The 55,931-nt window shown below is 69.5% G+C and carries 59 protein-coding genes and 1 riboswitch (2 of these 60 cut by a window edge); of the genes, 22 read left to right on the forward strand and 37 right to left on the reverse strand.

Annotated elements, in window-relative coordinates:
* Together istB and HF999_RS03430 are read left to right on the forward strand one after the other, a co-directional pair.
* A protein-coding gene (gene istB / locus HF999_RS03425; RefSeq protein ID WP_168544527.1) for an IS21-like element helper ATPase IstB crosses the window boundary here: on the forward strand, nt 1-799 show its 3' portion. It extends 38 nt beyond the left edge of the window; the window shows 799 of its 837 coding nt (coding positions 39-837); the start codon falls outside the window, past its left edge; its stop codon occupies nt 797-799.
* A gap of 176 nt (nt 800-975) precedes the next feature.
* Nucleotides 976-1,239: a hypothetical protein gene (locus tag HF999_RS03430; RefSeq protein WP_168544528.1), complete on the forward strand. Its 264-nt coding sequence runs from the start codon at nt 976-978 to the stop codon at nt 1,237-1,239.
* Nucleotides 1,240-1,243: 4 nt separating this feature from the next.
* On the opposite strand, the gene HF999_RS03435 is transcribed toward HF999_RS03430, so the two are convergent.
* The 7 genes from HF999_RS03435 to HF999_RS03465 all read right to left on the reverse strand — a co-directional run bounded on the left by HF999_RS03435 (nt 1,244) and on the right by HF999_RS03465 (nt 7,667).
* On the reverse strand, nt 1,244-2,086 hold the full coding sequence (locus HF999_RS03435) for an MspA family porin (RefSeq protein ID WP_168544529.1): 843 nt from the start codon (nt 2,084-2,086) through the stop codon (nt 1,244-1,246).
* Nucleotides 2,087-2,152: 66 nt separating this feature from the next.
* Complete coding sequence (locus tag HF999_RS03440) at nt 2,153-2,836, reverse strand: MspA family porin (RefSeq protein ID WP_168544530.1); 684 nt, start codon at nt 2,834-2,836, stop codon at nt 2,153-2,155.
* Between the two features lie 450 nt (nt 2,837-3,286).
* Nucleotides 3,287-3,511, reverse strand: a complete 225-nt coding sequence (locus tag HF999_RS03445) for a hypothetical protein (RefSeq protein ID WP_168544531.1) — start codon at nt 3,509-3,511, stop codon at nt 3,287-3,289.
* Complete coding sequence (locus HF999_RS03450) at nt 3,508-4,080, reverse strand: MogA/MoaB family molybdenum cofactor biosynthesis protein (protein ID WP_156485795.1); 573 nt, start codon at nt 4,078-4,080, stop codon at nt 3,508-3,510. The genes HF999_RS03445 and HF999_RS03450 overlap by 4 nt, the downstream gene beginning before the upstream one ends.
* Nucleotides 4,081-4,094: 14 nt before the next feature.
* Complete coding sequence (locus HF999_RS03455; protein ID WP_068747079.1) at nt 4,095-5,375, reverse strand: S1C family serine protease; 1,281 nt, start codon at nt 5,373-5,375, stop codon at nt 4,095-4,097.
* Nucleotides 5,376-5,443: 68 nt separating this feature from the next.
* Complete coding sequence (locus HF999_RS03460; protein WP_068747080.1) at nt 5,444-6,889, reverse strand: HAMP domain-containing sensor histidine kinase; 1,446 nt, start codon at nt 6,887-6,889, stop codon at nt 5,444-5,446.
* A 91-nt stretch (nt 6,890-6,980) separates the two neighbouring features.
* A complete protein-coding gene (locus HF999_RS03465) occupies nt 6,981-7,667 on the reverse strand; it encodes a response regulator transcription factor (RefSeq protein WP_068574809.1) in 687 nt (228 codons plus the stop codon).
* A gap of 129 nt (nt 7,668-7,796) precedes the next feature.
* On the opposite strand from HF999_RS03465, the gene HF999_RS22935 reads away from it, so the two are divergent.
* Nucleotides 7,797-8,858, forward strand: a complete 1,062-nt coding sequence (locus tag HF999_RS22935; RefSeq protein WP_156485796.1) for a GGDEF domain-containing protein — start codon at nt 7,797-7,799, stop codon at nt 8,856-8,858.
* A 42-nt stretch (nt 8,859-8,900) separates the two neighbouring features.
* On the forward strand, nt 8,901-9,920 hold the full coding sequence (locus HF999_RS03475; RefSeq protein ID WP_139058088.1) for a GGDEF domain-containing protein: 1,020 nt from the start codon (nt 8,901-8,903) through the stop codon (nt 9,918-9,920).
* A 41-nt stretch (nt 9,921-9,961) separates the two neighbouring features.
* On the opposite strand, the gene HF999_RS03480 is transcribed toward HF999_RS03475, so the two are convergent.
* The 4 genes from HF999_RS03480 to mrf form a co-directional block, all read right to left on the reverse strand.
* Complete coding sequence (locus tag HF999_RS03480) at nt 9,962-10,615, reverse strand: trimeric intracellular cation channel family protein (RefSeq protein WP_068574803.1); 654 nt, start codon at nt 10,613-10,615, stop codon at nt 9,962-9,964.
* Between the two features lie 80 nt (nt 10,616-10,695).
* The gene (gene rpmF, locus HF999_RS03485) at nt 10,696-10,869 is read right to left on the reverse strand and encodes a 50S ribosomal protein L32 (protein ID WP_013127873.1); all 174 of its coding nucleotides are present in this window, start codon (nt 10,867-10,869) and stop codon (nt 10,696-10,698) included.
* A gap of 77 nt (nt 10,870-10,946) precedes the next feature.
* Entirely contained in the window at nt 10,947-11,210 is a 264-nt protein-coding gene (locus HF999_RS03490; protein WP_068574801.1) for a type B 50S ribosomal protein L31, read from the reverse strand.
* A complete protein-coding gene (gene mrf, locus HF999_RS03495; protein WP_168544641.1) occupies nt 11,207-12,418 on the reverse strand; it encodes a ribosome hibernation factor-recruiting GTPase MRF in 1,212 nt (403 codons plus the stop codon). The genes HF999_RS03490 and mrf overlap by 4 nt, the downstream gene beginning before the upstream one ends.
* A gap of 55 nt (nt 12,419-12,473) precedes the next feature.
* Between mrf and rpmB the strand changes: the two genes are divergently transcribed.
* From rpmB to HF999_RS03535, 8 genes are all read left to right on the forward strand, one after another.
* The gene (gene rpmB, locus HF999_RS03500) at nt 12,474-12,710 is read left to right on the forward strand and encodes a 50S ribosomal protein L28 (protein ID WP_168544532.1); all 237 of its coding nucleotides are present in this window, start codon (nt 12,474-12,476) and stop codon (nt 12,708-12,710) included.
* Nucleotides 12,710-12,874 (forward strand): 50S ribosomal protein L33, encoded by a 165-nt coding sequence (rpmG, locus tag HF999_RS03505; protein ID WP_168544533.1) that lies wholly within the window; start codon nt 12,710-12,712, stop codon nt 12,872-12,874. Before rpmB ends, rpmG begins: the two co-directional genes overlap by 1 nt.
* Nucleotides 12,874-13,179, forward strand: coding sequence for a 30S ribosomal protein S14 (gene rpsN / locus HF999_RS03510; RefSeq protein WP_168544534.1), 306 nt, complete (start codon nt 12,874-12,876; stop codon nt 13,177-13,179). The genes rpmG and rpsN overlap by 1 nt, the downstream gene beginning before the upstream one ends.
* Complete coding sequence (gene rpsR, locus HF999_RS03515) at nt 13,179-13,406, forward strand: 30S ribosomal protein S18 (RefSeq protein ID WP_168544535.1); 228 nt, start codon at nt 13,179-13,181, stop codon at nt 13,404-13,406. The genes rpsN and rpsR overlap by 1 nt, the downstream gene beginning before the upstream one ends.
* A gap of 114 nt (nt 13,407-13,520) precedes the next feature.
* A complete protein-coding gene (locus HF999_RS03520) occupies nt 13,521-14,459 on the forward strand; it encodes an AEC family transporter (protein WP_168544536.1) in 939 nt (312 codons plus the stop codon).
* Between the two features lie 138 nt (nt 14,460-14,597).
* Nucleotides 14,598-15,536, forward strand: a complete 939-nt coding sequence (locus HF999_RS22165; RefSeq protein WP_210733420.1) for a hypothetical protein — start codon at nt 14,598-14,600, stop codon at nt 15,534-15,536.
* Nucleotides 15,537-15,695: 159 nt separating this feature from the next.
* Nucleotides 15,696-16,136: a hypothetical protein gene (locus HF999_RS03530; protein WP_168544537.1), complete on the forward strand. Its 441-nt coding sequence runs from the start codon at nt 15,696-15,698 to the stop codon at nt 16,134-16,136.
* 81 nt (nt 16,137-16,217) lie between these two features.
* On the forward strand, nt 16,218-16,820 hold the full coding sequence (locus HF999_RS03535; RefSeq protein WP_168544538.1) for a DUF1707 SHOCT-like domain-containing protein: 603 nt from the start codon (nt 16,218-16,220) through the stop codon (nt 16,818-16,820).
* Here the strand turns inward: HF999_RS03535 and HF999_RS03540 are convergent, their stop codons facing one another.
* The 4 genes from HF999_RS03540 to HF999_RS03555 all read right to left on the reverse strand — a co-directional run bounded on the left by HF999_RS03540 (nt 16,821) and on the right by HF999_RS03555 (nt 21,673).
* Nucleotides 16,821-18,809 carry a vWA domain-containing protein gene (locus HF999_RS03540; RefSeq protein WP_210733421.1) on the reverse strand — a complete coding sequence of 663 codons (1,989 nt, stop codon included), beginning with the start codon at nt 18,807-18,809 and terminating at the stop codon, nt 16,821-16,823.
* On the reverse strand, nt 18,802-20,226 hold the full coding sequence (locus HF999_RS03545) for a sigma 54-interacting transcriptional regulator (RefSeq protein ID WP_168544539.1): 1,425 nt from the start codon (nt 20,224-20,226) through the stop codon (nt 18,802-18,804). Before HF999_RS03545 ends, HF999_RS03540 begins: the two co-directional genes overlap by 8 nt.
* A gap of 76 nt (nt 20,227-20,302) precedes the next feature.
* Nucleotides 20,303-21,166 carry an SCO6745 family protein gene (locus tag HF999_RS03550; RefSeq protein ID WP_168544540.1) on the reverse strand — a complete coding sequence of 288 codons (864 nt, stop codon included), beginning with the start codon at nt 21,164-21,166 and terminating at the stop codon, nt 20,303-20,305.
* A 42-nt stretch (nt 21,167-21,208) separates the two neighbouring features.
* Nucleotides 21,209-21,673: an SRPBCC domain-containing protein gene (locus HF999_RS03555; RefSeq protein ID WP_168544541.1), complete on the reverse strand. Its 465-nt coding sequence runs from the start codon at nt 21,671-21,673 to the stop codon at nt 21,209-21,211.
* 16 nt (nt 21,674-21,689) lie between these two features.
* On the opposite strand from HF999_RS03555, the gene HF999_RS03560 reads away from it, so the two are divergent.
* Entirely contained in the window at nt 21,690-22,043 is a 354-nt protein-coding gene (locus HF999_RS03560) for an ArsR/SmtB family transcription factor (protein ID WP_168544542.1), read from the forward strand.
* 21 nt (nt 22,044-22,064) lie between these two features.
* Here the strand turns inward: HF999_RS03560 and HF999_RS22940 are convergent, their stop codons facing one another.
* From HF999_RS22940 to HF999_RS03585, 5 genes are all read right to left on the reverse strand, one after another.
* Complete coding sequence (locus HF999_RS22940) at nt 22,065-22,586, reverse strand: DUF559 domain-containing protein (protein ID WP_168544543.1); 522 nt, start codon at nt 22,584-22,586, stop codon at nt 22,065-22,067.
* A 91-nt stretch (nt 22,587-22,677) separates the two neighbouring features.
* Nucleotides 22,678-24,237, reverse strand: coding sequence for a bifunctional phosphoribosylaminoimidazolecarboxamide formyltransferase/IMP cyclohydrolase (purH, locus tag HF999_RS03570; protein ID WP_168544544.1), 1,560 nt, complete (start codon nt 24,235-24,237; stop codon nt 22,678-22,680).
* Complete coding sequence (purN, locus tag HF999_RS03575; protein WP_168544545.1) at nt 24,234-24,884, reverse strand: phosphoribosylglycinamide formyltransferase; 651 nt, start codon at nt 24,882-24,884, stop codon at nt 24,234-24,236. Before purN ends, purH begins: the two co-directional genes overlap by 4 nt.
* A gap of 81 nt (nt 24,885-24,965) precedes the next feature.
* Nucleotides 24,966-26,426 (reverse strand): cell division protein PerM, encoded by a 1,461-nt coding sequence (locus HF999_RS03580; RefSeq protein ID WP_168544546.1) that lies wholly within the window; start codon nt 26,424-26,426, stop codon nt 24,966-24,968.
* Between the two features lie 58 nt (nt 26,427-26,484).
* Nucleotides 26,485-27,600 (reverse strand): DUF5336 domain-containing protein, encoded by a 1,116-nt coding sequence (locus tag HF999_RS03585; RefSeq protein WP_168544547.1) that lies wholly within the window; start codon nt 27,598-27,600, stop codon nt 26,485-26,487.
* A 169-nt stretch (nt 27,601-27,769) separates the two neighbouring features.
* Here HF999_RS03585 and HF999_RS03590 point away from each other — a divergent pair, with 169 nt between their 5' ends.
* Nucleotides 27,770-28,996, forward strand: coding sequence for an MFS transporter (locus tag HF999_RS03590; protein ID WP_168544548.1), 1,227 nt, complete (start codon nt 27,770-27,772; stop codon nt 28,994-28,996).
* Between the two features lie 81 nt (nt 28,997-29,077).
* Here HF999_RS03590 and sucD read toward each other — a convergent pair whose 3' ends face one another.
* Complete coding sequence (sucD, locus tag HF999_RS03595) at nt 29,078-29,980, reverse strand: succinate--CoA ligase subunit alpha (RefSeq protein ID WP_168544549.1); 903 nt, start codon at nt 29,978-29,980, stop codon at nt 29,078-29,080.
* Between the two features lie 16 nt (nt 29,981-29,996).
* On the reverse strand, nt 29,997-31,160 hold the full coding sequence (sucC, locus tag HF999_RS03600; RefSeq protein ID WP_168544550.1) for an ADP-forming succinate--CoA ligase subunit beta: 1,164 nt from the start codon (nt 31,158-31,160) through the stop codon (nt 29,997-29,999).
* Nucleotides 31,161-31,437: 277 nt separating this feature from the next.
* Here sucC and HF999_RS03605 point away from each other — a divergent pair, with 277 nt between their 5' ends.
* Together HF999_RS03605 and HF999_RS03610 are read left to right on the forward strand one after the other, a co-directional pair.
* Complete coding sequence (locus tag HF999_RS03605; RefSeq protein ID WP_168544551.1) at nt 31,438-32,232, forward strand: LppX_LprAFG lipoprotein; 795 nt, start codon at nt 31,438-31,440, stop codon at nt 32,230-32,232.
* Between the two features lie 59 nt (nt 32,233-32,291).
* Entirely contained in the window at nt 32,292-32,672 is a 381-nt protein-coding gene (locus tag HF999_RS03610) for a DUF4189 domain-containing protein (RefSeq protein WP_168544552.1), read from the forward strand.
* 559 nt (nt 32,673-33,231) lie between these two features.
* Here HF999_RS03610 and HF999_RS03615 read toward each other — a convergent pair.
* The 7 genes from HF999_RS03615 to HF999_RS03645 all read right to left on the reverse strand — a co-directional run bounded on the left by HF999_RS03615 (nt 33,232) and on the right by HF999_RS03645 (nt 39,685).
* A complete protein-coding gene (locus tag HF999_RS03615) occupies nt 33,232-33,600 on the reverse strand; it encodes a DUF4189 domain-containing protein (RefSeq protein WP_168544553.1) in 369 nt (122 codons plus the stop codon).
* 33 nt (nt 33,601-33,633) lie between these two features.
* The gene (locus tag HF999_RS03620) at nt 33,634-34,419 is read right to left on the reverse strand and encodes an LppX_LprAFG lipoprotein (protein WP_168544554.1); all 786 of its coding nucleotides are present in this window, start codon (nt 34,417-34,419) and stop codon (nt 33,634-33,636) included.
* Between the two features lie 509 nt (nt 34,420-34,928).
* The gene (locus HF999_RS03625) at nt 34,929-36,137 is read right to left on the reverse strand and encodes a DUF7373 family lipoprotein (protein ID WP_168544555.1); all 1,209 of its coding nucleotides are present in this window, start codon (nt 36,135-36,137) and stop codon (nt 34,929-34,931) included.
* Entirely contained in the window at nt 36,134-37,261 is a 1,128-nt protein-coding gene (locus tag HF999_RS03630; protein WP_168544556.1) for a DUF7373 family lipoprotein, read from the reverse strand. Before HF999_RS03630 ends, HF999_RS03625 begins: the two co-directional genes overlap by 4 nt.
* 38 nt (nt 37,262-37,299) lie before the next feature.
* Nucleotides 37,300-37,656: a CD225/dispanin family protein gene (locus HF999_RS22365; protein WP_168544557.1), complete on the reverse strand. Its 357-nt coding sequence runs from the start codon at nt 37,654-37,656 to the stop codon at nt 37,300-37,302.
* Nucleotides 37,657-37,823: 167 nt separating this feature from the next.
* Nucleotides 37,824-38,819 (reverse strand): protein phosphatase 2C domain-containing protein, encoded by a 996-nt coding sequence (locus HF999_RS03640; protein WP_168544558.1) that lies wholly within the window; start codon nt 38,817-38,819, stop codon nt 37,824-37,826.
* A gap of 227 nt (nt 38,820-39,046) precedes the next feature.
* On the reverse strand, nt 39,047-39,685 hold the full coding sequence (locus HF999_RS03645) for a vWA domain-containing protein (RefSeq protein ID WP_168544559.1): 639 nt from the start codon (nt 39,683-39,685) through the stop codon (nt 39,047-39,049).
* Between the two features lie 236 nt (nt 39,686-39,921).
* Here HF999_RS03645 and HF999_RS03650 point away from each other — a divergent pair, with 236 nt between their 5' ends.
* The 4 genes from HF999_RS03650 to HF999_RS03665 all read left to right on the forward strand — a co-directional run bounded on the left by HF999_RS03650 (nt 39,922) and on the right by HF999_RS03665 (nt 43,844).
* On the forward strand, nt 39,922-41,415 hold the full coding sequence (locus HF999_RS03650) for a protein kinase family protein (RefSeq protein WP_168544560.1): 1,494 nt from the start codon (nt 39,922-39,924) through the stop codon (nt 41,413-41,415).
* Nucleotides 41,416-41,812: 397 nt separating this feature from the next.
* The gene (locus HF999_RS03655; RefSeq protein WP_168544561.1) at nt 41,813-42,016 is read left to right on the forward strand and encodes a hypothetical protein; all 204 of its coding nucleotides are present in this window, start codon (nt 41,813-41,815) and stop codon (nt 42,014-42,016) included.
* Between the two features lie 5 nt (nt 42,017-42,021).
* Nucleotides 42,022-42,633: a protein kinase gene (locus HF999_RS03660; protein WP_168544562.1), complete on the forward strand. Its 612-nt coding sequence runs from the start codon at nt 42,022-42,024 to the stop codon at nt 42,631-42,633.
* On the forward strand, nt 42,630-43,844 hold the full coding sequence (locus HF999_RS03665) for a DUF7373 family lipoprotein (RefSeq protein WP_168544563.1): 1,215 nt from the start codon (nt 42,630-42,632) through the stop codon (nt 43,842-43,844). Before HF999_RS03660 ends, HF999_RS03665 begins: the two co-directional genes overlap by 4 nt.
* On the opposite strand, the gene HF999_RS03670 is transcribed toward HF999_RS03665, so the two are convergent.
* From HF999_RS03670 to HF999_RS03705, 8 genes are all read right to left on the reverse strand, one after another.
* Nucleotides 43,845-45,707, reverse strand: coding sequence for an acetoacetate--CoA ligase (locus tag HF999_RS03670; RefSeq protein WP_168544564.1), 1,863 nt, complete (start codon nt 45,705-45,707; stop codon nt 43,845-43,847).
* A gap of 4 nt (nt 45,708-45,711) precedes the next feature.
* Entirely contained in the window at nt 45,712-47,337 is a 1,626-nt protein-coding gene (locus HF999_RS03675; RefSeq protein WP_246207149.1) for an AMP-binding protein, read from the reverse strand.
* A gap of 25 nt (nt 47,338-47,362) precedes the next feature.
* The gene (locus HF999_RS03680; RefSeq protein ID WP_168544565.1) at nt 47,363-48,205 is read right to left on the reverse strand and encodes an HpcH/HpaI aldolase/citrate lyase family protein; all 843 of its coding nucleotides are present in this window, start codon (nt 48,203-48,205) and stop codon (nt 47,363-47,365) included.
* Complete coding sequence (locus tag HF999_RS03685) at nt 48,206-48,712, reverse strand: MaoC family dehydratase (protein WP_168544566.1); 507 nt, start codon at nt 48,710-48,712, stop codon at nt 48,206-48,208.
* Nucleotides 48,709-49,857, reverse strand: a complete 1,149-nt coding sequence (locus HF999_RS03690; protein ID WP_168544567.1) for an acyl-CoA dehydrogenase family protein — start codon at nt 49,855-49,857, stop codon at nt 48,709-48,711. The genes HF999_RS03685 and HF999_RS03690 overlap by 4 nt, the downstream gene beginning before the upstream one ends.
* A gap of 1 nt (nt 49,858) precedes the next feature.
* Entirely contained in the window at nt 49,859-51,847 is a 1,989-nt protein-coding gene (locus tag HF999_RS03695) for an acetyl/propionyl/methylcrotonyl-CoA carboxylase subunit alpha (RefSeq protein WP_168544568.1), read from the reverse strand.
* A gap of 6 nt (nt 51,848-51,853) precedes the next feature.
* Nucleotides 51,854-53,386, reverse strand: coding sequence for a carboxyl transferase domain-containing protein (locus tag HF999_RS03700; RefSeq protein WP_312854000.1), 1,533 nt, complete (start codon nt 53,384-53,386; stop codon nt 51,854-51,856).
* A 124-nt stretch (nt 53,387-53,510) separates the two neighbouring features.
* Entirely contained in the window at nt 53,511-54,125 is a 615-nt protein-coding gene (locus tag HF999_RS03705; protein WP_168544570.1) for a TetR/AcrR family transcriptional regulator, read from the reverse strand.
* Nucleotides 54,126-54,184: 59 nt separating this feature from the next.
* Nucleotides 54,185-54,353, forward strand: a riboswitch (M-box (ykoK) riboswitch).
* A 237-nt stretch (nt 54,354-54,590) separates the two neighbouring features.
* Here HF999_RS03705 and HF999_RS03710 point away from each other — a divergent pair.
* Together HF999_RS03710 and HF999_RS03715 are read left to right on the forward strand one after the other, a co-directional pair.
* On the forward strand, nt 54,591-55,316 hold the full coding sequence (locus tag HF999_RS03710; RefSeq protein WP_210733422.1) for an MgtC/SapB family protein: 726 nt from the start codon (nt 54,591-54,593) through the stop codon (nt 55,314-55,316).
* Nucleotides 55,317-55,443: 127 nt separating this feature from the next.
* Nucleotides 55,444-55,931, forward strand: the start of a protein-coding gene (locus HF999_RS03715; RefSeq protein ID WP_246207154.1) for an ABC transporter permease. It continues 859 nt past the right edge of the window; only the first 488 of its 1,347 coding nucleotides appear in the window; the start codon lies at nt 55,444-55,446; its stop codon lies off the right edge, out of view.

Consider the following 55,931-nt stretch of genomic DNA (forward strand, 5'->3'; position numbering starts at 1 on the left):
CAGGGGCTCTGCGGCGTCGTTGTATCAGCAGCTACGAGGGCACCTCGCGGTCCTCAAGCTCGACGCCGCCGCCGCGGCACTCCCCAGCGTGTTGGAGACCGCGACCGCCGAGAAGTGGACCATGACAGCAACATTGGAACATCTACTCAAAGTCGAAGTCGACGCCACCGAAGCCCGCCGACTGGCCGGCCGGATGCGATTCGCGTGCCTGCCGACCGGTGCGACCCTCGCTGATTTCGACTTCGATGCCGCCCCCGGCCTCGACCAAGCCCTGATCCGCGAGCTCGGGACCTGTGCCTACCTCGAATCCGCGACGAACGTGATGCTCGTCGGACCACCCGGCACCGGGAAAACCCACCTCGCGGTCGGGCTCGCGCATGCCGCAGTGCACGCCGGATACCGCACCTACGTCACCACCGCCGCCGACCTGGCCGCCCGCTGCCACAAAGCGGCGATCGAAGGCCGCTGGTCGACGACCATGCGGTTCTTCGCTGGCCCGACGCTGCTCGTCATCGACGAACTCGGCTACCTCCCCTTGCCCGCCGAAGCCGCATCAGCGTTGTTTCAGGTTGTCGCGCAACGGTATCTGAAAACATCGATCGTCATCACCACCAACCGATCGGTCTCCGAATGGGGCGAAGTCCTCGGCGACACCACCGTCGCCGCGGCCATGCTCGACAGGCTCCTACACCGCTCCGTCGTCCTCAAACTCGACGGCGACAGCTACCGACTACGAGACCACCACGCCCGCAACGAAACCCACCGCACAGCAACCGCACCCAGCCGCCGACCGCTATAATCCGACCGCACCCAGGTGAGGAATCTCAATGAGCATCACTGGGGACTTTCGATGAGCCTGATCAGCCCAGCACCAGCGACTACCCCGGCGGGTGGGAGACGATCACCGTTCCGCACGGCGAACACGCCGGCCGCACCGGCTGGCGTCGCAAAGCCGACCCCACCGGTGCGGTCCGGGTGAACCACACGCACCACGTCGACGAGCTCCACCGCCAGGCCATCGAACGCTGGCAGCGGCGGCGCGCGCAACTCCGATCACTGTGGCGCAGTGAGGAACTGCGCGTGCAGTACGAGGACTTCATCGGCACCGTCTACGACGACATCGCCGCCGTCCTCGACGGGCCGCACGGTCCGCCGCTCCTCGAGGCAATGTTGGCGGAACACGACGCGGAGGTCGACTGGCAGAGCCAGTCGCCGGAGCCTCCGGTGGCCGCTGCGTAGCCGATCACCCGAGGGTGAAACGATCACCCCACAGAATGACGCGCCCCTTGCTGTTGCCCACCTGCGCCCGCACGATCACGTACATACGCGCCTGGGCGTATCCGGCGCAGCCGTCGACGCCGATGGTCTGGTCGCTGTAGGTGAAGCTGCCGCCGGACCCGGTGAAGTCGAAACTGGTCGACGGCGCCGACCAATCGGGATCGATCTCGTCGCCGGGCTTGGGCCAGGTGGCGCGGTCATAGGTCAGCGACTGCGTCCCGACGGATCCCGCGGCGAGCTTGATCGACCCACCCGTGGTGCCTGAGACGGACGGCTTGATTCCGGTCCCGGCATCGGGGTCGTTGAACGTCGCCCCCGACGAAGCCCCGGCTCCGAGATCGAGGCTCGCCTCCCCCACATCGATCTGGCACCCGACGAGAAATCCCGCCTCGATCGAACCGCCATCGGCGTCACCGGACACCTTGACGCTGACCGCCCCCGAGACCCACGCATTACGGGTGGTCGGGAGCGCGACCATACCCGGTGAGAGCCGCGCGCGCTGCCCCTTGACCGAGACAGTGATGGTCCCCGCGCCGGCCTTGACGGACTGCGTCGCGTCTCGGAGCGGGATGACGGTGTCAGCGCCGGCGGGCGCCACGGGCGCGAGCAGTCCGACGGTGATCGTTCCCGCAGCGGCGAGCGCCGCTGCGGCGATGATGTTCCTGAGGGCGTCGCCGATCTTGCTGCTCGTGCTGCCGTTGGGCAGCGGAATGAAGGTGTCGGCGTTGGCGGTACCCGTAGCCAGGGTACCGAGCGCCACGCCGGCGACTGCGGCCACGGCGGCGCCGCGGATCGCGATGTTCTTCATGAATCTTCCTTCGGGGAATCGCCGCCCCGCGGGGCGGACAAGAGAGTCAGGTCGGTCGGATCCGGATCAGCCCAGCGAGAACGGCGCGCCGTACAGGAAGCCCTGGATGCGGTTGCTGCCCTTGATCTCGACCCAGGTCACAACACGCGCCTGCGCGTAGCCCGAGCAGAACTTGATGTCGACGTTCTGGTCCTTGATCGACACGTTGTAGGTGCCGGCCTTGGTGAACTTGATCGAATCGGTGGCGCCCGGCTGGTCGCCTCGCGAGTAGCCCGTGACACTCGAAGTCGCGCCGGGCGTCAATGGAATATTCAGCCCCGCACCAACGCCACCCAACGAGGCCCCGGCGGTCGGCGAGCCGCCGGCCGGATACAGCGGCACCCCAACGCTCGCGCCGGGTCCGGTCACAGTGACCTCGCCACCGATCTGACCCGGGAATTGGCAGCCGACGATGACGCCGACGCCGAGCTTGCCCTGAATATCCTTTGCATCAGCCGGGGCCTTGACCGTGACCGAGCCGTTCGACGTGTACCAGGCGCTCCGCGACTGCGGGGTCGCCAGCGAGCCCTGAATGGCGAAGGAGTTACCCGTCGACTTCAGGACGACGCTCCAGCCATCGGGCGCCGGAACGGTCTTCTGACCGCTCGGCAGCGGGCCGGCGTTGGCGGAGCCGGCAGCGACCGAGGCGGCAGCTGCCACCGCGACCGCGACGACGCCTGCGCGCGTAGCGACCTTGCTCATCTTGCTCATTCGTTCCCCTCACCAGGAATCTGTGGAGTGACGCTCCGATCAGGAGCGCCGGCGTAGCAGCTCACCCAGCCGCCTACCGAATCCCGTGCGTCGTCTCAGCACGTGACCACTGTCGTTTCCCCGGAGATCTTCGTCGACCTTCGGTTCCCGCGCAGCATATCCTCAGGTTTCGCGACGTCGCAACGGTTTGAACCTTTATGAATCCCGACTTTCGAAACTTGTAATTTCAAATAGCGATTGCCGAACGTCGTCTGGACCAGGACTTCTTAGGACATACTCACCGGTAACCTGGCCCGACCCGCAATTCAGGCGTCATTGCACACTCTGAGAGTTCACTCAGGCAACCCAGACCTGTAACCTGAACGTAAATCTGAAGCCTGTGTCCTTAGTCACACTACCAGCGCTAATGCAAAACCTTACGTGGTTCGGAGCGCGAAGCGGTCGGGCGGGTCAGCCCCCGTGGTGCGGCGGACGGTTCTCGCGGTACCACCGCTCGGTCGGGTCACCGTCGGACTGGGAAACGGGCGATGCCGCACCCGAGCGGGATGCGGCATCGTCGGACATGTCGTCCTTGGTCTGTGCGGGCAGAACGTCCCCGAAGATCCGCGCGATGTCGCGCGCGGAGTACTTCCGGGGCCCGCTCTCGCCGGACCGGCTGTCGGCGCCCTCGGTCACCGGGCCTGGTCGTCCCCACCGGCGATGTGCCGGATCACGTGGGTGGCCAGCGGGGTGAGCGTGGCCATGCCGTCACGGATCGCGGCGCGCGAGCTCGCGAGGTTCACCACCACGGTGCTGCCGGACACGCCGGCCAGACCGCGCGAGAGCCCCGCGTCGGTGGCGCCGGCAGCAAGACCCGACGAGCGGAGCGCCTCACAGATGCCCGGCAGCTTCTTGTCGAGGATGTCCTCGGTGGCCTCCGGCGTCACGTCGCGGGCGCCCACGCCCACGCCGCCGATCGTCACCGCCAGGTCCACGCCGCCGATCACCGCGGTGTTGAGCGCGTTGCGCACGTCCACCTCCTCGGCGGGGACCACGACCACGGCGTCGACCTCGAAACCGGCCTCCTCGAGCAGCTCGGTCACCAGCGAACCGACCGACTTTCCGGCGTTCGGGACGCCCGGCTGCACGTGGTCGTCGACGACCACCACGAGCGCGCGGCCGATCACCCCGGCCCCGTCGAGCGCCGCTTCGTCCAGAACGGGCACGTCGAGCACCTCGTCCTCCGGCCAATCCGCTGCGGTCATGTCCACTCCTCGCATCATTTGTCCAACTTATCGAGCGTCACCTGCTTGGACACCGGACTCGTACTGCTCGGGCTGTCGAGGTACGTGATCGTCACGGTAGCCCCCGGCGGGTACGAGCGCACGGCCCCGATCAATCCGTAGCCGTCGGTGATCTGCACGTCGTCGATCTTCGTCACCAACGCACCCTTGGGGATGCCCGCGCGACCGAAGGCCCCCGTCGCCGACACCTCCGCGACCAGGGCGCCGGGCCGGGTGACCGAGGTCTGCCGCGGATCCACCGTCACGCCCACCGCGGCGTGCGAGGCCTTCCCCGAGTCCATCAGCTCCTTGCTGATCCGCTGCACCAGGTTCGCCGGGATCGCGAAGCCCAGACCGATGCTGCCGCTCTGCTGCCCCGTGGACCGGGACGATCCGAGCGTCGCGATCGACGAGTTGATGCCGACGAGCTGCCCCGCCATGTCCACGAGCGCACCACCGGAGTTGCCGGGGTTGATCGCCGCGTCCGTCTGCACCGAATTGACGACGGTGGCCTGATCCGAGTCGCGGCCGCTGGTGGCCACCGGACGATTGAGAGCCGAGACGATGCCGCTGGTCACCGTGCCCGCGAGCCCCAGCGGCGCGCCCACGGCCACGACCTCCTGGCCCACGGTCAGCTTGCCGCTGTCCGCGAAGGCCAGGGGCTTGAGGCCGCGCTTGTCCGTCTGGATCACCGCGAGGTCGGTCACCGGATCCGCGCCGACCACGGCCGCATTGCTCACGGTGCCGTCCGAGAAGGACACGGTGAGCTTGCCGTTACCCGCGATCACGTGGTTGTTCGTGACGATCTTGCCGTCCGCGGTGATCACCACGCCCGAGCCCGAGGATTCCGAGGACCCGGCCTGATTGTCGATCGACACGACGGCGGGCAGCACGTTCTGCGCCACCTCCTGCACCGACCCCTTGACGACCGGCGGCGCCGCTCCCCCGGACACGGTCGTCGTCGTGCTCGAGGAGTCCTTGCCCCACACCAGGTACGCCCCGGTCACCGACAGCAGCGACGCGACCAGCGCGATCGCCACGCCCAGCGCCACGAGCGCGCCCAGCTTCGGCCCACCCCTGGGCGGGCCCGACGGGGCCGGGGGCACCGTCTGCACCCCGCCCGGCGCCGGGTAGCCCGACGGTGCGCCGCCCTGTCCGGCCGCGTACGGGTTCGAGTACTGCTGGGTGGGCCGGTACTGCCCGGCCTGGCCCGGCTGCTGCGCGGGCTGTCCCGGCTGCTGCCCCTGCTGATAGGGATTCTGCGGACCCTCGGTCATGGAGCCCCTCCTTCGTGTCTCACGCCAAGACTGCAGTCGTCGTCTGTGAGGTCGCTGTGAGCAGATTGTCACTTACCCCGCAGCAGCCGCATGCGGGGTTCCCGATGCACGATCTGCGGGGCCCGTCCGCCCGCCACCGGGCTGCCGGGGATCTCGAACCGGACCAGGGCACCGCCACCGTCGGCCGAACCGACCGAGACGCTGCCGCCGTGCCGCTCGATCACCTGCTTGACGATCGCCAGGCCCAAGCCCGAGCCGGGCATCGAACGGCTCGCCATCGACCGGTAGAACCGCTCGAAGACCAGCTCGCGGTCCTCCTCCGGGATGCCGGGACCGCTGTCGGCGACGGTGAGCGCCGCCCGGTCCACGCCGATCTCGGACAGCTCGACGCGCACCACGGCACCGTCGGGCGAGAATTTCGCGGCGTTGTCGAGCACGTTGACCACGGCGCGACCGAGCCCGCCGTTGTCGCCGTACACGAACCAGGGCGCGCTGGAGACCTCGAAGCGCACCGTCGGGCGGCGGCGTTCCACCCGCTCGACCGCCTTCGCGAGGACCTCCTCGAGGTCGATCTCCTCGTTGACGGCCTCGGGGGCGTCCTCCCGCGCCAGGTCGACGAGGTCGCCGACCAGCGTGGTCAGCTCCTCGACCTGCGCGAGCACGTCGTCGGAGAGCTCCTGCAGATCCTCCTCCGGGATCGGCGGAGCGCCGGGGCGGCGCGTGGCGATGAGCAGCTCGACGTTGGTGCGCAGGCTGGTCAGGGGCGTGCGCAGCTCGTGACCGGCGTCGGCGACGAGGCGGGCCTGCCGGTCGCGCGACTCGGCGAGGGCCTGCAGCATCGTGTTGAAGCTGATGCTCAGCCGCGCCAGCTCGTCGCGGCCCGTCACGGGGATCGGCGTCAGGTCGTCGGTGCGGGCGACGCGCTCCGCGGCCTCGGTGAGCCGCTGGACCGGCCTGAGCCCGCCGCGGGCGACCGCGGTGCCGGCGATCGCCGCGAGGATCACGCCGCACGCGCCGACCACGATGAGCACCGTCCCCAGCTCGCTGAGCAGGTTCTTCGTGGGTGTCAGGTCCTCGGCGACGATGATCGTCACGCCGTTGTCCAGCCGCCGGGCCATGACGCGGGTGTCGCCCACCGAGCGCAGCGACTGCTCGAGCTTGCCCGAGATCACGGCGCGCTCGTCGTCGCCGATCGGGACCTGCCCGGACGGCCCGGAGTGGTACGGCGTCCCGTCGGGATAGACGACCATCGTGCGGTTGACGGACATGTCCGGACGGAACATGAGCATCATCATCACGGTGGTGAACTGCGTGACCGGCGAGCTCATCGCCGGCGCCACCGAGTCCACCTGCTGGTGCAGCCGGTTGTCGACGTCCGCGTACATGGCCCGTTTGACCACGAAGAACGCCGACGCCGCCATGAGTGCGACGGTGATACCCACGACCACCGCGGCCAGCAGCGTCACCCGCCAGCGGAAGCTGACGTTGCGGGTGACCGGGTTCGGGTCGCGCATGGGGCGCTTGTCCCGGACCTCCGGCCGGGCGTGCCGGGGCAGGGGTCCGGACACCGTCGGGATGCGCCCCGTCACGGCGCGCCCCCAGGCGTCACGGCGGGGTCTCGCGCAGGACGTACCCGACGCCCCGCACGGTGTGGATCAGCCGGCTCTCGCCATCGGCCTCGGTCTTGCGGCGCAGGTACCCGACGTACACCTCCAGCGCGTTGCCCGAGGTCGGGAAGTCGTAACCCCACACCTCCTCGAGGATCCGGCTGCGGGTCAGCACCCGGCGCGGGTTGCCCATGAGCATCTCGAGCAGGCTGAACTCCGTCCGCGTGAGGCTGATGGAGCGCTCGCCGCGGGAGACCTCGCGGGTCGCCGGGTCGAGGCTCAGGTCCTCGAACGCGAACACCTCGTTGTCCGCGCCCGCGTCCGGCGTGGCGCGGCGCAGCAGCGCCCGCATGCGGGCGAGGAGTTCCTCGAGCGCGAAGGGCTTGGGCAGGTAGTCGTCGGCGCCCGCGTCCAGCCCGCTGACCCGGTCGCTCACCGCGTCACGCGCGGTGAGCACGAGGATCGGCAGGTCGTCGCCGGCGCTGCGCAGGCGACGGCACACCTCGAGGCCGTCGAGCCGGGGCATGTTCAAGTCGAGCACCACCGCATCGGGGCGGTTGCCCGCGATGTGATCGAGGGCGTCCTGGCCGTCCACGGCCGTGTCCACCTGGTACCCGTTGAAGGTCAGTGAGCGCCGCAGGGACTCCCGCACCGCGCGGTCGTCGTCGACCACCAGAATTCGCATGGTTACCAGTCTTACCCAACGCGGCTAGGAATTCGCTGAAGAGGCGGCAGTGATGTGCGGCTCCGGTAATTCTGGACAACGGCTTCGACAATTTGGTGCACGGCCGATGCACCGACATACACTCGAATCGTGTCCGTAGCCCCTGGATTCGCCCGTCGCCGCGCCGGCGTGCCCGTCGGTGCGCTGCTGCGCATCCATCGCGACGGCGCGCGGGTCCACGCCGAGAACCTGGCGCTGATCTGCACCCTCGGCATGGAACGCCCAGCGGCATTGCTCTCCGCCCTGTGTTCCTTCGCCGGATGGGGCGGCGTGGCGCTGCTCGCGATCGACGACTGGTCCCCCGCCGCGATCCCGAGCCTGTTCGCCTCCGCGCTGGGGTTCCTCTGGGGCGCGCGGTTCGCGACCGGTCGCCCGCTGACCTATCACGGATCGCTCGCTTACATCGCGTTCAGCAACGCCGGCCTTCTCATCGCGCTGCACGCAGCGCCGTCGACCCTCGTCGCGCTGCTGGAGACCATCTGGATGCTCGCGACGGTGTGCTTCGCCTACACCTGGCACGGCCGCGTCGCCGTCGCGATCCAGTACGTCGTGATCGTCCTGTGCATGATCATCACCGCGACCGCCGCCGCCCGGTTCGACGACGTCCGCCCCGTGGTCCTCGCGATCAGCCTCGGCACCGTCGCCTGCGCCGCGCAACTGTCCTTCCTGACCTTCGCGGGCAAGGAGCGGCTCGGCCGGTTCGCCCTGACCTCGGAGCGCCTGTCGCGGCTCGACGAACTGACCGGACTCCTCAATCGGCGCGGGCTCACCGCCGTGGCGGGCAACCGACCCGGCACCGTCGCCGTCGCGATGATCGACCTCGACCACTTCAAGCGGATCAACGACGCGCACGGCCACGCCACCGGCGACGAAGTACTGCTCCTGGCCGCGCGTCGGCTCCAGACGATCTGCGGTGCCAATGCCCTCGTCGCCCGCCTCGGCGGCGACGAATTCGCGGTCGTCACCGACCACGTGCCCACCGACCTCGGCGAGCGGCTGTTCGACCCCGCCGACGGCACCCCGGTCCACGCAAGTGTCGGCGTGGCACACGGCGTCGCCGACAGCGCCGCCGCCCTCGAGCGGCTCCTCGCCGCCGCCGACGCCGCGATGTACGCCGCGAAACACGCAGGTGGACGCTGGATCGCCTCGTGAACAGATTCTTCAATCCTGAAGCTTTGCGCTAGCGTGGCCACCATGTCCAGCGCCGGGATCCGAGCCGTGTTCGACAGCGGCGCGAGCGTCCACGCCGACAAGTACGACGTCCTGAGACGGGTGGGGCTGCATCGCGTAGCGGTGAACCTCGCGGCGCTCTGCGTCGCCGGAATCGCCGTCACCGCGATCCTGCTAGCACTCAGCGGCCGGTCGACGATCCCGGCGCTGTGTGTCGCGCTGGCCGTGCCCGCCGTCGGCTGGGCCTGGTTCCTGCATCGGACGCCGCGGATGCGATACGCCCAGTCGCTCGGTTTCCTCGCGTACTGCGACGTCGTGATCATCGTCGGCCTCTTCGTCGTGACCGACTCGGAGGTCGGGTTCCTCAAACTCACCTGGCTCGTCGCGGTGAGCGGCTACGCCTACGGGTTCCACGGGCGGGTCGCGATGGCGCTGCAGAGTGCGATCGGTGTCGTCGGCCTCGGCGTGGTTATCGCGATGGCCCTGATCCACCACGACTCGTCGATCCCGCTGCTCGCGGCGGGCTCGGTCACCGTTGTCGTCATCAACGCCGCCACCGCACTCGTCATCGACGGCGGCATCCGCCGGTTCGGGCTCACCGCCGAACGTGCAGAGCATCTCGCGCGGCTCGACGATCTCACGGGACTGCTCAACCGCCGGGGCCTCGGTCACGCGTGCCGCGGCTGGTCGGGGGCCATGACGGTGGCCGTCCTCGACCTGGACGGGTTCAAGCGGCTCAACGACACCCACGGCCACCCCGCGGGCGACGAGGTCCTGCGCCACGTCGCTCGTGGACTGCGTGCCGCGGCCGGGCCCAGTGCCCTGGTCGCCCGCCTCGGCGGCGACGAGTTCGCCGTGGTCGCCGGCCGTCTCCCCGACCTCGAGGCCGGTATCCGCGGCACGTTCGACGGGGTGCCCGTCCGCGCGAGTCTGGGCCTCGCCCACGGGATCGCCGACGGCGCCGCCGGCCTCGACGCGCTCCTCGCCTCCGCCGACGCCGCCATGTACCGGGCCAAGCGGGCGGCGGACCGTCGGACCGCCTGAGCGGGAGCCGCGCCACCCGGCGGCCCGGAGACACCGGACCGTCAGCGCCGGAGCATCCGGCGGCACCCGCGGTAGAAGCGGTGCGCGACGTTCTCCGGCGCGAGGGGCACGCTCCACCCCTGCCACAGGGCGAGGAGCCGGAAACCCGTGGCCAGCACGGCGCCGACCACGAGCGACCGCGCGTCGGTGGCGCCCCAGTACGAGGCGAGCACCGTCGCGCCGGCGCCGGTGAGCGCGGGGATGGCGTAGAGATCGCGCTCCTGGATGAGCAGCGGCACCTCGTTGACGAGGATGTCGCGCAGCACGCCGCCACCGAGCGCGGCGGTGATGCCGATGAGCGCGGCGGCGAAGGGCGACGCGTCGTGGTGCAGGGCCGTCAGCGCGCCGGCGGCGGAGAACACGCCCATGCCGATCGCGTCGAGCACGACCACCGACAGCTTGAGCCGCCCGAACTGCGGGTGGAAGACGAAGACGAAGGCGGCCGCGATCGTGGCCGTGGTGAGGTTCTCCCAGCCCTGGAAGGACGCGGGCGGGTGGATGCCGAGCAGGACGTCGCGCGCCACGCCGCCGCCCACGCCGGTGAGCGCGGCCAGCGTCCAGACGCCGAACAGGTCGAGCCGCTTGCGGACGCCGATCAGCGCGCCGGACGCCGCGAACACCGCGATGCCCGCGTAGTTCAGCACCGCCAGCAGCACGGAACCCCCCTAACGAGCTTGCATACACCTCAAGAGCGGGCCGGCACCAGGCCGACCCGCTCTTGGGGAAAGATCAGTTCTTAGCGGCGGTCGAGATCGACCAGGCCCAGCTTCGCGGCGCGCACGAGGCGACGCGGAACCAGGTGGGTGCGGCCGCCGACCTGCACGGCCTGCAGCTCGGGGTTGTTCGCCTTCCACTGCGAGCGGCGAGCATGCGTGTTCGCCCGCGACATACGGCGCTTCGGTACAGCCATGATTCTTCCTATCGGTCTTGACGAAAAAAGCTCTCGACGCGAGCCCGGAAGGCTTCCAACGTCACAAGCACAGAAGTCTACCGCCGAACAGCCCGCCCGCCAAAACGCGCGTACTTCTCCTCGAACTTCTGCACGCGTCCGGCCGTGTCGACCAGCCGCTGCTTGCCCGTCCACAGCGGGTGCGAGTCGCTGGTGACGTCCACGACGATCAGCGGATAGGTCTCCCCCTCGACCTCGACGGTCCGCGCCGACGTCGCCGTACTCCGGGTGACGAAGACCTTCCCCGTCGACGCGTCCTGGAACGCGACGGGGCGGTACTCCGGGTGGATTCCTTGCTTCATGACATCTCCTCGTCTTCTCGTGTCCCGGCCGCCGGGTCGGGGGCCAGGTCCTCGCACGGGTCGGCGTGCATCGCGCCGAACGGGTCGTGCCAGAGCGCCCACTCGCCGGGCCCGGCGGCGAATTCGGCGGGGGTCAGCTCGGCCCAGCGCAGCGTCTCGGCGACGCGCACGGGGTCGGCCCCGGCGACCAGCACCACCAGGTCGGTCCGACGGTCCCCGTAGGCCTCATCCCAGCCGGCGGACGCCATCGCCCAGCGGTCGGGACTCCCCTGGCCGCCCGCGGCGAGCCACGGGCCCGCCGCGCCGACGCGCAGCCCCGCCCCGGCGGACTCCAGCCAGAAGGCATCGTCGGGACGGGTGGCGAGCCACATCCGCCCCCGCGCGTGAACGACCCCGTCGAGCAGCACGTCGATGGCCTCGTGGAACCGGCCGGGGTGCAGCGGCCGGCGGGCGCTGAATTCGATCAGGCGGACGTCGCCGTCCGGTTCCAGGGGCGGGCAGCCGGGCAACAACGGGCCGAAGGGCTCGATCGGGGCGCGCGGCACCCCCAGGCGCGGGAGCAGTCCGGTCAGCGGCTCCTGCTCGCGGGCGATCGGCGCATCGGGCGCCAGGCGGCGCAGCACGGCGCGCAGGCGGGCGGGGTCGGGGCTGTCGCCGGTCACCACCAGCAGGTCCGCGTTCTGCGCGTGGCCCACGGCCAGCTGGGCGACGGTCCGCTCGTCGTCGCCCGGCACGGCGAACCGCTCGCCGAGGTCCTCCTCACCGAGGGCGTCGTCGAGCCAGGTCGCACCGTCGACGAAGCCGATCGTTCCGACGATCTCGACATCGCGGGACGCGGGCGCGGAGACGCCGCCGACCATCTCGACGACCACGTGCTCGATCGCGTCCCGCAGCGCATCGGCCTCGAGGGTGGGGTCGAGCCGCACCACGATCCGCCGGACGCCCTGCCGCCGGTGCAAAGCCCGCAGCAGCGGCAGCAGGTCCTCGCGCAGCGTGCACGAGACACAGCCGTGAGCGAGCTCGAGCAACGCGACGCGCTCCTCGGCGGTGCCGTCGGGCCGGACGGTGGACTCCGACCGGACCACCATCCCCTCGTGGAGCCCGGACAGGTCGTGATGCACGACGACGGTGCCCGGTTCGGCCAGCTCAAGGGCGCGCTCCTGCCCGCCGAAGCCGGTGAGGAGCAGGACCGGAGTTCTGTTGGAAATGATTCCCATTTCTAGTACGTTACCTTATCGACAATCATTCGCAAGAAGGAGAGCAATGTCCGCACACTGCCAGGTGACCGGCCGCGCCCCCGGCTTCGGCAAGCGGGTCTCGCACAGTCACGTGCGCACGAACCGACGCTGGAACCCGAACATCCAGCGCCGCCGCTACTACGTGCCCTCGCTCGGGCGCTCGGTCACGCTCCGGGTGTCCACGAAGGGCATCAAGACCATCGATCGCCGCGGCATCGACGCGGTGGTCACCGACATCCTGTCCCGAGGGGAGAAGCTGTAATGGCCCGCAACGAGGTCCGACCGATCATCAAACTCAAGTCCACCGCCGGCACCGGGTACACGTACGTGACCCGGAAGAACCGTCGCAACGACCCCGACCGCATGGTGCTGCGCAAGTTCGACCCGGTCGTCCGCGCGCACGTCGACTTCCGTGAGGAGCGCTGATGGCGACGAAGGCGAAGATCGCCAAGAACGAGCGGCGGAAGGTTCTGGTCGCACGCTGGGCCGAGCGGCGCACGGAGCTCAAGCGGGTCATCGCGCACCCGTCGACCCCGGCGGACGACCGCGCCGCGGCCGTGAGCGCGCTCGCGAAGCTGCCCCGCGACGGCTCGGCCACGCGCGTGCGCAACCGCGACGCCGCCGACGGCCGGCCCCGCGGACACCTGCGCAAGTTCGGCCTGTCCCGCGTCCGGGTCCGGCAGATGGCGCACGACGGTGAGCTGCCCGGCGTCCGGAAGTCGAGCTGGTGATGGCGCGCAGGCCCGTGCGCACCCCCGCCGCGCGCCGCGGACTCGTGCGCGTGCCCGACGGTGCCCTCGACTACAAGAACGTCACCTACCTGCGGACCTTCCTCAACGACCGCGGCAAGCTGCGCTCCCGCGCCGTGACGCGGCTCTCGCCGCAGGACCAGAAACAGCTGGCCCTCGCGGTGAAGAACGCCCGGGAGATGGCGCTCCTTCCCTACTCGACGAGGTAGCGCCTCACGATGTCGGGTTCTGGTGCGTCGCAGGTGCGGGGTGCACGTCTGAGGCACCAGAACCCGACATCGTGAACCGCTCCGCGATTCGTCGGTCGCGTAATCTGCTCGCTCGTGACCTCCGTGCTGGCCGGCTTCGCCGTGATCGCGATCATCATCGCGGCGGGCTGGCTGGTCGGCCGGGTCGGCGTCCTGGGCGAGGAACCCGAGAGGCAGCTCTCGCTCCTGGTGTTCTACCTGCTCACCCCGGCCCTGTTGCTGCACGCGCTGGCCACCACCGACATGTCGGTGCTGTTCAGCCCGCGATTGTGGGTGAGCGCGGGGTCGGCGCTGGTGATCGGCGCGATCTACTACGTGATCGTCCGGGTGTTCCGGCACCGGCCGATGGGCGATGCGACGATCGGCGCGCTTGCGTCCAGCTACGTGAACTCGTCGAACCTGGGTATCCCGATCGCGGTGTTCGTGCTGCACGACACGTCGTACGTGGCCCCACTGCTGCTGTTCCAGATCCTGATCTACTCGACGATCGCGCTGACCATGCTCGACATCGCGGAGTCGCGCGAGCGCCCCGGCAGGGCCCAGCCGATCTGGCGCACCGTCGCCACTCCCCTGCTGAACCCCATCGTGGTGGGCGCGCTGATCGGGCTCGTGATCTCGCTCGCGCGGTGGCACCCGCCGGACTGGTTGATGAGCCCCGTCAAGCTGCTCGGCGACGCTTCGGTACCGATGGCCCTGGTCGTCTTCGGGCTGTCGCTGGGCGGGGTGCGGGTGCTGCAGAAGGGCGAGGCGCCCCGTCGGGACATCGCGCTGGCGACCGCGCTCAAGATGATCGCAATGCCCGTCCTCGCGTGGGCGATGGCGCGATTCCTGTTCGGTCAGTCGGGGCACGCCCTGTTCGCGCAGACGGTGACCGCGGCCCTCCCGACCGCACAGAACGTGCTGGTCTACGGCCTGCGGTACAACCGCGGCGTGATCCTCGCGCGGGACTGCGGCCTGATCACGACGATGCTGTCGATACCGGCGATCATGCTGATCGCCGCTCTGCTCACCTGACGGACGCGCCGAACGACCAGGTCACATTACGCCTGTGACGCCCGTTTCAGCTTGGGTTCGACATGTTACTCATGGGTTAATAAGAGTACGAGCGGAGCGCTGAACGGCGCGTCGCGACCACACACTCAGGAGAGACCCATGGCTCAGACCGCCGCTCAGCGCGCCGTCGAGGTGTTCGTCTCTGCCGTTCAGGCCCGCGGGGGCAAGGCAGAGGTCGCCACGAAGGGGAGCACCGTGCTCGTCACCGTGACCGCAGCCGACCGCACCGAGACGCTCCGCGTCAAGGCCACCACCGGCGATGCCTGGCACGCCCGCAAGGGCGAGGCCGTCGTCAAGGCGCCCGTCACCGCGTGGGCGCTCGTCGACCTGTCCGACGGTGCGCCGATCGCCATCGTCTCGGCCGCCGAGTACGCCGCGCACGTCGGCAAGCTCGCCGCCGGATACGAGGGCAAGAACCCGGGCAAGACCCTGACCGCGAACACCAACCTCGCCGTCACCGCCGACGCCGTGGCCGCGTGGGAGGACGCCTGGTCGGTCCTGGGCCTCGACGGTGGCGCCGCGAAGCCCGCCGCCGCCGCGAAGCCGGCTGCGGCTGCAAAGCCGGCCGCGACCAAGCCCGCTGCCAAGAAGGCCCCGGCGAAGAAGACCCCGGCGAAGAGCACCGCCGCCAAGAAGACCGCGCCCGCGAAGAAGGCCCCGGCCAAGACCGCTGCTGCCGAGTCCACTGCGGCCAAGACCGCGGCCGCCAAGACCGCCGCGGCGAAGCCCGCAGCGACCAAGCCCGCCGCCAAGAAGGCGCCGGTCAAGGCCTCGGAGGCCAAGATCACCCCGATCGCCGCACAGAAGGACGCCGCGTCGAAGGGCAAGGCGCCCGCCTCCATCGACGCGAAGTCGGCCAACTCGGCGGCCGCCCCCAAGGCCGACGCGAAGACCGGCGCGAAGGCCGCGCCGAAGCCGGAGACGAAGGCACCGTCGAAGGACGTCGCCAAGGCCGAGAAGCCCGCGCCGAAGAAGAACCAGCCCACCGGCATCGCGCTGCTCCTCAAGCGGCTCCCGGTGGTCGGCCGCCTGCTCTGACGCAGCGCCCACCCTCGACGATCCGGCCTCCCCGCCCTGCAGCGGGGAGGCCGGCTCCGTTTCAGGTCGGTCCTCCGACCGGATGAATCCCTGCTGGAGGACCGCCACCAGCGCCCTCCGAGTGCCACAGTCAGTGAATACCGACTGATCGGAGGAACGATGAACACAACAATTCGTACCGCAGCCGTCGTCGCGGTCGCCACCGGCGCGGTGCTCGCGAGTCCGGGTGCCGCCTTTGCCTTCACTCCCGCGGAGAACGGCTTCCTCAGCGCCGTCTCCGCTCGCGGCACCCACATCACCGATGCCCCCGCGATGCTCCGGGACGGCTATACCGCGTGCCGTGGCGGGTCGGCGCGCAAGGACATCGCCCAGGAGGCGCGCCACTGGCTGTGCCCCGGCGGGATCCAGTGGGATGCAGGGCGGCCGCCGCACCCCGCGTACTCGCGGTCCGAGCACGCCTTCCTGAACGCGGTCGCCGCCCGGGGTACGGAGATCACTGACGCGGCCGCCATGATTCGCGAGGGTCGCAAGGTCTGTGGCGGCGGCAGTGCCCGCGCCGACATCGCCCAGGAGGCGCGACACTGGCTCTGCCCGCGCTGACGCCGAGACCTCGCGCAGAGTCCACCGCGCGTGTCGGCGCGAGGAAGCGGGGACCCACCCGCTTCGCCTAGAGTCGGGACTATGCCCGACGAGCTCGAACCCCTGCGCCGCGATGTCCTGCGGGCATCGGATCACGACCGCAATCGCGTGGTGGAGATGCTCTCCGCGGCCCTCGGCCTCGGCCAGATCACGCTGCCCGAGTACGAGGAACGATCGGAACAGGCGGTGCAGGCCCGCACGTTCGCGGACCTCGACCGGTTGGTCGTCGACCTCCCGGCCGTGCAGGCACCGTCGGCCATGGCGGCCCCGGCGTACCGCGCGCCGTCGGTCGCACCCGCGGGCGTGCCGCGCATGGGCGAGAACAAGTGGGCGATCATGTCCGGAACGCGGGTGCGCGGGCCGATCGCCGTGGGGCCCGAGCACACCGCCACCGCGTTCTGGGGCGGTGTGAACCTGGACCTGCGCGAGGCGACCTTCCTCGTGGGCGATGTGACCCTGAACGTCTACGCCGTCATGGGCGGCGTGGAGATCATCCTGCCCAAGGGCGCCAACGTGCACGTCGAGGGTGTCGGGATCATGGGCGCCTTCGAGCACAAGAACCCGCAGACCGGCGAGCCGACCGGTCCCCGGATCACCGTGAAGGGCTTCGCCTTCTGGGGCGGGGTCGAGGTGAAGATCAAGTAGCTATGCCCGCTTGCGACTGCCCAGGTAGTCGCTGACGACCGCGGCGCCCAGACCGTCGAGGTCCGGCGAGACGAGCCGCCCGCCCACGCGCCGCACCACCGCGGTGAGGAAGCGGGTGAGCCCGGGGTCGTCGCCCAGCTGGAAGACCGTGATCTGCGCACCCTGTGCGGCAACGGCGTCCAGGCCGCGCACCGTCATCGCGACGGTCCGCGGGTGCGGCGGGTAGTCGAAGAAGGGCTCGCCGTTCCGCTCGAGGTGGGCGGTCGGCTCACCGTCGGTGACCACGAGCAGCACCGGCTGCGCGTTCGGATGGGCGCGGAAGTGCTGTTGCGCCAACGCCAGCGCGTGGTGCAAGTTCGTGCCCTGCTCGTAGGCACCGTCGAGCCCGGTCAATTCCCCCACGCTGAGCGTGCGCGCGTACCGGCCGAATCCGATGAGCGCCAGGTCGTCTCCGCGGAAGCGGGTCGAGATCAGCTGGTGCAGAGCGAGAGCCGTGCGTTTCATCGGTAGCCAGCGCCCCTCCATGACCATGGAGAAGCTGGTGTCCACGAGCAGCGCCACCGCCGCGTGACTGCGGGCCTCGGTCTCGGTGACCTCGATGTCGCGCGCGTCCAGCGCCACCGGACCCGAGGTGCCCGAAGCGGCCTGTCGGAGTACGCCGTTGAGCACGGTGCGGGTGGCGTCCCACGGCTCGGTATCGCCGAACCGCCACTCCCGGCTCGCGCCGGTGGCCTCGCCCGTCGCCCCGGTGCGGGCGGTGTTCCGCTCGCCGCCCCGGGAGGTCAGACGGTGCGCCACGTCCCGCAGGATCGACTGGCCCAGTTGCCGGATCGCCTTGGGCGAGAGGCGGAGCGAGCCGTCGGGGTCGCGGGAGAAGTAGCCCTGGTCGCGGAGCGCCTTCTCCAGGTCTGCCAGGGTGCGCGCGTCGGCCACCGCCTCGTCGCCGAGCTGCCGCTGCAGCGCCTCGAGGTCGATGTCGTCGAGCGATGCGCCGTTGTACTGCTGACTCAGCTGATCCGCCAGGGATTCCAGGTCGGCGATGTCCTGCATCGCCTGCGTCGCGTCGCCCAGGCCCATGCCCTCGGATCCCTCGAACTCCTGGCTGCCGTACCAGTCCTCGCCCGGGCGGGCGTCCATCAGCTTGCCGGTGAGGTCGCTCAGCGCCTGGGAGAGCTGCGGCGACCCGAAGGCCGCCTGCGACAGCTCCTCCAGCTCGGCCCGCTGCTCCGGGGTGAGGCTGTTGTACAGCCGCTGCGCCGCGGCCGACCGCTGCGCCAGGGCGTCGATGAGCTCGTCGATGTTCCGCGGGTTCTCGGGGAAGTACTGCCCGTGCTCGGCCATGAAGTCGTCGAAGTCGGCCTGTGTCGCCTCGCCGGCGTTGTGCTTGTCCAGCAGCGTGTTCAGGTCGTCGAGCATCTTCTGGATCGCGGCGCGGTCCTCGTCGGTCGCGCCCTCGAGGGCCTGCTTGATCCCGGCGAACTGCTGGTCGAGCAGCTCGCGCCCCAGAAGGTCGCGGATCTCCTCGTACTTCTGCGCGGCCTCGGGCGAGCGCCACCGGTAGTCCCCCAGCTCCCGCACGGCCTGCGCCGCCGACGGCGGCAGGTCCCCCAAGCGCATCTCCTGGAACCGGGCATCGTCGTCCAGCGCCCGCGCGAGCTCCTTGCGCTCGGCGAGCACGGCCTCGTCGAGCAGCTTCTGGACGTCCTCGAAGGTCTTGCCGAGGTTGTTGCGCTGCAACAGCTCCTGTTTGCGCCGGTTCGCCAGCTCCGCCAGCTTGTCCAGCCCGCGCCGGTTCTCGCTGCCGCGCCGCAGGTACTCCTGCAGCGCGCGCCGCGGCGAGACGCCGTTCATCACGTCCCGGCCGATCTCGTCGAGCGCATCCCGCAGGTCGACGGGCGGGGCCAGCGGATCCGGGCCGCCGGTGTAACGGCGGTACCGGGCGAGGCGCCCGCGCCGCACTCCCTGCCCGCGCCGGGGTCGATCAGCCATAGACGGTCTGCCCCTCGTCGTCGGACTCCTTGCCGATCCGCCGGGCCAGGTACAGGCCCTCCAGTGCGAATTCGGCTGCGGCGGCGCGCTCCCCGGGCGAATCGGCCTCGAGCCGCCGGTACACCTCCGCGAGCACGGGCACCTCGGGCAGGTTCTCGAGCAGCGCTGCCGCGGTCACATCGTCGCCGGTCACGATCGGCCCGCCGGCCTCGATGGCGTCCACGAGCGGCCCCAGGTCGACGCCGAGCAGGTACTCACCGATCGTCGCGGCGGTGGCACGACGCAGCAGGTGCACCAGGGTCGCGATCTCGCGCCCCTCCTCGCCCGCCTCGAACTCCACCTTGCCGCGCAGCACGTCGGGCACCGTCAGCAGGTCGACGGGGCGCGCCACCGGCAGTTCCTCCCCACCCACGGCTGCGCGGTGCAGCGCCGCCGCGGCGACCGTCTCCTGCGCCGCGATGGCGAACCGGGCGGACACCCCGGAACGCTGGTCGACGGCGGGCGACTCGCGCAGCTCGCGGGTGAACCGCGCCAGCACCTCGGTGAGGTACTGCGGCACGGAGGCGACCACGTCCGCCTCCTGCTCGATGACCGCGACCTCGTCCTCGAGATCCAGCGGGTAGTGCGTGCGGATCTCGGCGCCGAAGCGGTCCTTGAGCGGCGTGATGATGCGGCCGCGGTTGGTGTAGTCCTCGGGGTTCGCGGACGCCAGGAGCAACACGTCGAGCGGCAGGCGCAGCGTGTAGCCGCGCACCTGGATGTCGCGCTCCTCCATGACATTGAGCATCGCCACCTGGATGCGCTCGGCCAGGTCCGGCAGCTCGTTGACGGCGACGATGCCGCGGTGCGCCCGCGGGATGAGGCCGAAGTGGATGGTCTCCGGGTCGCCCAGGCTGCGGCCCTGCGCCACCTTGACGGGGTCGACGTCGCCCACCAGATCCCCGACGGAGGTGTCCGGCGTGGCCAGCTTCTCCGAGTAGCGCTCCTCCCGGTGCTTCCACGCGACGGGCAGATCGTCGCCCAGTTCCTGCGCGCGGCGGATCGACGCCGGGGTGATCGGGTGGTACGGGTGCTCGCCGAGCTCGGCACCGTCGATGACGGGCGTCCACTCGTCGAGCAGCCCGACGATGGTGCGGATCAGGCGCGTCTTGCCCTGGCCGCGCTCGCCGAGCAGCACCACGTCGTGGCCGGCCAGGAGAGCCCGCTCGAGCTGGGGGATGACGGTGTCGTCGAATCCCTGGATGCCGTCCCACGGGTTCGTATCGGCCCGGAGCGCCGCCAGCAGATTGCCGCGGAGCTCGTCCTTGATCCCGCGGTAGACGTGGCCGGAGGCCTTGAGTTCGCCGAGCGTAGTGGGGAGCTCGCTGGGGAGCTCGGAACGGCGATCGGTGAGTGCATCGGAGCGCGCAGAAGTCACGCCGTCCACGCTACGCCGATCGGCCCGCGCCGCCCCAGCGTCTACGCCCGCAGCGAAATCGGGAATACGGAGGGGGTCACTTCTTCTTGGTGCCGGGGATGACGCCCGCGTCGATCACGGCCTTCGTCAGCGGCCGGATCCGGGCGATCAGGTCCTCCGATCCGGGGCCGAACGCTGCGGCGGTGATGGCGTCGGTGCCCGCCTCGATGTCGAGGTAGACGCCCATGCCCTCGCCCGTCAGTCGGTGCTCCTCCGGCTCGCCCTCGACGAGGCCGCGCTCGGTGAGGCGGGCGACGGCGTCGCCCCACTCCTGCTCGCTGTACCCGCGGGTGATGCGGAAGAACCTGCGGCCCATGACCCGACGGCGCACCGTCGGATCCGGGACGTCCGCCTCGTGCAGGACGCCCGCCTCGAGGCCCGTGAGCCCGTGCCGGATCAGTTCGGCGAGATGGTTGTCGCCGCGCCATTCGCGCAGCACGGAGAGGTGGCGCCAGAGGGCGAGGGCCGGATCGTCCGGCACCGTCGACGATGCCCAGGCGGAGGCGAGGGTGCGACCGGAGAGCGGCAGGCCTGCGACGAGGTCGCCGAAACCCTCGGCGAGCGCGCGGACCTCGGCGGGATCGATCCCGGCGAGGATCTCGCGGTACTGCTCGGCGAGCATGACATAGCGGCGGTCGTCGATCTCGGCCAGTCCCGCGTCGACGGCGACCGGCCATGCGCTCTCGATCAGCGTGGGCGCGAAGTTGTAGAACGCGGCGGTGACCACGGACGCGTGCGCCTCGCCGATCGGAGCGGCCCGGGCGCCCACGTAGAAGGCGTGCTGGTCGATGCCCAGGTCGCGGACGGCGTCCCGGATGCCCGGGTTGAAGTACGCGACCACGTGGAAGGGCTCGACGGTCTCGTAGGCGGTCCGGGCGAGGGCGACGGCGTTGTCCGACATGTCCCCACACTGTCAGGGCGGGCGGGGATTGTCGACGCCGGGCTACTTGTAGAAGCCCTCGCGCAGGTTGATGCCGTGCTCGACCCACACCTTCATCGCGGCGAGCATCCCGGTCCAGCCCATGCAGTTGCCGAAGGCGCTCCTGGCTCCGTCGCCGGTGGCCGCGAAGGCCGACTCGGTGATCGTGACCAGGGTGCGGGAATCGTCGTCGACGGGCTCGAACTCGAAGGTCACCGTGGTGTCCGCGCCGTGGACGGCATGCTCCGCGGCCCATCGGATCACGATCTTCGAGTACGGATCCGCCTCGACCACCTGCACCGGGAAGGCGCCGGGGAAGTCGGCGAAGTCCCAGGTGACCTCGGCGTTCGGCACCAGCCGGCCCCGGGCGCCACCGGTGGTGAAGTACTGGGACAGCTGCTGCGGATCGGCGACGGCCTCGTAGACCTGAGCGGTGGGGCGCGCCACGTAGCCGGAAACGGTGAAGGAGAGCTCTTCGAGGTCTGACATGTGATAAAACTACAACATGTCTGACGCCGACCGCAAGGGTGCCCGGCGCGCGGCGGAGCCCGACGACGACGCCGACGACCAGGTCTTCAAAGCACTCGCGAACGGCACCCGCCGCCGCATGCTCGACGTGCTCAAGCAGTCGCCGCGCACCACCGGCGAGCTGTGCGCGCACTTCCCCGACCTCGACCGCACGACGGTGCTCCAACACCTGCGCGTCCTCGAGCGGGCGGAGCTGGTGATCGGGCGGAGGGTCGGACGCGAGCGGCACCTCACGCTGGCGCCGGTGCCCATCAAGCGGATCTACGACCGCTGGATCGGCGAGTACGCCCGCGCCGCCGTGTCCCTGCTCGACGACCTCAGCCGCGAATGACCGGATCCTCGCCGACCGCACTCACGCGGCGAGGCCGCCGATCATCTCGGCGACCGCCGTGATCACGACCTCCGGCTCCTCGGTCAGGTGGTGCCAGGTGTAGTTCAACACCGACCAGCCGGCGCCGGTCAGGGCGTTCGACTTGTTCTGGTCGGTCATCCACCGCTTCTGCGAACGGTGGTACGCCCAACCATTGATCTCCACCGCGAGCTTGCACTCCGGGAACGCGAAGTCGATCGCATAGCCACGGAAGGGCAGTTGCGGGTATCGAGCGAGTAGCCCGTGGCCTGGTGGACTCGGCGGCCGGCGGGCACGGTGGCGGTCACCATCTCGGGCACGGTCTCGGTCAGGCCGTGCCAGTAGAGGGCGGTCCAGCGATCGGCGGCACCGCCGGAGATCAGCACGGGGATCCGGACGCCCGCCCGGTCCGTGTGGGGGTGGAGGGCCGAGCGATAGATCCCACAGCTCCGGAGGTATCGAACCACTGCTCCGGTCGAACCCCGCGGGCCATGCGCGGCGCGCATGACCTGCCGCCGAAACCACAGGTCAGAGGTAATGCGCCGCACGCATCACTTCGCCGAGCAGACATGCCTCCGACAGGCCCCGGCCCCAGCACGCCCCAGCGAACGCGGGATCAGTGGAAGAAGTGGCGCGTCCCGGTGAAGTACATCGTGACGCCGGCCTCGGCGGCCGCCGCGATGACCTCCTTGTCGCGGATGGATCCGCCGGGCGAGACGATCGCCTTCACACCCGCGTCGATGAGGATCTGCGGGCCGTCCGGGAACGGGAAGAAAGCGTCGGACGCGGCCACCGAGCCGAGCACCCGATCACCCGCGCGGGTCACGGCCAGCTGCGCCGAGTCGACGCGGTTGACCTGTCCCATACCCACGCCCACGGACGCGCCGCGGGAGGCCAGCAGGATCGCGTTCGACTTCACGGCGCGGCAGGCGCGCCAGGCGAACTCGAGATCGGTGAGGGTGGCCTCGTCGGCGGGCTCCCCGGACGCCAGCGTCCAGGTGGCGGGATCGTCGCCGGGGGCGTCGATCGCATCGGACTGCTGCAGCAGCAGGCCGCCCGTGATCTGCTTGATCTCGGTGGTCAGCACCGGCGGCTCGGCGAGCAGCACGCGGATGTTCTTCTTGCGCTGCAGTACCGCCAGGGCACCGTCGGCGTAGGAGGGCGCGATGATGACCTCGGTGAAGATCTCCGACACCTGCTCGGCCATCTCCAGGCTGACCTCGCGGTTCGCGGCGATGACACCGCCGTAGGCCGAGACCGGGTCGCACGCGTGGGCCTTGCGGTGCGCCTGCGCCACGTCCTTGCCGATCGCGATGCCGCACGGGTTGGCGTGCTTGACGATCGCGACGGCCGGCTCGTTGAAGTCGTACGCGGCCCGCCAGGCGGCGTCACCGTCGGTGTAGTTGTTGTAGCTCATCTCCTTGCCGTGCAGCTGCTGCGCCTGCGCCAGCCCCGCCTTCGAGCCGCCGACGTACAGCGCCGCGCCCTGGTGCGGGTTCTCGCCGTAGCGGAGCACGTTCTCGCGGGTCCAGGTGCCGCCCATCCACGACGGGAAGGCCACGGCGTGGCCGTCGGCGGTCTCGGGCGCCACGACATTGGTCATGTACGAGGCCACAGCCACGTCGTAGTCGGCGGTGTGCCGGAAGGCCTTCGCCGCGAGCGCCTTCCGCTGCTCGAGCGAGAAGCCGACGCGCGCGTTGTCGACCACGTCGCCGTAGTCGGAGGGCGAGACCACGACCGCCACCGACGGGTGGTTCTTCGCGGCGGCCCGCACCATCGACGGTCCGCCGATGTCGATCTGCTCGATGCACTCGTCCTCGGACGCGCCGGAGGCGACGGTGTCGGTGAAGGGGTAGAGGTTCACGACGACCAGCTCGAACTTCTTGACGTCCAGGTCGCGCAGCTGCTCGAGGTGCTCGGACAGGCGGGTGTCGGCGAGGATGCCGGCGTGGATCTTGGGGTGCAGGGTCTTCACCCGGCCGTCGAGGCACTCGGGGAAGCCGGTGACGTCCTCGACGCGGGTCACGGCCACGCCGGCATCGGCGATGGTGCGCGCGGTCGAACCGGTCGAGACGATCTCGACGCCCGACTGGGCGAGCCCCGTGGCCAGCTCCACCAGACCCGTCTTGTCGTACACGCTGATCAGCGCGCGCTTGAGCGGGATGTTGCTGCTCATGAAATGGTGACCTTTCGTCCATCGACGCGGTAGCCCTGGCGGGCGACCTTCGCGACGACCTCTGTCAGAAGTCGGCGCTCCACGACCTTGATCCGTTCGTGCAGGGTGTCCTCGGTGTCCCCCGCCTCCACCGCGACCGCCTCCTGCGCGAGGATCGGTCCGGTGTCGAGCCCCGCGTCCACGAGATGCACGGTGGAGCCGGTGAGCTTGACTCCGTGCTCGAGGGCGGCGGGAACGGCGTGGGCGCCCGGAAACGCGGGCAGCAGCGCGGGATGCGCGTTGATCACGCGCCCGCCGAACGCGGCGAGGAACGCGGGACCGAGGATCTTCATGAAGCCGGCCGCCACCACGAGGTGCGGCTCCAGCTCGGTGACGGCGGCCATCAGGGCGGCGTCCCATTCGGCGCGATCGCCGTAGGCCCGCAGCGGTACCTCGGCGCTCTCGACCCCGGCCTGCGCGGCGACCTCCAGCGCCCGGCAGCTCCGATCGGCGACGACACCCACGACGGACCCCGGGTAGTCGGGGCCGGACGACGCCGCGAGCAGTGCCTCGAGCAGCGAACCGGTGCCGGAGGCCAGCACGACGATCCGGGCGGGCGCGCACGGCGACACCACCGTGGGGCTGGGCGTGGTCAGGATGCTCTCCATCGCATGGGGGGGACGATTCGTGTTCAGCCTAATCGGCCGGTCCGGACCGGATCATCGGGCCTACCGATCGTCTGGTCCGGCCTACTGGCCGAAGGTGTAGCTGTCGAGCTCCTCGATGTCGGCGATGGTCCGTTCCCGCTTCGACGCGGCGGGCCCGACCGCAGGCCGGGACACGGGCCGGACCTCCTCGGTCGGTTGCTCGGCGAGGGCGTCGAAATCTCCGGTGTCCGCCGGGGACTCGTCGCGTTCGGGCTGGTCCTCGTCCGCATCGTCGGCGCGGGAGCCGCGGTCCGCGGGCTCGATCTCCACGGTGGCACCGTCGTCGATCACATCGGGCTCGTCCGCGTAGGTCGTGTAACCCGACGGTGCCTCTCCCTCGGCCCGGCGCGCGGCGCGGACGGCGCGCGACTCCCCCACCTGTTGCAGAACGAGGGCGGCGAGGACACCGACGAGGCCGACCCAGGCCAGGGTGAACAGGAACACCTGCAGCAGGTCCGCGCCCGCGTAGCCGAACCCGCCGAGCTCCCCACCTGCGACGAAGGCGGCTGCGGTGAAGCCCGTCGCGGTGAGCAACGCGGTGACGGCGACCGTGGTCACCGTCGGCCCGAGGTCGAGGGAGCGGGCGGTGCACCGTCGGCCCACCCGGACCGCGACGTAGGCGGGTACGGCGAGCAGTGGCAGCAGGTACCAGGGCGACGGTCCCTGGGGCAGGACCGCCAGGATCGGCACGCCCGGGGCGCGGCCGGGGGCCGCGGAGAACAGGCTCATCGAGATCGGGCCCAGGTGGACGCCCGCGCCCAGGGGCAGCGCTGCGGCACCGATCACCACGTTGGGCAGGTACAGCAGCGACACCAGGACCAGGGAGATCATGCCGACGGCGTCGTTGCCGGAGCGGACGAGGTCGAAGACCGTCTCCCAGCGGATCACCAGGCGGACCAGGACGATCGCCAGGCCGACGGCGCCGAACGCGAGCAGCGCCCGCCCCGCGAGCCGGGCGCAGTCGTCGACCCAGGCAGGCACGTGGAGGTAGCGGGCGGCGGCGCGCCAATACGCGGGCGCGAGGCCGAGCAGGGCGGCGCCGAGGTGCACGGCGATGGTGCACAGGAACGCGGTGAGCGGAGGCGGCGTGGCGATGGTGTACCGCCCCGCGGCGTCGTTGACGACGGCCAGCGCGATGGCGGTGAACAGGGCGGGTCCGGCGATGGCGCACAGGAGCACGGCGCGGAGCTCGGCGAGCGGGCGTCCCTCGCCGCCGGCGCGGCGCGCGGCCCGGGCGACTGCGGCGACCAACGCGATCGTGGGGAGGAGCGGCAGCACGCCGAGGGTGATGTCGCTGATGGTGACCGGCACCTGGTGCACGGCCAGCCAGAGCCCGGCGACCGTGGGGACGATGGCCCCGAGGCCGGTCGACGAGGTGAGCAGAACGACCCCTCCCACCACGAACGTGATCAGGAGGGTCACGAGCGACGGCCCGAAGGCCATCACGAACAGCGGCCGGGTCTCGCTCGGGCCCGGCCCGGCGGCGCGCGCTGAATCCATCATCCTCACCACTGTGACACCGCAGCGTCGGAGAGTGGCTCAGGCGCGCCGCAGGCGGGGACTACTGTCCCTGCTTGTTCTCGCCCTCGGTGGAGTGCGAGCCGTGCTGCGGGGTGGCCGGGCTGCCGAAGGCCTGGGTGGCCGACGACGACGCGGACTGGCCGAACGCGGTGGTCACCTCGTCGGGCGACGCCGAGGCGCCGGGGTTCGACGGTGCCGCCGACGCACCGGGGGCCTGGAAGCCCGTGGTGGCCGGGGCCGCGGGGGCGGCCGGAGCGGACGGCGTGGACGGTGCGCCCGGGGCCTGGTAGCCCGACTGGGCCGGCGCCTGGTAGCCGCCGTAGCTCGGCCACTGCGACTGCCCGGACGGTGCCTCCGCCGACGGTGCGGCCGGGAGCGAGGGCGACGAGACGGCGGGCTGCTCGGCGCCGGGCGCCTGCGCGGCGTCGGCGGACGGGGCGGCGGTCGCGGACGCGTCCGTCGATGCGCTCGCGGCGGCGGCCACGGCGGCGGGGTTCTTGATGATGCCCGCGTCGATCAGCACGAGGACCACCGCGGCGGCCGCGGTGAGCAGCGCGAAGAACAGCGCGATCCAGTAGCCGTAGGCCATGTTCTCCCAGCTGAACGACCCGAACACGAAGCCGAGAAAGCCCGCGACGGCGAGAGCCGCAGCCGGAGTGCGACCGGTCGAGCCCTTCGAGATCAGGCTCAGACCGGCGGCGATACCGGCGGCGAGCAGCACGATGAGCAACGGCTGCGTGGGGCTCTCGAAACCCGACGCCGACGCGCTGGTCGAGTAGGGGCCCGCCGAGATGGTGCGCTCGTAGAAGTTGAGGAAGCCCAGCAGGAAGGTGATGACACCCAGCGCGGCGGTGGTGATCGACAGGATCAGCGCGAGGTCCAGCGGCTTCGACGGCGCGGCGGGCTGCTGCGGGTAGCCGCCGTACTGCTGGCCGTAGCCCTGCTGCGCGTAGTCCGGCTGCTGACCGTAACCCTGCTGACCGTAACCCTGCTGGCCGTAGCCCTGCTGCCCGTACCCGGGCTGGGCCTGCTGGCCGTACCCGGGCTGCGCCGGCTGGCCGTAACCCTGCTGGCCGTAGCCCTGCTGCGGGTAGTCCGGCTGCCCGTAGCCCCCCTGGCCCGGCTGCTGCCCGTACCCTCCACCTGAGTAGGTCATGTTCTTCTCCCCGAAGGTTGATGTCGGCCCCTACGGGCCAGTACGCCACCACCCTATACACGAAGTCCGACGTCACGTTGTTGCAGCACCATCAAGTTTCTCTGGCCTGGATCAAATTCGTCGGATAATCCGTTGTACTGGCGGATACGACTCAGCGAGAGTGGAGGACATGACCACGACCCCCGTTGCGACCGCCGGCCCCGGCCTCCTCCGGCTGATGGCCGTCGCCACCGGCCTGTCGGCGGCGAGCCTGTACGTCGCGTACCCGATCCTCGACCTGCTGCGCGACCGGTTCGGCATGTCGGACACGACAGCCGGGCTGCTCGTGACGGTGGCGCAGGCCGGCTACGCGGCCGGACTGCTCCTGTTGGTGCCGATGTCGGACGTGGTGCGGCGCCGCCCGCTGGCGCTGACGCTGCTGACGCTGACGGCCGCGGCCCTCGTCGTCGCCGGCGCTGCGCAGACGGGGGCGGTGCTCCTCGTGGCGTCGGCACTGGCGGCGGTGACGGCGGTCGGCGCGCAGGTGATCGTGCCCTACGCCGCCGAGCTCGCGGGACCGCGCGAGCAGGCGCACGCGGTCGGCGTCGTGATGAGCGGCGTGATCCTGGGCGGCCTGCTGAGCCGCTTCCTATCCGGAGTACTGACCGACGCATTCGGCTGGCGCACCCCCTATTTCGTCCTCGCGGCAGCGCTCCTCGCGGCTGCCGCCGGGCTGGCGCGCACGATGCCCCGGCACGACCCGGACCGGCCCGGGCTCACCGTCGAGCGCTACCGGGGCCTACTGGCGTCGATGATCGCGCTGGTCCGCGCGTTCCCCGCGCTCCGGCTGCGGTCCGTCCTCGCCGCGCTGTCCCTCGCCTCGTTCGTGGTGCAGGGCGCGGCGGTCACCTTCCTGCTCGCCGGCCCCCGGTTCGGGTGGACGCCGACGGCGATCGGCACGATCGGGCTGCTCGGCGCGGTGGGCGCCCTGTCGGGGCCGGTGATCGGCCGGATCGTCGACCGCGGGCACGGCGCGCTGCTCACGACGGTCGGCCTCATCGCGCAGCCGGTGGCGTGGTGCGCGATGCTCCTCGCGGACGGGGCCGGCGGCCTGTCCGCGCTGATCGTGGGCCTGGTGCTGCTCGGCATCGGGCAGCAGGCGGTGCTCAACACGTCCCAGGCGGTGCTCTACGCGCTCGTGCCCGAGGCGCGCGGCCGCATCAACGCGGTGTTCATGGGCACCTTCTTCATCGGCGGCACACTCGGTTCCGCGGCGACGGCCGCTCTGTGGCCGGTCGCCGGCTGGACCGGCTGCTGCCTGCTCGGCGTCGGCCTGGCCACGACCGCCCTGGTCCTGTACCTCGCCTTCCGCGCCGTGGAGCGTCCCGGGCCCGACGGGGCGGCACCGTCGGCCTAGGAAACGGGACCGTCGGCCTAGGAAACGGGACCGCCCCGCCTCCCGGACGGGAGACGGGGCGGTGGACCGAATGCGCTGCTGTTACAGCGACTTCAGGATCTCGCGGGCGAGCGCGGCGGTCTCGGAGGGGGTCTTGCCCACCTTGACGCCGGCGGCCTCGAGGGCCTCCTTCTTCGCGGCGGCCGTGCCCGACGAGCCGGAGACGATGGCGCCGGCGTGGCCCATGGTCTTGCCCTCGGGAGCGGTGAAGCCGGCCACGTAGCCCACGACGGGCTTGGTGACGTTCTCCTTGATGTACGCGGCGGCACGCTCCTCGGCGTCGCCGCCGATCTCGCCGATCATGACGATGATCTTGGTCTCGGGATCCTTCTCGAAGGCCTCGATGACGTCGATGTGCGTGGTGCCGATGACCGGGTCGCCGCCGATGCCGATGGCGGTGGAGAAGCCGAAGTCGCGCAGCTCGTACATCATCTGGTAGGTCAGCGTGCCCGACTTCGACACGAGGCCGACGGGGCCGGTGCCGGTGATGTTGTTCGGGGTGATGCCGACCAGGGCCTCGCCCGGCGTGATGACGCCGGGGCAGTTCGGGCCGATGATGCGGGTCTTGTTGCCCTTATCGACGTTGTAGGCCCACGCGTACGCGGAGTCCTGCACCGGGATGCCCTCGGTGATCACGACGAGCAGCGGGATCTCGGCGTCGATCGCCTCGACGATGGCGTCCTTGGAGAACGCCGGCGGCACGAATGCGATCGACGTGTCGGCGCCCGTCTTCTCCATGGCCTCGGCCACGGAACCGAAGACGGGGAGCTCGACGGCGTTGCCGTCCTTGTCGACGTGCGAGACGGTGGTGCCGGCCTTGCGGGCGTTGACGCCGCCGACGACATTGGTGCCGGCCTTGAGCATCAGGGCGGTGTGCTTGGTGCCCTCGCCGCCGGTGATGCCCTGGACGATGACCTTGTTGTCCTTGGTCAGGAAGATAGCCATTTTTCTGTTGTCTCCCTTACTTGTTCGCCAGCTCGGCGGCCTTGTCGGCGCCTTCGTCCATGGTCTGCGCGAGCGTCACCAGCGGGTGGTTCGCCGCGGCCAGGATCGCCCGGCCCTCCTCGACCTTGTTGCCGTCGAGACGCACGACGAGCGGCTTGGAGGCCGCGTCGCCCAGGGTCTCCAGCGCACCGACGATGCCGTTGGCGACCGCGTCGCACGCGGTGATGCCGCCGAAGACGTTGACGAACACGCTCTTGACCTGTGCGTCACCGAGGATGACGTCGAGGCCGGCGGCCATCACGGCCGCCGAGGCGCCGCCGCCGATGTCGAGGAAGTTGGCCGGCTTGACGCCGCCGTGCTTCTCGCCGGCGTAGGCGACCACGTCGAGGGTCGACATGACCAGGCCCGCACCGTTGCCGATGACGCCGACCTGACCGTCGAGCTTGACGTAGTTGAGGTCGTTCTCCTTGGCCTTGAGCTCGAGCGGGTCGGTGGACCCGGCGTCGGCGAAGGCCTCGTGATCGGGGTGGCGGAAGTCGGCGTTCTCGTCCAGCGAGACCTTGCCGTCCAGCGCGAGGATCTGATCGTCCGGCGTGCGGACCAGCGGGTTGACCTCGACCAGGGTGGCGTCCTCGCCGACGAAGACCTCCCACAGCTTCTGGATGGTCACGGCCGCGGAGTCGAGCACCTCGGCGGGCAGCTTGCCGGCCTCGGCGATCGCGCGCGCGGTGGCCAGGTCGACGCCCTTGGTCGCGTCGATCGAGATCTTCGCCAGCGCGTCCGGGTTCTCCTCGGCGGTGACCTCGATCTCGACGCCGCCCTCGACCGAGCACATGGCCAGGTAGGTGCGGTTGGCGCGGTCGAGCAGGAAGGAGATGTAGTACTCCTCGGCGATGTCACTCGCCTCGGCCACCAGCAGCTTCTTGACGACGTGACCCTTGATGTCCAGGCCCAGGATCGCCTCGGCGTTGGCCTGCGCCGCATCGGCGTCGGCGGAGTACTTCACGCCGCCGGCCTTGCCGCGGCCACCCACCTTGACCTGCGCCTTGACCATCACAGGCTTGCCGATTTCCTCGGCGATCGCGCGGGCGTCGGCGACATTGTCCGTCACGCGGCCGGCCGAGGTAGGCACGCCGTGCTTGACGAACAGTTCCTTCGCTTGGTATTCGAAGAGATCCATCAGCTCACCATCTGTCTGGTTACTCGGTCCACCAGCATTCATCACGGGTCCGCAGTCGACTCTATGCCTCCGCGAATCCGCCCGGACGCCGACCCTTGTTCCATGACCTATCTCACTTGACCTGCGGTTATCAGGCTCCACACCCTACCCGTCGGTAAGTTTTGCGATCGGCACTGCGCGCCCCGGCGATTGTGACTGAATTCAGAGGACGGCAAGCGCTGGTTAAGCGCCGTCAACGATGGTTACCGCAGTCGACAGTGAATGGAGAACACATCTCATGAAGCCTTCCCGCCCTGCCCTCGTCGCAGCCTCGGCGGCGCTCGCGCTGACGGTCTCGCTCACCGGCTGCGCCGACAAGGGCAGCTCGTCGAACAGCTCGGAGACCACCGCTACCGCCGCCGCGTCGGCAGGAGCCTCGGACATCGACGCGCCTGCTCTACTCAAGGAGACTTCCGAGGCGGCCAAGAACCTCACCAGCACCCACTTCACCGTGGCGGTGACCGGGAAGGTGCCTAACCTCCCGATCTCGAAGGTCGATGGTGACCTCCAAATCAAGCCCGCCACCCAGGCGCATGGCACCGCGCTGGTGCAGCCCGGCAATGCGGAAGGCAAGTTCACCTACATCGATGGCAAGATGTACGCCGCACTGTTCGGGGACAAGTACGTCGACTACGGCGACGGCACGTCGATCTACGATGTCTCGGCCCTCTTCGACCAGAGCAAAGGCATCCCGAACATCCTCACCAAAATCACGGGCGCGCAGGCCGTCGGCACCGAGACCATCGACGGCCAGGAGACCACCAAGATCACCGGCACGGTGCCCGCGACGGAGATCGCCACCATCTCCGGCTCGCGCGTCGATCCGCAGAAGAGCGTTCCGGTACCCACCACCGTGTGGGTCCAGAAGTCCGGCGAAAAGCAGCTCGTCCGCATCGAGGTCAAGCCCATCACCGACGGGGCCATCACGCTCACCTTCTCCAGGTTTGGAGAAAAGGTCGCCGTGACAAAGCCGAACGTGACCCCCATCGAGACCACCGACAAGCCCGAAGCCGGCGAGGCCCTGCCCCGCTGACTCCTCGCGATCTCCCCCGGATCGTGCCATCCCCCAGTATTTTCGAGAAAGGTACCATCATGAAGACCCTGACCAAGAAGGCGTTCGTTGTCGCCGCCACAACCGCTAGCGTCGTGGGCGGCATCCAGGTCGCGGCCGCCCCCGCCGCGAACGCCGCCGTCAACTTCGGCGCCATCGCGGTCGCGTCCAATGGCGCGACGGGCCGCGCGTGGGACTATCCTTCCCGGGCCGCCGCCGAGCGCGCCGCACTCAACTCGTGCGGCTGGGGCAGCTGCAAGGTGCTCGCCTCCTTCAGCGACGGCTGCGGCGCCGTCGCCCAGACCCGCACCCGGTATCAGGGTGGCACCGGCCGTTCCCTCTACGCAGCACAGCGGAGCGCGATCTCACTTTCCGGCGGTGGGTCGATCTTCGTCTGGACCTGCACCTCCGGTCACCTCTGATCCACCCCGCACAGCGTCGGAGGGGCGGCACCGTTTCTCGACGGTGCCGCCCTTCGGCGTGTGCGGGGCTGTTCTTCTGCTACGGCGCTCGTCGCAGGATGAGGAACCCGGCGGGCGAACACGGGCCGATCGCACTGTCATTTCAGACCCTGCAGGACGAGATAGGCCGCGCTCGCGAGCTGCTCGGCCTGCACCTGCTGGCCACGTGTCGTCGCCACCGACAGGTACCGCCCGACTGGTCGTCGCGATCGCCGCGGGCCAGCGCGACACCGACTTTGAACCCCGCGAAACTGAGCACCGTGACGTGGCGCCGACCGTGCTGCCGGAGAAGCTCGAGGGAGCGGCGGAATCGAACACCGGAATCGGCGACCTCCGACGGCGGCGTTGGATGAGGGGGCACCTACGTCGGGACTCCCTACCTCGCACGCGGCGAGCACGACTGCCACCGAGCCCACCGCGACGAGCCGGCGCAGCACCGCGGTAGTCCGCGCCACGGCCGGACGATGTATGCCCGTGCCCGCCGCGTGACTGCCGATCATCCCCCTCATCCGTCCGCGTCCTATCCAGTGCAGGCCCAGTAGTAGACGCTGCCGCCACCCGCACTCGCGATTGCGTAGTTCTGAGCTGTGCCGAGGTCGCTTCCGGTGCCGTAGCCCCAGTAGCTCGACGACTCAGCGATCGCACCGCACCCGTTCGCGAATTGCGCAACGGTCCGGCAGCCGTACCCACAGCTCGCCCGCGCCGCGCTCGATGCCGCACTGTAGCTCGAATAATTGACCGCGTAGGAAGCCGCGCCCGTCGAGGTGTTGAGCGCAAGGGCGCCGTAATCGCCGCTCGCGCTCGCGGTGCCAGCGGCTGCGAACGTGGACGCTCCCACGGCGGCCACCGCGACGGCGACCGCGCCAGCGCGCTTGAGACTGTGCTTCATGATTTCTCCTCCAGTGATGTCAACGAAAAATGTTCAGTTGCGGGGGGTTCCGGGCGTGGTGCTGGGTACAGCAGAGGGTGCGGGCACGCTCGGCTTCACGACGTCGACCTTCTCGCCCCACTTCGAGAAGTTCATCGTCAATGCCGCGTCTTTGGCGGGGACCAGCTGCAGGCGAACGAGCTGATGCTCGCCGGACGACTGGATCCAAACGGTGACCGGCACCGGCACGTCCTTGGTCTCCGGATTCACCACGCGCGTCCCGGTCAGGGCGCTCACATCCCCGGAGCGGACCTTTCCGACGATCTTGGTGGTGGCCGCCCCTTCGATCGTCTCGGACCCTGCGGCAACGGGTTCGGAGATCGAGGACAGAACGTGGGGCAGACCCTTCGCAGGGTCGAACAGCAACGCCACGGGGAAGATCGACGCACCGTCGCCGTAGTCGACGTACCGGCCGGAGATGTTCGAGTACATCTTGCCGTCGATGAAAACGAAGTCGCCCTTGAGCTTGCCACCCATGCTGAGTTCTGCGCTGCCCTTCGCTTGGACTGCGGGCTTGACGTTGATGCCTCCGGTCGCCTTGGTGAGGGGCAAGTTCGGAACCGTACCCGTCACGTCGATGAGGAACTGGGCGTTGGTCACCGCCTTCGCGGCCTCGGACGCGGACTTCAGCAGCGACGTCGCGTCAACGGCGCTGGCCGACGCAGTCGCATCGCCGCCCCCGGAACTCGACGAACCCTTGTCTGCGCAGGCCCCCAGACCGAGGGATACGGTGATCCCGAGCGCGACGATCGCCGCAGTGGATCGACTACGGATATTCATGAATTCTTTCTCCTTCTATGGATTCGGTATCCAAACATTCCTGAACCGTGCGACGCCGATATCCACACCGCGGACACAATGAAGGCGTAGTACGGCTGGGTAGCGACCTCGGAAATGGCCACGTCGTCGACTTTCTCCGGTGCCGAATTCAGAATCTTAAGGTCGGCCGGCATCTGCGGAACCGTCCGCAGATCCGCAGGCCCAGATTGGTGACCGAACGAAGTACATCGGCATCAGCATTCCCCCGAGATCCATGCGTTCTGCCCCCTCAACTGGGTTCTTCAAGCTTGAGCGGGCAGTCCCTGGTCAGCGGCTCGGCGTGTCGGTGACGTGAGGAGCCCCTGGTCTCGGTGAAATCTGGATGTTGCGACACATTCCGATTTCGGTGAGGAGTGCCAGGGGCATGAGCGAGCCTACTTCGTTGTTGTTGGGTCTGGAAGGTCTGCAGGTCACGAGAATTTCGGCACTGCCGGACAGGACACGGCCCCGCGACCTCGCGTTGAGCGCCACTACATCCTCCGCAGCAAGAGATACGCCGCGGAGCTGACCTGCTCGACGTTCTTGCGCTGCTCGCCGTGGAATTCGGAGACGTACCTGCCGACCGGTACGTAACACCCGAAACGCTCGGCCGACACGGCCGATGCCTTGTATGCGACGCATCGCGCCGTCGGCAGCCCGTCGATACTGAACCTGCGCGATGCACCCCTCTCTCTACTGGCCAAGTGATCGGCCAGCTTCGCGGCGCCCGCGGGGTCCGCCGCGCGGTACACGTTGTTGCGGCCCACGCCTACCAGATCGACCCCCGCCTCCTCGAACCTCCGCGCCGCGTCGACAGGGTCTGTCATCCAGGCGAGCGCCGCCCGGCTCTCCCTGAATCCGAAGTCGGGCTGGAAACGTCCGTCGTCGATGGGTTCAGGCGCGACGGTGTGGCTCACGATTCCGTCGTGATCCACCGGCAGACCCGCAAGATCGGCGGGACCGGGGGAGGTGAATCCCCTCAGCTGGGCCTGCTGCGCGGCAATCGCCTTCTGCGCGTAGCCCCGCACCCGGGCACCGTCGGTTCCCTTGTCGGACGCGGCGACAACGATCACGTGACTTCCCGCGGCTGCGAGTACCCGCACCGTGGTCCGTGTCGAGAAGTAGTCCTTCCCCTCGATCCTGCGCTCCATCGCGGCGGCGCCGCTGACGCCGGGGAGCGTGATCACCTCCGCACCGATCGCGCGCCGGTAGTCGTCGACGGCACCCGCAGCAGCCGCGTCATCCGGCATGCGGATCAGGCTGAGGTTCAGGTATCGAGTCGAGCCGTCGGACTCCGCGATCCGACTAGTCGCCATGCCGTACACCATCGACCGGTCGGTGAGTGGCTTCTGCATCGCAACTCCGAGCTGTTCCTCGTTGTCGTCCCCGTCCTTGAGCTCTGTCAGGTTGCTCGCCTGCACCACGGCATGCGCGGAGGACATCCAGGTGACCGTGAACTCGGGATCCACGTCCCACGGGAACACCATCCGGTTCGTCAGGATATTGGCGGCGAGCACCTTGCGTTGCACCGCAGACGCTTTCACCACACGCGGATCGACGGAGAAGTTTCCGTGGTCCAGCCGTATCGCTTCCGCACTCGGATCGGCCACCGCGGTCCCGTCGATCGTCGTCGCGCAGCCGGCGAGCGCACCGGCCGACACCAGTACGGCTACCAGCGCCCCGACCATGGGCTTCTTCATTTCGCCTCCTTCAGGATCAGCCACTGCGCCGCCGCACGCTGGTGCGCCGTGGTCAGGTCGTCTCCGAGCACCCGCGCGACATACCGATCCACCACGACGAAGCAGGCGAACCCATTGAGCGAGACCGACTTGGCGCAGCTCACCGCATCCCCCAGCACCGGAACGCCCGCGGCCGGCGTGTTGCCGCTCGCAGCCGACCATGCCCGCGCGAACCCCTTCGCGGCCTCACGGTCCCGCGCCCGCGCGACCACGCTGACGTTCCAGCCCACGAGGTCGACGCCCGCGGTGCGGTAGTCGACGAGCACCGTCGGATTCAGCAGCCGCCGCTCGAGCATCGACAGCGTAAGCACCCCGATCGCTCGAATATCGCGCTTCCCCGGGTGTTCGGAACCCATCGTCCGAGCCAACATGCCGCCGCGATCCAGCGGCAGCGCTGTGATCCGCGCCTGCGCGGTGGGTACGAAAGCGCGCGCCAGCGGCAACTGCCGCGCCAGCGCCGCCTCCGCGAGCTTGAGCGCTGCTGCCGAATCGGCTGCCCGTGCGCGAACCAGTAGAATGATCGGCCCCACGCGAACGACCGACTCCACTGTGCCGGCCACTAGCTCAACCGACTTCGCGTCGTTCGCCCCCGCGACCGCCACCGAACGATGCTTCTCCCACTCGTATCCGATGGACTTCTCAGCGGACTCCACGTCCTTGTCGGATTCGAACCGGTACATGCCCGCCCGAACTTCGCGTGTCGAGCCCGTTTCCCGGTCCGCCCGTGCCACCATGACCGCGACTTTCGCCCCGTCGATGAGGACGGACCTGTCGTTCGGTCCCGTGAAGCCGGTCCAGTCGATGACCGGAACAGATTCGATCCCCTCCACGGGGAAGGTCAGCGCCGGTTCGACCTCGGCCGGGAGGACAAGCGCCTCGAGCATCCGGTTTCCCTCGGCGATCCATGCGCGATCCGGGTCCCCCTGTGGGGGCACGTACCCCGTGACCTTCTCCTCACCGATGTCCAGTCCCGCGGGGATGGCGACGCTGCTCGAGTCCCCGGGCGGCGCCATTGCGCTGCCGGGGATGGCCTGACCGCACGCCGCCACGGCGAGCCCCATCAGTGTCACGATCGTGCCCGTCATCCCACAACGAGTTCCGCCCCTCCGCATAGCGGCCCTTCCTACGCTGCGACCAACGCGGACAAGATGATCCACACCAGCACCCATGCCAATCCCGATGCCAGTGCGATGAGCGACCACGTCTTCGCGCTCTCGGCTGCGGCGCGCGCCTCGCTCTCGTGCCCGAGCTGCCACAGCTTGTTCACGTTCGCGGCTTTGACTACCGCGAAGATCCCGACGGGGTTGCCGCACAGCAGGACCGTGCAGATCGCGAACACCATGTAGTTGTGGGGTGGCATCATGTTCCGCTGCGGATCCCCGCCAGGGTTCCCTATGTTCGGCGCGGCACCGGGGTAGCCCGGCTGCGGGTTCCCAGCGCCGTACGCCGGCGGCGCGGGCTGCTGATACGGAGGTGCCACAGGCTGCTGATACTGAGGTACCACAGGCTGCTGATACTGAGGCGCCAACCCGGGCTGCGGCATTCGCGGAGCCTCGGGCATCATCGGTCGCTCCGGAACAGGCGCCGCGGCGGGCGGTTGCGCCGCGGCGCCGTAGCTGGGCCGGTAGGGCTTGTTGTCCGTCATTGTCAGTCACCAATTCCGTTCAGGTTCTTACGGCCCCGACCCAGAGCGGGTCGAGTGGGCCACACCGCCACAAGGGAGCGATCGTCATCGAAGGTCTCGCGGGAGAAGTCCACCGCGTTGCCGAACTCCATCATCGACGGCACCGTCGAGCCGAGCACAGCACGCAGGAGATCGCCCACACCCCCCTGTCCCGAGCCCAGCGGATCCCCGACCCCGTCCGAGCCGAGCAGTAGGACGTCGTCCGGGTACAGCACGGCGGACACCGGCGTGATCGACGACGGGGTGCGCGGCAGGCCGACGACGGCCGAGCTCGCGAGTCCGCCCGCCCCGTCGTTCTTTCCACCGAGCAGGGGAACGAACTCGCCGTCCCGGAGGATCCAGCCGCTCGAATCCCCGACGCCGATCGCCTCGACCTCCAGAACGCCGTCCGGATTCGGGTCGATCACCGCAGCGACCATCGTGGTGGCGAAACCACGTTCCACGTCCTCGCCGTCGATCTCGCCACCGAGGACCGACCGGGCGCGCTCAGTCATCTGCCAGCTGATCGCACGGACCAGCTCCAGCCAGGCGATCCGGGCCCCTACTTCGGGCGCCTCGGACAGGAGCCATTGCACCGCAACGGTGGTCGCCGTCGACGCCCCGATATGTGCGTGGAGGGCCGCAGAGACTCCGTCGGCGACCACCGCGATGATCCGGCCCGACGGTGCCGCATGCACGGCCACATCGTCCTGCCGCGGGGCACCGTCGTACCGATGGAGGTGGCCACGAAGCGACACGGCCCGCACCGTCGCCGCGCGCGTACTCCACCCATCGAGCATGGTGTCGGGCCTGAACGGCACGGAGCGGAACCGATCCGCCGTCGGCCGGGGCTCCACGCTCGGCCCTTGATCGCCGACGACCACCTGCTCGATCCGGACGGTGCCGCGCACCGCCGGGAGCGGTCCGCCCGACGAGAGCCCGGCGAGGGGGAACGACGGGGTCGACGCGTCGTCCGTCACCCGCGGATTATCCGGTGTGGGCCCCCATGGCTGCCCGAATGCCGGTGGCGGTGCAACCGGCGGCGCGGTGGCGTACGGAACCGTCGGGTGCGGGTTGCGTGCGTCCCCGTACGTTTCCGGCCCCCACACTCCGTCGAGCACAGCGGGAAATTCGTCGGTCGGATCAGAATCATCACCGTCGCGCTTGCCGAACCAGCGACGGAGTCCCCCCTTAACCTCCGCCATTGCTACACGTAGTCCACGGCCAGGCTGAAGCCCTCAGGCTTCTCAAGCTGCAGAGCGCCCGCACCACCCGCGAGTGCATTGCCGGAGGCGATCACGGACTGCGTCAGCTGGGTCATGAACTCGCTGATCGCCACGCCGGTGTCCATGCCCCGCGAGCTGATGAAGGCATAGTGCGGCTGGGTGGCGATCTCGACGATAGTGGCCGCGTCCACCTCGCCGATGCCGAACGCGAGGACGTTCGGCGCAGCCGGCTGCGCGAGCATGTAGTCCCGAGCGGCACGCCAATCCTCGTTCCGGTTGGGAACGCCGTCGGTGAGGAAGAACACCGCCGGGCGATGCACCTGATAGCCCTGAGCTTTAAGATTCGGTACGTCCACCGAGATGCGGTAGCCGATCTGGTCGAAGACCGCCTGGTAGGACGTCAGACCGCGAGCCCGGAAAGAAGGCATGTGCGGCAGCGTTCGCAGATCGGCCGGCTCCAGGTAGGTCACGGCATCGTCCGCGAAGCCGATCACCGAGAATCGGATCTTGGCCGCCGCGAACGACTCGACCTGCATCGCGTCCTGCAACGACACAAGTCCCTCATTCAGCTCGTGAATGTGCGGGCCCATCGAGCCCGACTCATCGGCGACGAAATACATCGGCAGCAGCGTGCCCCTGGGTTCCATATGTCGGCTTCCCCTCACTCGTTCGATACCGCCCGATCGCGGTTCGGCGCCAACCGAATTGCTTCAAGTTCAGCACAACATATTATGCAGTACACTCGGGTGGGGCGCGACGTTTCGGATCAGCGGCACAATCCGCCGTTAAGGAATCGGCAACCGATCGACGGGGATATCGGGATTTGCACCTCGCGGAACGAGGGGGAACGGGGAGCATGAGCGAGTCTGCGAATCAGAGTGGGGCACGAACGCTCGAACGGAACCGGCTCGGACAGCTGACGAAGCTAGCGGCGGGCGGTCAGGGCACCACCTACCAGGCCCCCCGGGTCCACCTCGGGTTCGCCGACAATGTCGTCTACAAGGAGTACAAGCCGGACGTCCTGCGGGGGCTCAACGTCCCCCAGCTCGTTTCACTGCCCCAGTTCCTCCTCGACCAGCCCGGAGCCATCGCGCTCAGACTCGTGACCCTGTGCGCGTGGCCGTGCGCCGTCGTCGAAGACCAGGGGCGTGTCACGGGGTTCGTGATGCCACTGATCCCGGAACGCTTCTTCATAGACATGACCACGGTCCGCGGTGCGCAACGGCGGACCGCCGAATTCCAGCACCTGCTGAACAGCGCCGAATACCTGGCCCAGCGCGGGATCTCCATCACCGAGAGCGACATCTACCGCCTCATCGCCGCGGTCGCCGACGCCCTGACCTTCCTGCACTCCCTGGGCATCGCGGTAGGTGACATGTCGCCCAAGAACCTGATGTTCACGGTGCAGCCCGAGCCCGCGGTCTACTTCATCGATACCGACGCGATGCGGGTTCGCGGCAACAGCGTCGCGGACCAGGTCGAGAGCCCCGGGTGGAGCGTCCCGAACGGCGAAGAACTCGGAACAGCATTCAGCGATCGGTACAAGCTCGGGCTGCTCGCATTGCGTCTGCTGTGCGGTGACCACGATGTCTCCGATCCCGGGCGGCTTCCGGCCGACGTCCCGGCCGACATCGCGGGTCTGATCCAGCGCTCTCTGAGCGTCACGCCGACAGCCCGCCCAGCACCGTCGGACTGGATTCCGCGAGCGAACTCGGCCGCCGAGAACGCTCGCCCCGCGAAGGCGGCCGCGCCGCCCACCGTCAAGGTCGCCACGACTGTGCGCCCCAGTGGTCTGGCCGCGGCGCAACCCGGCTCGCCACACCGAGCGCCTGCGTCCCCCGCCGCGCCGGCTCCGGCTCGTCCAACGGCGAACCCGGCCCAGGCGAAGCCGACCCGAGTCTCCAGTGGCGTGGTCTGGGGGATCATCTGCGCCGTGGCGCTGGCGGCGATCATCGTCGTGATCGTGGTGCAGTCGACAGGTTCCAGCTCGTCCTCCGCCGTCACCACCACTCGTTATCCGACTCCCACGACCGCCGACTACACGTACCCGACCACCGCGCCGACCACGGCGACAACCACCACCACCACGCCCCGTACCGCGCGGAACGTGCCGTCATATGCCACTACATGTCCCTCCGGCAATTACGCGGTGAACTCGGTGACCACCTGTGGTTTCGCGTCGAACGTGTTCCTGGCGATGAACCGCAGTGAGTTACCTAAGTTGTACCTGGGCATCACGAGCCCGGCCCGCGCGGATCGCACCTTCGACATGCTCTGCCGGTACTACGACACCACGTCGAACCTCGTGCTATGCAGCGGCGGCGACAATGCGGAGGTCTACATTCCATGACACCCGGTGACCGAACGAACGACACAACGGCGGCCACGGCTCCGCCTCCCACGACCCAGCAGTTCGATCCCTACGCGGTGACTCTCCCGCGCATCGCCGTCGACCGGGGCGCGTTCATCCACGCGTCCGACGCCACGGCTCCGGCGCCCGCGAACACCCCGGCGCCGGAGCCGCCTGCCGGTCCCCGGCGACGCCCCACCCCGCCACTCAAGCCGTACCGGCCCAGTTACTGACGGTCGGCACCACCGTCAGCCACGGGCGATCGAACCGAGCACCGAGCAGGCACGGCCTGAAGGCTGCCCAGCGCACCACTAAATGCCCAGCTCACCACCTCTGGATCAGACGATGCACAACACATAGGGTTTTCGTATTCCAACCCGTGGAGATCGGAGAAACGATGAAGAACCTCGCCCTCACCACACTGACCGCCCTGCTCATCGCGTCCGGCAGTGTCGCGGCCAGCGGGACCGCCAATGCCGATGTCGGCTGGATCGGACCGTTCTCCTCGAGCTGGACGTGTGAGCAGAACGCGTGGTCTTGGGGATGGCAAGCGACCTGCGAGCGCGGCGACGACGGCTGGTACTGGTGGAGCCCGCGGTAACGGCCATGACCTCGATGACCGCCGCGGAACTGATCCGCACTCGAGCCCCGATCGCCCCAGCCGACGTGGCGACTATCGTGGACCGCGTCGCAGCCGAGTTGCTCTGCGAATGGGAGTGCCATCACCGCCTGCACGGTGCCGTCCAACCCGACAACATCGTCGTGACATTCATCTCCGGCAGCGTCCACACCGCACGGCTTATCGGCTTCGTCGATCCCGAGCTCGCGGGTACGGTGCTCGCGCGGTCCGGCGACGTAGAACCGACGGTGCACGTGCGCGATGTCCACCAGAAGTCCTACCCCGCGACGGAGAGCATTCTCGGCGGACGACTCGACCACCGCACCGACGTCTATTCCCTCGCCTGCACCGCGTTCGAGCTTCTCACGGGTCTGCGGCCGCACGGAGGAGGAACCGTCCAGGACGTGATGCGATCGGTGATCGATGGCACCGCGCAGGACCTCCCCCTCGGAACGCAGGCTCAGCGCAGCGTGCTCCGGTCAGCGATGGCGCCCGATTCCGCTGCGCGGCCAATCACCGCGCTGCGGTTCGCCGCCGACTTCCGGCGCGCCTTCCATGAAGACCCGACCGCGGCCATCACGATCGGAACTCGCCCGTGAAGCGCACCTGCGCCGTCGTCGCGCTGTGCATGCTGCTGGCAGGATGCAGCACTGCAATCCCCGGCGAGCCGGTCGCTGATCCGTCCGCGTTGAAACTCGATACCGGAAACTACGCGACTACGCCGCGTACCGTTGCTGCGATCGCAGCGGCCGATGCCTGGCAACAGGAGGGTTTCAACATGGCCGAGGCGGTCGTCGCACCGTTCGACATCCGTCCCACCCTCACAGTGCAGTCCACAGCCATCGAAACCTTCAGCACATCGATCATCCACCCGGTGCAGATGGTCGACTTCCGCGACGAGCGAAAGAGCGACGGCTTCCTCACCCGCGATCAGACCTTGAAGCTTCTGGGAACCTCGTTTCAGACCGGCTTCCTCGCGGAGGCCGCTGACAACGCCACCGACCCGGCTGTCCACCTGCGTTCCGGCCTGCTCCGCTTCCAAGACTCGGATGCCGCCGCACGCGCACTGCAGATCATGCGCGACTCCGCCGCTGAGACTCCGGCCGAGATCGCCAAGGTCCGCGGCGCCGCGGTCGTAGCGAACTACCCTACGTTCGGCCGCACCCGACTCGCTGCTGCGGCCCAGGTGGGCAACCTGATCGCGGTGTCGTCGGCCACTACCCGTGCCGCAACCGACGCTCCGGAGCTCGTCTCGAGCATCCTCGAGGCACAGGTGACGAAGGCCACCACCTACCGTCAGGGAGCTCCCCTGGGCCAGTATCGACTGATCCCGATGGACAAGGACGGCATCATGTCTCGCACACTGCCCAGCTCGGTCGAGGCAGAGCCCTCGGTCCTAGGACTGTCATCACGCGTCCACTTCGCCGATGGATACCGTTCCACTCGAACCCATTACATGATGACCCTCGACCGCGATTGGTACGACAAAGCGACCCGCAACGGGATCGACCTCGTTGCCTGGACGTCGGAGAGCGTGGTGTATCGCGTGAGAGACCGCGCGAGCGCATACGCGTTCGCCAACTCCTCTCCGGATGGCGTCACCACCACCTCTGCGCCTCCCGAGTCAGGTGACAATCGAATACCTGGGCTCCCCCGCAACGCGAACGTCTGCGTTCACACGACGACATCGACCGGTTGCACTGCCATCGTTGGCCGGTACCTGGTCAACTCGGTACACAAGACCCTCCAGCAGGCACGGCAAGCGACCGCGGCGCTGTACATGATCAACAAGGCAGCCGGCGAGAACTGATCACCAGGCGTGTCGGCGGCCCTGCTCCTCGTACCAGCCGAGCAGGTCCGGATCGTCCACGGACTTGGGGTCGACACCGACCTCGCGCCCGGCGAGTATGCCGGTCACCGGAATCTCCAGCTTCTTGCCGGTCTTGGTGTGCGGGATGCCGGGGGCTTCGATCACCTCGTCGGGCACGTGCCGCGGCGAGAGTCGCGTCCTGACGTCCGTGCGGATGCGCCCGACCAGCTCGTCCGTCAGTTCGGCGCCGGGCACGAGGGTGAGGAACAGCGGCATCCAGTACCGCGCATCGGGGCCGTCCACGCCGACCACCATGGCCTCCGCGACCTCCGGGATGGCCTCGACCACCTCGTAGATGTCGGCGGAGCCCATGCGGATCCCGTTGCGGTTCAGGGTCGCATCGCTGCGGCCGTGGATCGTGACCGATCCGCGGTCCGTCAGCTCCACCCAGTCGCCGTGGCGCCAGACGTTCGGCGCGATGCCGTCGGTCCACTCGTGCTCGAAGTAGGCGGCGCGGTACTTCGCATCGCCCGGGTCGTTCCAGAAGTGCGTCGGCATCGAGGGCATGGGCAGCGTGATCACCATCTCGCCCACCTCGCCGACGAGCGGCGTACGGTCGGGCGCCCACGAGTCCATCGCGCAGCCGAGGTACCGCACCGTCAGCTCCCCGGGGACGTGCGGTACCGACGCGGTGCCGCCGCAGAAGGCGCTGCACACATCGGTGCCGCCGGAGACGGAACTCACCGGGAGGCCCTGCGCGACATGCTCATCGACCCACGTGAAGAGGTCCGGCGCGAGCGGCGAGCCGGTGCTGCCGATGGTGCGCAGCACCAGCGAGTGCTCGGTGCCGGGGTTCAGGCCGGCCTTGCGCGAGGCCTGCAGCTGCCCGGGGCTGGTACCGAAGAAGGTGACCTTCTCGTCCTCGCAGACCTGCCACAGCCGATCGGCGGTGGGCGCCAACGGGTTCCCGGAGAAGGTCACGATGGTGGCACCCACGAGCAGGCCCGCCATCTGGTAGTTCCACATCATCCAGGACAGCGCGGTGTGCCAGAAGAAGACATCCCCGGGACCGATCTCGTTGTGCAGCCCCAGCACCTTCACGTGCTCGACGAGGATGCCACCGTGCCCTTGCACGATCCCCTTCGGTTTGCCGGTGGTCCCGGAGCTGAACAGCACCCACAGCGGGTGGTCGAAGGGCACCTGCACGGGCTTCAGGTCCGGGGTGTCCGCCGCCGGCTCGGGCAGCTCGGTGATCACATGCGTCGCGGGGACGCCGAGCAGCGCAGCGAGTTCGACGGTGTCGGCGCGCTTGTCCACCCGCTTCTCGCCGAACACGTAGCCGTCGCGCGCGAACAGCACCTTCGGCTCCAGCTGCGCCATGCGGCCCGCCGCGCCCTCGGGCGCGTAGTCCTGGCCGCAGCCCGACCAGATCGCCCCGATGGACGCCGTCGCCAGGAAGGCGAGGACCGCGAAGGGCTCGTCGGGAAGGTAGGCCGCGACGGTGTCGCCGACCCCGACCCCGAGGGAGCGCAGCAGCTCCGCGATCGCGGAGACCCGGGCGGGCAGCTCCGACCACGGGACCTCCACCCGCGCACCGTCGTCCGAGATGCCGACGATCGCGTTGCCGGGTAGGTCCGCGAATCGCAACACGCGGTCCACGTAGTTCAGTTCCACCTCGGGGAACCAGCGGGCCCCGGGCATCTCGCGCGCCTCGAGCACCGCTCCCGTGCGGTCACCGAGCTCGAAGAAGTCCCATACCGCGCCCCAGAACTTCTCGGGCTCCTCGATGGAGTACCGGAAGACCGTGTCGTAGTCGCCCGTGGGCACGCCAGCGAATTCGGCGAACCGATCGATCGAATGCATCTGCCTATTCTCCCAGACCGAGGAGGCCGATGGACTCCTCTCGCATCTGCACCTTGCGGATCTTCCCCGATACCGTCATGGGGAAGGCCGATACCACGTGCACGTAGCGCGGGATCTTGTGCCGCGCGATCTTGCCGTCGGCGAAGACCTTCAGGTCCTCGACGGTGAACGTGGCGACGCCCTCGCGGAGCTGGATCCACGCCATCAGCTCCTCCCCGTACCTCTCGTCCGGCACGCCGATCACCTGCGCATCGAGGATGTCCGGGTGGGTGTAGAGGAACTCCTCGATCTCCCGCGGGTAGATGTTCTCCCCGCCGCGGATCACCATGTCCTTGATGCGGCCGGTCACGCGCACGTAGCCGGCGTCGTCCATGGTTGCGAGGTCGCCGGTGTGCATCCACCCGTCGGCGTCGATCGCCTCGGCGGTCTTCTCCTCGTTGTTCCAGTAGCCCTTCATCACGGAATAGCCACGGGTGCACAGCTCCCCGACCTCGCCGCGCGGCATGACCGTGCCGTCGATCGGGTCGATCACCTGGATCTCCAGGTGCGGGCCCACCCGCCCGACGGTGCTCACGCGCAGCTCGAGCGCATCGTCGACCCGCGTCTGGGTGGACACGGGCGAGGTCTCGGTCATGCCGTAGCAGATCGACACCTCCGTCATGCCCATCCTGTCGACCACCTTGCGCATGATCTCCTCCGGGCACGGTGAACCGGCCATGACGCCGGTGCGCAGGCTCGAGAGGTCGTAGGAGTCGAAGTTCGCGAGGGCGAGCTCGGCGATGAACATGGTGGGAACGCCTAGAGGCTGGTGCACTTCTCGGCGACGACGGCGGCCAGCGCCTCGTCCGGCACGAAGGCGGGTCCGGGAATCACCATGGCCGCACCGTGGGTGATGGCCGCGAGGTTGCCCATCACCATGCCGAAGCAGTGGTAGAAGGGGCACGGGGATGCAGATCGAGTCCTGCTCCGAGTAGTTCAGCAACTCGCCCACGAGGTATCCGTTGTTGAGGATGTTGGAGTGGGTGAGCGTGGCGCCCTTGGGGAATCCCGTGGTCCCCGAGGTGTACTGGATGTTGATCGGGTCGTCGGCGGTCAGTTCGTCGCCGAGGTCCGCGAGGACGCCCAGCTCGTCGTCCGTCGCCGGAACCAGGTACGCGTCCCACTCGGCGGAGCCGAAGGTCACCACATCGCGCAACTCCGGTGCCTCGGAGCGGGCGGCCTGCAGCATCGCCGCGTACTCCGAGGTCTTGAAGCTGGTCATGGTGTACACCGCGACGATGCCGGACTGATTGAGCGCGTATTCCAACTCGCGCTGCCGGTAGGACGGGTTGAGGTTGACCAGGATCACGCCGGCGAGCGCGGTACCGAACTGGACGATCACCCACTCCGGGGTGTTCGGCGCCCAGACGCCCACCCGGTCGCCGCGCCGGATCCCGTTCCGCAACAGGCCCGCCGCGAACGCGCGCGAGTCCGCGAGGAGCTCGGCGTAGGTCCAGCGCCGGCCGGAGGGCACGTCGACGAGAGCGGTGCGCTCGCCGAACCGGTCGGCCGTCATCTCGAGCTGGGCGCCGATCGTCGCGGTGAGCAGCGCGGGCTCGGCCTCGCCGCGATCGTAGGACAGGGTGGTCATCTCTACTTCACTCCTACCGATTTCTTCAGTCGGCCCGGGCGACGATCGCGCGGGCCTGGGCGAGCAGCGGTGCGTCGATCATCTGACCCCGCACCTGGTAGACACCGTTGTTTCCGGCCTCCGCCTCGAGCACCTCCCGGGCCCAGTCGATCTCGTCGTCCGTGGGCCGGTAGGCGGCGCGGATCACGGCCGCCTGCGAGGGGTGGATGCAGACGGTGGCGGCGAAGCCGAGCGCCACGGCGTCCTCGGCCTCGGCGGCGAGCCCCTGGGTATCGGCGATGTCGATGTGCACCGCGTCGAGGGCGAACTTGCCGTGCGCGGCGGCCGCGAGGCGGGTCGCCGAGCGGACGTGCCGGGGGACGTCGCGGTAGGTCGCGTCGGCGAACCGGCTGGAGCGCCCGCCCATCGCGGCCACCAGGTCCTCCGCGCCCCACATGAGGCCGATGCAGCGCGGGTGCGCGGCGATCTCGTTCACGTTCACCGCACCCAGGGGCGTCTCGATGAGCGCGATCACCTGCAGCCCGTCGACCTGCGCCAGCTTGTCCAGCTGGTGGGCCGACTCGGTCTTGGCGAGCATGACCACACGATAGGCGGTGCGGCGCAGCGCCTCGATGTCTTCGGTGAAGTCGTAGGTGCCGAAGGCGTTCACCCGCACGATGGTCCGATCCGGATCGAGATCGTTGTCGATGAGCGCCTCCCGTGCAGCCGGACGGGCGTCGGCAGTCACCGCGTCCTCGAGGTCGAGGATCACCGCGTCCGCGCGCTCGGCCGCCTTCGCGTACCGTTCCGGCCGGTCGGCGGGGCAGAAGAGGATCGCGGGGCCGGGCGGCTGCCAGGCGGGGGCGTCGCGCCCGTCGTGGTGGAACATCTACTCCCCCTCCGACGGTGCCCGGCGCACCAGGGTCGAGCGCTCGGCCACCGCGACGACGGTGCCGTCCTGGTTCCGCGCGACGTGCCGCAGGTTGACGATGCCCTCGCCCGGCCGGGACTTGGACTCCCGCTTGCCCGTGCACAGCGTCTCCGCGTACAGGGTGTCGCCGGCGAACACCGGCGCGGGGAAGGCGATCTCGGAGAAGCCGAGGTTCGCGACCAGCGTGCCCTGGGTCAGCTGCGCCACGGACAGGCCCACCAGGGTGGAGAGCGTGTACATCGAGTTCACCAGTCGCTGCCCACCGAAGCCGGGCTGCTGCGCCGACCAGTGCGCGTCCAGGTGCAGCGCCTGGGTGTTCATGGTCAGCTTGGTGAAGAGCATGTTGTCGGCCTCGGTCACGGTGACACCGGGGCGGTGCTCGTAGAGCACGCCGTCCTCGAACTCGTCGAACCACAGGCCGCGCTGCGTGACCCGGCGCACCGGCTCCTGCTCGGCGGCGCTCATGCGTGCAGCCCCAGCGACCGGGCGATCAGCATGAGCTGCACCTCGGTGGTGCCCTCACCGATCTCGAGGATCTTCGAGTCGCGGTAGTGCCGCGCCACGGGGTACTCGTTCATGAAGCCGTAGCCGCCGTGGATCTGGGTGGCCATGCGGGCGTTGTCCATCGCCGCCTCGGAGGAGATCATCTTGGCGATGGCCGCCTCCTTCTTGAAGGGCTTGCCGGCCAACATGAGCCGGGCGGCCTCGTAGTAGGCCACGCGGGAGGTGTGCGCGCGGGCCTCCATCCGCGCGATCGCGAAGGCGATCGACTGGAACTCACCGATCGGCTTGCCGAAGGCGTCGCGCTCCTTGGCGTACTTCACCGACTCGTCCACACAGCCCTGCGCGGCGCCGGTGGCGACCGCGGCGATGGCGATGCGGCCCTCGTCGAGGATGGACAGGAAGTTCGCGTAGCCCCGCCCCTCCTCGCCCAGCAGGTTCTCCTTCGGCACGCGCACGTCGGAGAAGCTGAGCGGGTGCGTGTCCGAGGCGTTCCAGCCGACCTTGTTGTAGGCGGGCTCGACGGTGAAGCCGGGCGTGCCGCTGGGCACGATGATGGTGGAGATCTGCTTGCGCCCGTCCGGCTTGGTGCCGGTCACCGCGGTCACCGTCACCAGGCTGGTGATGTCGGTGCCGGAGTTGGTGATGAACTGCTTGGAGCCGTTGATCACCCACTCGCCGCCGTCGAGCACGGCGGTGGTCTGCGTACCCGAGGCGTCCGAGCCGCAGCCCGGCTCCGTGAGACCGAAGCCCGCCAGGTTCTCGCCCGCGGCCAACGACGGGAGGTACCGCTGCTTCTGCTCCTCGGTGCCGAACTTGTAGATCGGCATGGCACCGAGGCCGACACCGGCCTCGACCGTCATCGCGACCGACTGATCGACACGGCCCAGCTCCTCCAGCGCGAGGGCGAGCGCGAAGTAGTCGCCGCCCATGCCGCCGTACTCCTCGGGGAAGGGCAGGCCGAACAGGCCCATCTGCCCCATCTGCCGCACGACCGCGTACGGGAAGGAGTGCTCCTCGTCGTGCTTGGCCGAGACCGGCGCGACGACCTGATTCGCGAAGTCGCGCACCGTGTCCCGCAGGTCCGCGTAGTCCTGGCTGAGCTCCATGTCATTCACCTTCATTCGTGTTCGCCGTGACCGTCGCGAGCACCTGTGCCGCCGTCACCTTGTCTCCCGCGCGCACCGCGATCGACACCACACCGTCGTGCGGCGCGGCCAGCGGCTGCTCCATCTTCATCGCCTCGATGATCACCAGGGTCTCGCCCTTGGCGACCGCCTGGCCGTCCTCGACCGGCACCGCCACGACGGCACCCGGCATGGGGCTCACGACATCGCCGCCGTGGGCGCCGTCGCGGTTCTTCGACGTGGACCGCGCGAACGGCAGCTCGTGCGTACCGTCCTCGCTACTGACCCAGTACGTCCCGCCCTGCAGGTCGACGGTGACCGGCGTCGAGTAGCCGTCCAGCACGAGGCGCTCACCAGCGATCCGGGCGGTGCCGGCCCCGTCGAGCGTCGAGCCCTCCGCCGTGGCGCGTACCGTCACCGCGTCGCCGAGCACCGAGACCTGGACCTCGCCGGTCTCCTCCGTACCGGCGAACCGGACGACGGTGGGCTGTGCGCCCCCGATCCGCCATCCGGTCTCGGTGCCCCAGGCGCCATCGCCCGTCGCCGCCGAGACGGCCGTGATCGCGGCGGCGGCGTAGGCGCGCACCGTCGGATCCGGTCGGGTGTAGGTGGGCGCCAGGCGATCCAGCAGCTCGGTGTCGAGCCTGCCGGCGACGACGTCGTCGTCGGCGAGGACGAACCGGCAGAAGTCGATGTTGGTGCGCAGGCCCGTCAACTGGGTACCGGCGAGGGCCTCGTCGAGCCGGCGCAGCGCCTGCTCGCGGCCCTCGGCGTGCACGATCACCTTGGCCAGCATGGGGTCGTAGTCGCTGCCGACGACGCTGCCGGCCTCGATGCCGGTGTCCACGCGGACGGGGCCGCGGCGGTCGTTGCGCGGGTAGCGCAGCGCGGTCACAGTGCCGCCGGTGGGCAGGAAGCCGGCGGCCGGGTCCTCCGCGTACACGCGGGCCTCGACGGCGTGCCCGGTGAGCACGATGTCGTCCTGCGACAGCGCCAGCACCTCGCCGTTCGCGACGCGGATCTGCTGCTCCACCAGGTCGACTCCGGTCACCAGCTCGGTGACGGGGTGCTCGACCTGCAGGCGGGTGTTCATCTCCATGAAGAAGAACTTGTCGGGGCGCTTGGCCGAGACGATGAACTCGACGGTGCCCACGCCGGTGTATCCGACGGACCGCGCGGCATCGCAGGCCGCACGGCCGATCTCGGCGCGGGTGGCCTCGTCGAGCAGGGCCGACGGGGCCTCCTCGATCACCTTCTGGTGGCGGCGCTGCAGCGAGCACTCGCGCTCGCCGAGGTGGATGACGTTGCCGTGCTTGTCGGCCAGCACCTGCACCTCGATGTGGCGCGGCGTGTCCACGAAGTGCTCCAGGAACAGCGCGTCGTCGCCGAAGGCTGCTGCGGCCTCGCGGCGTGCGGCGGCGACCGCGGCGGGCAGGTCCGCCGGGTTCTCCACCCGGTGCATGCCCTTGCCGCCGCCGCCCGCGCTGGGCTTGATCAGCACGGGGAAACCGATGCCCTCGGCCGCGCCGATGAGGTCGGCGTCCGTCAGGCCCGGGCGGCTGATACCGGGGACGACGGGCACGTCGCGCTCGACGACCGCCGCGCGCGCGGTGATCTTGTCGCCCATCGTCTCGATGGATTCGACCGGCGGCCCGAGGAATTCGATGCCGGCCTCCGACAGCGCCCGCGCGAACGCGGCGTTCTCGGACAGGAATCCGTAGCCGGGGTGCACGGCATCGGCGCCGGTGACGCGCGCGGCCTCCACGACGGCGTCGATGCGCAGGTAGCTCTCGGTGGCGGCCGCCGGGCCGAGGCGCACGGCCTCGTCGGCGAGCCGCACGTGCCGGGCGTCGGCGTCCGCATCGGAGTACACCGCCACACTGCCGATGCCCAACGCGCGCAGGGTATCGATGACGCGGCAGGCGATCTCGCCGCGGTTGGCGATGAGGACCTTCTCGATCTTCTTACTCATGTCAGCTCACATCCGGAAGACGCCGTAGGAGACCTCGGCGAGCGGCGTGCGGGACGCCGCCTCGAGCGCGAGGCCGAGGACCGTGCGGGTGTCGGCGGGGTCGATGACGCCGTCGTCCCACAGCCGGGCCGTGGAGTAGTAGGCCTGCGACTGCCGATCGAACTGGTCGCGAACGCCCTGCTTGAACTCCTCCATGCCCTCCTGCTCGCGGCGGACCGACCCGAGCGTGTCGGCGGCCTGCGGGCCGCCCATCACCGAGATCCGCGCGTTGGGCCACATCCACAGGAAGCGGGGCGAGTACGCGCGTCCGCACATGGAATAGTTTCCGGCCCCGAAGGACCCGCCCACGATCACCGTGAACTTGGGCACCCGGGCGCACGCCACGGCGGTGACCATCTTGGCGCCGTGCTTGGCGATGCCGCCCTCCTCGTACTGGCGGCCGACCATGAACCCGGTGATGTTCTGCAGGAACAGCAGCGGGATGCGGCGCTTATCGCACAGCTCGATGAAGTGCGCGCCCTTCTGCGCGGCCTCGGCGAAGAGCACGCCGTTGTTGCCGATGATGCCCACCGGGTGGCCGTGGATCCGCGCGAAGGCAGTGACCAGGGTGGTGCCGAACAGCTCCTTGAACTCGTCGAATTCGCCACCGTCGGCGATGATCCCGATCAGCTTGCGCACGTCGTACCCGATCTTCGGATCGGTCGGCACCACGTCGTAGAGGTCCGTCTGCGGCCGGGCCGCGGGCACCGCCGGGCGCACGTCCCACTGCACCTCGCCGACCGGTCCGAGCCGCGCGACGATCTGCCGGACCTTCTCGAGCGCCTCGTCGTCCGAATCCACCAGATGATCGGTGACGCCCGACTTGGTGGAGTGCATGAGACCGCCACCGAGGTCCTCGGCGGTGACATCCTCACCGGTCGCGGCCTTCACCAGCGGTGGGCCGGCCAGGAAGATGGTGCCCTGGTCGCGCACGATGACCGTCTCGTCGCTCATCGCGGGAACGTAGGCGCCGCCCGCGGTCGAGCTGCCGAGCACCGCCGCGATCTGCGGGATGCCGGCGGCGCTCATGGTGGCCTGGTTGTAGAAGATCCGGCCGAAGTGCTCCCGGTCCGGGAAGACCTCGTCCTGGTTGAGCAGCATGGCGCCGCCCGAGTCGACGAGGTAGATGCAGGGCAGCCGGTTCTGCAGCGCGATCTCCTGCGCGCGCAGGTGCTTCTTGACGGTGATCGGGTAGTACGTTCCGCCGGAGACCGTCGCATCGTTGGCGACGATCATGACCTGCCGCCCGGACACGGTGCCGATGCCCGCGACCACACCGGCCGACGGCACCCTGCCCTCGTACATGTCCTCGGCCGCCAGCGGCGCCACCTCCAGGAACGGACTGGCCGTGTCCAGCAGTCGACGGATCCGCTCGCGGACCATCAGCTTGCCGCGGCCCTCGTGCCGGGCGCGGGCCCGCTCACCGCCGCCCTGGGCCACCCTGCCGAGCCGTTCGCGCAGCTCAGCGACGTTCGCGTCGTGTTCCTCGCGGAATGTCACAGCCGCTCCTTGTGAGTTAGTCACCGTTAACTGAAACCAGGATAGCTGTGACCCGGACCACTTGTCCAGCATCGACCACCAGCCGGGCAGAGGCAGGACCGGCCGGTGCGGAGCGGGAGGCGCGTCAGACGCCGAGCGCGGCGAGGGCCTTGTCGCGGAGGAGGGCGCGCAGGCGCGGCTGCGGCAGGGCCGGCAGGCTCGGGGCGGCGTTGAGGAGGCCGAAGACGGCGTGCACCGTCGCGCGGTTCTCCACCGGGTCGCCACCGAGGCGGGTCAGCTCGCCGGCCCAGAGCTCCACGTACTGCCGCTGCAGCCGCCGCACGCGGCGCGCCGACTCCGGGGCCAGCGACCACAGGTCGCGGTACTGCACCCGGATCAGGTCCGGTTCGGAGGCGGCGAAGTCGACGTGGAAGTCGACGAGCTCGTGCAGCGCCCGCCGCGGATCGTCGGCGTGCTGCTCGGCCACCCGACGGCCACCGTCGTACAGGTACTCGGAGATCTCCTCGAGGAGTGCGGCGAGCACGTCCTGTTTGCCCGAGAAGTGCCGGTACATGGCGGGCCCCGAGACGCCCGCGGCCGCTCCGATGTCCTCCAGCCGCACGCCCGCGAAGCCCCGTTCCGCCATGAGTGCGGCGGCCGCGGCGAGCAATTCGCGGCGACGGGCCGCTTTGGCGCGCTCGCGCGCCGTGCCCGCCGCGGGGGCCGAACCGACACCGCGCCTCGTCGTGGGTACCTCCATGGCGCGCCACACTACTCGGCTTGCCCCGTCCCGGACCCCGTGTCATGCTTGTTGCGCAAGGCGCCAATCGTTCGCTGAGGCTCCTTCGCGGAAACAGGCCAGCGACCCCGAACGTCGAGAGACGCCCCGGGTCAGGACAGGCGCATCCGGATTAAGGGTGCGCCCCGATTGGCTCCCGTTCACGGGTTCACGCCGCGAAGTGCTGAAGGTCTGACGTGGAGGGGCGATTTCTTCACTTTCCTCCTGCGGCGCGCGGTTCGACCGATGGAGGTGATGCTCATGACCGACGACAGTCACCATCTCTCGCTCGGCATTTCCCGCATCACCGCGGGAACCCGCTGAGCGCACCGTGATCCGGGTCGAGGACCCACCCCGGTCCTCGACCCACTGATATCTCCCACCCCCTGCTCCGCCGCGGCCATCGGGCCCGCGGCGCGGTAGCGCGTGCCCGGACGAGGGAACACCATGCACACCTCCACCACGAACATCGACCTGCTCGACATGCTGCTGCGCATCGCCGCCGGCGTCGGGCTCGGCACCCTGATCGGACTCGAACGCCAGTACCGCGCCCGGATGGCGGGCCTGCGCACCAATGCCCTCGTCTCCGTCGGCTCGGCACTCTTCGTCGTGTTGTCCGCCTACGGATTCGGCGGCGGCGACCCCACCCGCGTCGCGGCACAGATCGTGTCCGGAATCGGCTTCCTCGGCGGCGGCGTGATCCTGCGCGACGGCCTCACCGTGCGCGGCCTGAACACCGCCGCCACGCTGTGGTGCTCGGCCGCGGTCGGCGCACTCGCCGGTTCGGGGATGTACGTGCCGGCCGCGCTCGGTACCGCCGTCGTGATCGGCGTGAACACCGCACTGCGGTCGGTCGGGCACGCCGTCGACAGGGCGCCGGACACCGGCAAGGAGGCTCCCAGCCGGTACGAGTTCGTCGCCGTGACACGCGACGAGAACGAGGCGCACGTCCGGGTCATGCTCGTACAGGCGCTGAGCCGCACCGCCTTCCATCTGCAATCCATCAGCAGTACCAACGCGACGGAGGGCCGGGTCGAGGTGCGCGCCACACTCGCCGCCGACGGCCGCGACGACCGCGCCCTCGAATCCGCCATCAGCCAGCTCAGCATGGAGCCGTCGGTCACGGCGGTCCGCTGGGACGTTCTCACCGACCACGAGGAGGTCGACCTGTGACCACAATGCCCCTCGGCAGCGCACTGCTGCCCGCCCGGGACCGCGACCGGGCCCGACGGCGGTTCGGATCCTCGGCTTCCTCTCGATCACGGTCACGCTCTTCATCGCCCTGTTCCCCGGCTCCACGATGGGGCTCGAATGCGCCGCGATCTTCGCGATCTTCACCTCGCAGGCGTGGAACATGACCTTCGCCTTCTACCAGAGCCTCATCGGCCAGCCGCGCGACCTCGGCGAGGCGGCCCAGAACCTGGGACTGTCCCGCTGGCAACGGTTCTGGCGTCTCGACGTGCCCAGCGGGATGATCCCGCTGGTCTGGAACGCGATGATGAGCTTCGGCGGCGGCTGGTTCTTCCTCACCGCCTCCGAGGCCGTCTCCGTCGCGGGCCACTCGTACGCGCTCCCCGGCATCGGCGCCTACGTCGCGACCGCCTCGTCCGACGGTGACCTCGGCCGCGTCGGGTGGGCGATCGTCGCGATGATCGTGGTGATCGTCGGCGTGAACCTGCTGTTCTGGAGCCCGCTCACCGCGTGGGCCGAACGGTTCCGGCTCGAGGACTCGGCCTCCGGTCGCGAGCCGAAATCACTGGTCCTCGGCGTCCTGCGCCGCTCGCACGC

The organism is Tsukamurella spumae, assembly GCF_012396015.1.
Classification (GTDB): domain Bacteria; phylum Actinomycetota; class Actinomycetes; order Mycobacteriales; family Mycobacteriaceae; genus Tsukamurella; species Tsukamurella spumae.

Coding starts and splice junctions, on each gene's coding strand:
- HF999_RS03435 (WP_168544529.1), bottom strand. CDS start 2,086: ATGAAGAACATCGCGATCCGCGGCGCCGCCGTGGCCGCAGTCGCCGGC.
- HF999_RS03440 (WP_168544530.1), bottom strand. CDS start 2,836: ATGAGCAAGATGAGCAAGGTCGCTACGCGCGCAGGCGTCGTCGCGGTC.
- HF999_RS03450 (WP_156485795.1), bottom strand. CDS start 4,080: ATGACCGCAGCGGATTGGCCGGAGGACGAGGTGCTCGACGTGCCCGTT.
- HF999_RS03455 (WP_068747079.1), bottom strand. CDS start 5,375: ATGACCGAGGGTCCGCAGAATCCCTATCAGCAGGGGCAGCAGCCGGGA.
- HF999_RS03460 (WP_068747080.1), bottom strand. CDS start 6,889: ATGCGCGACCCGAACCCGGTCACCCGCAACGTCAGCTTCCGCTGGCGG.
- HF999_RS03465 (WP_068574809.1), bottom strand. CDS start 7,667: ATGCGAATTCTGGTGGTCGACGACGACCGCGCGGTGCGGGAGTCCCTG.
- HF999_RS03475 (WP_139058088.1), top strand. CDS start 8,901: ATGTCCAGCGCCGGGATCCGAGCCGTGTTCGACAGCGGCGCGAGCGTC.
- rpmF (WP_013127873.1), bottom strand. CDS start 10,869: ATGGCTGTACCGAAGCGCCGTATGTCGCGGGCGAACACGCATGCTCGC.
- HF999_RS03490 (WP_068574801.1), bottom strand. CDS start 11,210: ATGAAGCAAGGAATCCACCCGGAGTACCGCCCCGTCGCGTTCCAGGAC.
- rpmB (WP_168544532.1), top strand. CDS start 12,474: ATGTCCGCACACTGCCAGGTGACCGGCCGCGCCCCCGGCTTCGGCAAG.
- rpmG (WP_168544533.1), top strand. CDS start 12,710: ATGGCCCGCAACGAGGTCCGACCGATCATCAAACTCAAGTCCACCGCC.
- rpsN (WP_168544534.1), top strand. CDS start 12,874: ATGGCGACGAAGGCGAAGATCGCCAAGAACGAGCGGCGGAAGGTTCTG.
- rpsR (WP_168544535.1), top strand. CDS start 13,179: ATGGCGCGCAGGCCCGTGCGCACCCCCGCCGCGCGCCGCGGACTCGTG.
- HF999_RS22165 (WP_210733420.1), top strand. CDS start 14,598: ATGGCTCAGACCGCCGCTCAGCGCGCCGTCGAGGTGTTCGTCTCTGCC.
- HF999_RS03530 (WP_168544537.1), top strand. CDS start 15,696: ATGAACACAACAATTCGTACCGCAGCCGTCGTCGCGGTCGCCACCGGC.
- HF999_RS03535 (WP_168544538.1), top strand. CDS start 16,218: ATGCCCGACGAGCTCGAACCCCTGCGCCGCGATGTCCTGCGGGCATCG.
- HF999_RS03540 (WP_210733421.1), bottom strand. CDS start 18,809: ATGGCTGATCGACCCCGGCGCGGGCAGGGAGTGCGGCGCGGGCGCCTC.
- HF999_RS03550 (WP_168544540.1), bottom strand. CDS start 21,166: ATGTCGGACAACGCCGTCGCCCTCGCCCGGACCGCCTACGAGACCGTC.
- HF999_RS03555 (WP_168544541.1), bottom strand. CDS start 21,673: ATGTCAGACCTCGAAGAGCTCTCCTTCACCGTTTCCGGCTACGTGGCG.
- HF999_RS03560 (WP_168544542.1), top strand. CDS start 21,690: ATGTCTGACGCCGACCGCAAGGGTGCCCGGCGCGCGGCGGAGCCCGAC.
- purH (WP_168544544.1), bottom strand. CDS start 24,237: ATGAGCAGCAACATCCCGCTCAAGCGCGCGCTGATCAGCGTGTACGAC.
- purN (WP_168544545.1), bottom strand. CDS start 24,884: ATGGAGAGCATCCTGACCACGCCCAGCCCCACGGTGGTGTCGCCGTGC.
- HF999_RS03580 (WP_168544546.1), bottom strand. CDS start 26,426: ATGATGGATTCAGCGCGCGCCGCCGGGCCGGGCCCGAGCGAGACCCGG.
- HF999_RS03585 (WP_168544547.1), bottom strand. CDS start 27,600: ATGACCTACTCAGGTGGAGGGTACGGGCAGCAGCCGGGCCAGGGGGGC.
- HF999_RS03590 (WP_168544548.1), top strand. CDS start 27,770: ATGACCACGACCCCCGTTGCGACCGCCGGCCCCGGCCTCCTCCGGCTG.
- sucD (WP_168544549.1), bottom strand. CDS start 29,980: ATGGCTATCTTCCTGACCAAGGACAACAAGGTCATCGTCCAGGGCATC.
- sucC (WP_168544550.1), bottom strand. CDS start 31,160: ATGGATCTCTTCGAATACCAAGCGAAGGAACTGTTCGTCAAGCACGGC.
- HF999_RS03605 (WP_168544551.1), top strand. CDS start 31,438: ATGAAGCCTTCCCGCCCTGCCCTCGTCGCAGCCTCGGCGGCGCTCGCG.
- HF999_RS03610 (WP_168544552.1), top strand. CDS start 32,292: ATGAAGACCCTGACCAAGAAGGCGTTCGTTGTCGCCGCCACAACCGCT.
- HF999_RS03615 (WP_168544553.1), bottom strand. CDS start 33,600: ATGAAGCACAGTCTCAAGCGCGCTGGCGCGGTCGCCGTCGCGGTGGCC.
- HF999_RS03620 (WP_168544554.1), bottom strand. CDS start 34,419: ATGAATATCCGTAGTCGATCCACTGCGGCGATCGTCGCGCTCGGGATC.
- HF999_RS03625 (WP_168544555.1), bottom strand. CDS start 36,137: ATGAAGAAGCCCATGGTCGGGGCGCTGGTAGCCGTACTGGTGTCGGCC.
- HF999_RS03630 (WP_168544556.1), bottom strand. CDS start 37,261: ATGACGGGCACGATCGTGACACTGATGGGGCTCGCCGTGGCGGCGTGC.
- HF999_RS03645 (WP_168544559.1), bottom strand. CDS start 39,685: ATGTATTTCGTCGCCGATGAGTCGGGCTCGATGGGCCCGCACATTCAC.
- HF999_RS03650 (WP_168544560.1), top strand. CDS start 39,922: ATGAGCGAGTCTGCGAATCAGAGTGGGGCACGAACGCTCGAACGGAAC.
- HF999_RS03655 (WP_168544561.1), top strand. CDS start 41,813: ATGAAGAACCTCGCCCTCACCACACTGACCGCCCTGCTCATCGCGTCC.
- HF999_RS03660 (WP_168544562.1), top strand. CDS start 42,022: ATGACCTCGATGACCGCCGCGGAACTGATCCGCACTCGAGCCCCGATC.
- HF999_RS03670 (WP_168544564.1), bottom strand. CDS start 45,707: ATGCATTCGATCGATCGGTTCGCCGAATTCGCTGGCGTGCCCACGGGC.
- HF999_RS03675 (WP_246207149.1), bottom strand. CDS start 47,337: ATGACCACCCTGTCCTACGATCGCGGCGAGGCCGAGCCCGCGCTGCTC.
- HF999_RS03680 (WP_168544565.1), bottom strand. CDS start 48,205: ATGTTCCACCACGACGGGCGCGACGCCCCCGCCTGGCAGCCGCCCGGC.
- HF999_RS03685 (WP_168544566.1), bottom strand. CDS start 48,712: ATGAGCGCCGCCGAGCAGGAGCCGGTGCGCCGGGTCACGCAGCGCGGC.
- HF999_RS03690 (WP_168544567.1), bottom strand. CDS start 49,857: ATGGAGCTCAGCCAGGACTACGCGGACCTGCGGGACACGGTGCGCGAC.
- HF999_RS03695 (WP_168544568.1), bottom strand. CDS start 51,847: ATGAGTAAGAAGATCGAGAAGGTCCTCATCGCCAACCGCGGCGAGATC.
- HF999_RS03705 (WP_168544570.1), bottom strand. CDS start 54,125: ATGGAGGTACCCACGACGAGGCGCGGTGTCGGTTCGGCCCCCGCGGCG.
- HF999_RS03710 (WP_210733422.1), top strand. CDS start 54,591: ATGCACACCTCCACCACGAACATCGACCTGCTCGACATGCTGCTGCGC.